This window comes from Cellulomonas hominis (assembly GCF_901521055.1).
GTDB classification, from domain to species: domain Bacteria; phylum Actinomycetota; class Actinomycetes; order Actinomycetales; family Cellulomonadaceae; genus Cellulomonas; species Cellulomonas endometrii.
In genome coordinates this window covers 1-55891 of the sequence record NZ_CABEGA010000027.1, presented here as the reverse complement: position 1 = coordinate 55891, position 55891 = coordinate 1, and the positions used below count along the sequence as shown (strand labels likewise).

Annotated in this window: 55 protein-coding genes; 15 read left to right on the top strand and 40 right to left on the bottom strand. The window is 75.3% G+C overall.

Annotation, left to right across the window (positions count from 1 at the left end):
- Nucleotides 1-92 precede the first annotated feature (92 nt).
- From KJP73_RS07805 to KJP73_RS07790, 4 genes are all read right to left on the bottom strand, one after another.
- A complete protein-coding gene (locus KJP73_RS07805) occupies nt 93-509 on the bottom strand; it encodes a chemotaxis protein CheW (RefSeq protein ID WP_213282229.1) in 417 nt (138 codons plus the stop codon).
- Nucleotides 506-2896, bottom strand: coding sequence for a chemotaxis protein CheA (locus tag KJP73_RS07800; RefSeq protein ID WP_249669204.1), 2391 nt, complete (start codon nt 2894-2896; stop codon nt 506-508). The genes KJP73_RS07805 and KJP73_RS07800 overlap by 4 nt, the downstream gene beginning before the upstream one ends.
- 191 nt (nt 2897-3087) lie before the next feature.
- Complete coding sequence (gene csrA, locus KJP73_RS07795) at nt 3088-3384, bottom strand: carbon storage regulator CsrA (RefSeq protein WP_213282227.1); 297 nt, start codon at nt 3382-3384, stop codon at nt 3088-3090.
- Nucleotides 3385-3490: 106 nt separating this feature from the next.
- Nucleotides 3491-4135, bottom strand: coding sequence for a hypothetical protein (locus KJP73_RS07790; RefSeq protein WP_213282226.1), 645 nt, complete (start codon nt 4133-4135; stop codon nt 3491-3493).
- 81 nt (nt 4136-4216) lie between these two features.
- Between KJP73_RS07790 and KJP73_RS07785 the strand changes: the two genes are divergently transcribed.
- Nucleotides 4217-4591: a hypothetical protein gene (locus KJP73_RS07785; protein WP_213282225.1), complete on the top strand. Its 375-nt coding sequence runs from the start codon at nt 4217-4219 to the stop codon at nt 4589-4591.
- Between the two features lie 120 nt (nt 4592-4711).
- Here KJP73_RS07785 and KJP73_RS07780 read toward each other — a convergent pair whose 3' ends face one another.
- The 29 genes from KJP73_RS07780 to KJP73_RS07640 all read right to left on the bottom strand — a co-directional run bounded on the left by KJP73_RS07780 (nt 4712) and on the right by KJP73_RS07640 (nt 30237).
- On the bottom strand, nt 4712-6775 hold the full coding sequence (locus KJP73_RS07780; protein WP_213282224.1) for a flagellar biosynthesis protein FlhA: 2064 nt from the start codon (nt 6773-6775) through the stop codon (nt 4712-4714).
- Nucleotides 6776-6845: 70 nt separating this feature from the next.
- On the bottom strand, nt 6846-8003 hold the full coding sequence (locus tag KJP73_RS07775) for an EscU/YscU/HrcU family type III secretion system export apparatus switch protein (RefSeq protein WP_249669203.1): 1158 nt from the start codon (nt 8001-8003) through the stop codon (nt 6846-6848).
- Nucleotides 8000-8758, bottom strand: a complete 759-nt coding sequence (locus tag KJP73_RS07770; protein WP_213282223.1) for a flagellar biosynthetic protein FliR — start codon at nt 8756-8758, stop codon at nt 8000-8002. Before KJP73_RS07770 ends, KJP73_RS07775 begins: the two co-directional genes overlap by 4 nt.
- A 6-nt stretch (nt 8759-8764) precedes the next feature.
- Entirely contained in the window at nt 8765-9037 is a 273-nt protein-coding gene (fliQ, locus tag KJP73_RS07765) for a flagellar biosynthesis protein FliQ (protein ID WP_213282222.1), read from the bottom strand.
- Nucleotides 9037-9903 (bottom strand): flagellar type III secretion system pore protein FliP, encoded by an 867-nt coding sequence (fliP, locus tag KJP73_RS07760; RefSeq protein WP_433995156.1) that lies wholly within the window; start codon nt 9901-9903, stop codon nt 9037-9039. The genes fliQ and fliP overlap by 1 nt, the downstream gene beginning before the upstream one ends.
- Nucleotides 9900-10535, bottom strand: a complete 636-nt coding sequence (fliO, locus tag KJP73_RS07755; protein WP_213282221.1) for a flagellar biosynthetic protein FliO — start codon at nt 10533-10535, stop codon at nt 9900-9902. Before fliO ends, fliP begins: the two co-directional genes overlap by 4 nt.
- Nucleotides 10535-11068, bottom strand: coding sequence for a flagellar motor switch protein FliN (fliN, locus tag KJP73_RS07750; protein ID WP_249669202.1), 534 nt, complete (start codon nt 11066-11068; stop codon nt 10535-10537). Before fliN ends, fliO begins: the two co-directional genes overlap by 1 nt.
- Nucleotides 11069-11243: 175 nt before the next feature.
- Nucleotides 11244-12191, bottom strand: coding sequence for a FliM/FliN family flagellar motor switch protein (locus KJP73_RS07745; protein ID WP_213282220.1), 948 nt, complete (start codon nt 12189-12191; stop codon nt 11244-11246).
- A 198-nt stretch (nt 12192-12389) separates the two neighbouring features.
- On the bottom strand, nt 12390-12911 hold the full coding sequence (locus tag KJP73_RS19505; protein ID WP_213282219.1) for a flagellar basal body-associated FliL family protein: 522 nt from the start codon (nt 12909-12911) through the stop codon (nt 12390-12392).
- 20 nt (nt 12912-12931) lie between these two features.
- A complete protein-coding gene (locus KJP73_RS07735; protein ID WP_213282218.1) occupies nt 12932-13837 on the bottom strand; it encodes an OmpA/MotB family protein in 906 nt (301 codons plus the stop codon).
- The gene (locus tag KJP73_RS07730) at nt 13834-14604 is read right to left on the bottom strand and encodes a motility protein A (RefSeq protein ID WP_213282217.1); all 771 of its coding nucleotides are present in this window, start codon (nt 14602-14604) and stop codon (nt 13834-13836) included. Before KJP73_RS07730 ends, KJP73_RS07735 begins: the two co-directional genes overlap by 4 nt.
- Nucleotides 14604-14924, bottom strand: coding sequence for a flagellar FlbD family protein (locus tag KJP73_RS07725; RefSeq protein WP_213282216.1), 321 nt, complete (start codon nt 14922-14924; stop codon nt 14604-14606). Before KJP73_RS07725 ends, KJP73_RS07730 begins: the two co-directional genes overlap by 1 nt.
- Before the next feature lie 142 nt (nt 14925-15066).
- A complete protein-coding gene (locus tag KJP73_RS07720) occupies nt 15067-16263 on the bottom strand; it encodes a flagellar hook protein FlgE (protein ID WP_213282215.1) in 1197 nt (398 codons plus the stop codon).
- Between the two features lie 37 nt (nt 16264-16300).
- On the bottom strand, nt 16301-16759 hold the full coding sequence (locus KJP73_RS07715) for a flagellar hook assembly protein FlgD (RefSeq protein WP_249669200.1): 459 nt from the start codon (nt 16757-16759) through the stop codon (nt 16301-16303).
- Between the two features lie 16 nt (nt 16760-16775).
- A complete protein-coding gene (locus tag KJP73_RS07710) occupies nt 16776-18275 on the bottom strand; it encodes a flagellar hook-length control protein FliK (protein ID WP_213282214.1) in 1500 nt (499 codons plus the stop codon).
- Nucleotides 18272-19033 (bottom strand): C40 family peptidase, encoded by a 762-nt coding sequence (locus KJP73_RS07705; RefSeq protein WP_249669199.1) that lies wholly within the window; start codon nt 19031-19033, stop codon nt 18272-18274. The genes KJP73_RS07710 and KJP73_RS07705 overlap by 4 nt, the downstream gene beginning before the upstream one ends.
- Entirely contained in the window at nt 19030-19470 is a 441-nt protein-coding gene (locus KJP73_RS07700; RefSeq protein WP_213282213.1) for a flagellar export protein FliJ, read from the bottom strand. Before KJP73_RS07700 ends, KJP73_RS07705 begins: the two co-directional genes overlap by 4 nt.
- On the bottom strand, nt 19467-20753 hold the full coding sequence (locus tag KJP73_RS07695; protein ID WP_249669206.1) for a FliI/YscN family ATPase: 1287 nt from the start codon (nt 20751-20753) through the stop codon (nt 19467-19469). The genes KJP73_RS07700 and KJP73_RS07695 overlap by 4 nt, the downstream gene beginning before the upstream one ends.
- A 116-nt stretch (nt 20754-20869) precedes the next feature.
- Nucleotides 20870-21553: a FliH/SctL family protein gene (locus tag KJP73_RS07690; RefSeq protein WP_213282212.1), complete on the bottom strand. Its 684-nt coding sequence runs from the start codon at nt 21551-21553 to the stop codon at nt 20870-20872.
- Nucleotides 21543-22550 (bottom strand): flagellar motor switch protein FliG, encoded by a 1008-nt coding sequence (gene fliG / locus KJP73_RS07685; RefSeq protein WP_213282211.1) that lies wholly within the window; start codon nt 22548-22550, stop codon nt 21543-21545. Before fliG ends, KJP73_RS07690 begins: the two co-directional genes overlap by 11 nt.
- The gene (gene fliF, locus KJP73_RS07680; RefSeq protein WP_213282210.1) at nt 22550-24148 is read right to left on the bottom strand and encodes a flagellar basal-body MS-ring/collar protein FliF; all 1599 of its coding nucleotides are present in this window, start codon (nt 24146-24148) and stop codon (nt 22550-22552) included. The genes fliG and fliF overlap by 1 nt, the downstream gene beginning before the upstream one ends.
- On the bottom strand, nt 24148-24483 hold the full coding sequence (locus KJP73_RS07675; protein ID WP_213282209.1) for a flagellar hook-basal body complex protein FliE: 336 nt from the start codon (nt 24481-24483) through the stop codon (nt 24148-24150). Before KJP73_RS07675 ends, fliF begins: the two co-directional genes overlap by 1 nt.
- Nucleotides 24480-24884 (bottom strand): flagellar basal body rod protein FlgC, encoded by a 405-nt coding sequence (gene flgC, locus KJP73_RS07670; protein ID WP_213282208.1) that lies wholly within the window; start codon nt 24882-24884, stop codon nt 24480-24482. Before flgC ends, KJP73_RS07675 begins: the two co-directional genes overlap by 4 nt.
- Nucleotides 24884-25225, bottom strand: coding sequence for a flagellar basal body rod protein FlgB (locus tag KJP73_RS07665; RefSeq protein ID WP_213282232.1), 342 nt, complete (start codon nt 25223-25225; stop codon nt 24884-24886). The genes flgC and KJP73_RS07665 overlap by 1 nt, the downstream gene beginning before the upstream one ends.
- A 238-nt stretch (nt 25226-25463) precedes the next feature.
- Nucleotides 25464-25910, bottom strand: coding sequence for a hypothetical protein (locus KJP73_RS07660; protein WP_213282207.1), 447 nt, complete (start codon nt 25908-25910; stop codon nt 25464-25466).
- Nucleotides 25900-26343 (bottom strand): flagellar export chaperone FliS, encoded by a 444-nt coding sequence (gene fliS / locus KJP73_RS07655; RefSeq protein WP_213282206.1) that lies wholly within the window; start codon nt 26341-26343, stop codon nt 25900-25902. The genes KJP73_RS07660 and fliS overlap by 11 nt, the downstream gene beginning before the upstream one ends.
- Nucleotides 26344-26373: 30 nt before the next feature.
- Nucleotides 26374-27729 carry a flagellar filament capping protein FliD gene (gene fliD / locus KJP73_RS07650; RefSeq protein WP_213282205.1) on the bottom strand — a complete coding sequence of 452 codons (1356 nt, stop codon included), beginning with the start codon at nt 27727-27729 and terminating at the stop codon, nt 26374-26376.
- Between the two features lie 140 nt (nt 27730-27869).
- Nucleotides 27870-29060: a flagellin gene (locus KJP73_RS07645; protein WP_213282204.1), complete on the bottom strand. Its 1191-nt coding sequence runs from the start codon at nt 29058-29060 to the stop codon at nt 27870-27872.
- A gap of 298 nt (nt 29061-29358) precedes the next feature.
- Nucleotides 29359-30237, bottom strand: coding sequence for a sigma-70 family RNA polymerase sigma factor (locus KJP73_RS07640; RefSeq protein WP_249669198.1), 879 nt, complete (start codon nt 30235-30237; stop codon nt 29359-29361).
- 356 nt (nt 30238-30593) lie between these two features.
- Between KJP73_RS07640 and flgN the strand changes: the two genes are divergently transcribed.
- The 6 genes from flgN to KJP73_RS07610 are packed head-to-tail and all read left to right on the top strand — an operon-like array spanning nt 30594 to nt 35428.
- Nucleotides 30594-31079, top strand: a complete 486-nt coding sequence (gene flgN, locus KJP73_RS07635; RefSeq protein WP_213282203.1) for a flagellar export chaperone FlgN — start codon at nt 30594-30596, stop codon at nt 31077-31079.
- A gap of 28 nt (nt 31080-31107) precedes the next feature.
- Nucleotides 31108-32541, top strand: coding sequence for a flagellar hook-associated protein FlgK (flgK, locus tag KJP73_RS07630; RefSeq protein WP_213282202.1), 1434 nt, complete (start codon nt 31108-31110; stop codon nt 32539-32541).
- Nucleotides 32538-33431: a flagellar hook-associated protein FlgL gene (flgL, locus tag KJP73_RS07625; RefSeq protein WP_213282201.1), complete on the top strand. Its 894-nt coding sequence runs from the start codon at nt 32538-32540 to the stop codon at nt 33429-33431. Before flgK ends, flgL begins: the two co-directional genes overlap by 4 nt.
- Nucleotides 33428-33853 (top strand): flagellar assembly protein FliW, encoded by a 426-nt coding sequence (locus KJP73_RS07620; RefSeq protein ID WP_213282200.1) that lies wholly within the window; start codon nt 33428-33430, stop codon nt 33851-33853. The genes flgL and KJP73_RS07620 overlap by 4 nt, the downstream gene beginning before the upstream one ends.
- Nucleotides 33854-33873: 20 nt before the next feature.
- Nucleotides 33874-35136 (top strand): EAL and HDOD domain-containing protein, encoded by a 1263-nt coding sequence (locus tag KJP73_RS07615; protein WP_213282199.1) that lies wholly within the window; start codon nt 33874-33876, stop codon nt 35134-35136.
- Between the two features lie 49 nt (nt 35137-35185).
- Nucleotides 35186-35428: a DUF2530 domain-containing protein gene (locus tag KJP73_RS07610; protein ID WP_249669197.1), complete on the top strand. Its 243-nt coding sequence runs from the start codon at nt 35186-35188 to the stop codon at nt 35426-35428.
- A gap of 95 nt (nt 35429-35523) precedes the next feature.
- On the opposite strand, the gene KJP73_RS07605 is transcribed toward KJP73_RS07610, so the two are convergent.
- The 6 genes from KJP73_RS07605 to KJP73_RS07580 all read right to left on the bottom strand — a co-directional run bounded on the left by KJP73_RS07605 (nt 35524) and on the right by KJP73_RS07580 (nt 44262).
- Nucleotides 35524-36774, bottom strand: coding sequence for an MFS transporter (locus KJP73_RS07605; RefSeq protein WP_213282198.1), 1251 nt, complete (start codon nt 36772-36774; stop codon nt 35524-35526).
- The gene (locus tag KJP73_RS07600) at nt 36771-40142 is read right to left on the bottom strand and encodes a sacsin N-terminal ATP-binding-like domain-containing protein (protein ID WP_213282197.1); all 3372 of its coding nucleotides are present in this window, start codon (nt 40140-40142) and stop codon (nt 36771-36773) included. Before KJP73_RS07600 ends, KJP73_RS07605 begins: the two co-directional genes overlap by 4 nt.
- Nucleotides 40139-41152, bottom strand: a complete 1014-nt coding sequence (locus KJP73_RS07595; protein WP_213282196.1) for a DUF3027 domain-containing protein — start codon at nt 41150-41152, stop codon at nt 40139-40141. The genes KJP73_RS07600 and KJP73_RS07595 overlap by 4 nt, the downstream gene beginning before the upstream one ends.
- Nucleotide 41153: 1 nt before the next feature.
- Nucleotides 41154-41537 (bottom strand): cold-shock protein, encoded by a 384-nt coding sequence (locus KJP73_RS07590; RefSeq protein WP_213282195.1) that lies wholly within the window; start codon nt 41535-41537, stop codon nt 41154-41156.
- Between the two features lie 67 nt (nt 41538-41604).
- The gene (locus KJP73_RS07585; protein WP_213282194.1) at nt 41605-42897 is read right to left on the bottom strand and encodes an EAL and HDOD domain-containing protein; all 1293 of its coding nucleotides are present in this window, start codon (nt 42895-42897) and stop codon (nt 41605-41607) included.
- A 147-nt stretch (nt 42898-43044) separates the two neighbouring features.
- Nucleotides 43045-44262: a M20 metallopeptidase family protein gene (locus KJP73_RS07580; protein WP_213282193.1), complete on the bottom strand. Its 1218-nt coding sequence runs from the start codon at nt 44260-44262 to the stop codon at nt 43045-43047.
- 101 nt (nt 44263-44363) lie between these two features.
- On the opposite strand from KJP73_RS07580, the gene KJP73_RS19500 reads away from it, so the two are divergent.
- From KJP73_RS19500 to KJP73_RS07560, 4 genes are all read left to right on the top strand, one after another.
- Complete coding sequence (locus KJP73_RS19500; RefSeq protein ID WP_213282192.1) at nt 44364-46790, top strand: helicase-associated domain-containing protein; 2427 nt, start codon at nt 44364-44366, stop codon at nt 46788-46790.
- Nucleotides 46787-48481, top strand: a complete 1695-nt coding sequence (locus tag KJP73_RS07570; protein WP_213282191.1) for a DNA repair helicase XPB — start codon at nt 46787-46789, stop codon at nt 48479-48481. Before KJP73_RS19500 ends, KJP73_RS07570 begins: the two co-directional genes overlap by 4 nt.
- Before the next feature lie 82 nt (nt 48482-48563).
- Entirely contained in the window at nt 48564-50576 is a 2013-nt protein-coding gene (locus KJP73_RS07565) for a TPM domain-containing protein (protein ID WP_213282190.1), read from the top strand.
- A 41-nt stretch (nt 50577-50617) separates the two neighbouring features.
- Complete coding sequence (locus KJP73_RS07560; RefSeq protein WP_213282189.1) at nt 50618-51382, top strand: PspA/IM30 family protein; 765 nt, start codon at nt 50618-50620, stop codon at nt 51380-51382.
- Nucleotides 51383-51449: 67 nt separating this feature from the next.
- Here KJP73_RS07560 and KJP73_RS07555 read toward each other — a convergent pair whose 3' ends face one another.
- The gene (locus tag KJP73_RS07555) at nt 51450-52241 is read right to left on the bottom strand and encodes a type 1 glutamine amidotransferase (protein WP_249669195.1); all 792 of its coding nucleotides are present in this window, start codon (nt 52239-52241) and stop codon (nt 51450-51452) included.
- 79 nt (nt 52242-52320) lie between these two features.
- Between KJP73_RS07555 and KJP73_RS07550 the strand changes: the two genes are divergently transcribed.
- The 4 genes from KJP73_RS07550 to KJP73_RS07535 form a co-directional block, all read left to right on the top strand.
- Complete coding sequence (locus tag KJP73_RS07550) at nt 52321-53055, top strand: response regulator transcription factor (protein ID WP_213282187.1); 735 nt, start codon at nt 52321-52323, stop codon at nt 53053-53055.
- Nucleotides 53052-54611 carry a sensor histidine kinase gene (locus KJP73_RS07545; protein WP_213282186.1) on the top strand — a complete coding sequence of 520 codons (1560 nt, stop codon included), beginning with the start codon at nt 53052-53054 and terminating at the stop codon, nt 54609-54611. Before KJP73_RS07550 ends, KJP73_RS07545 begins: the two co-directional genes overlap by 4 nt.
- A gap of 110 nt (nt 54612-54721) precedes the next feature.
- Nucleotides 54722-55603: an HD domain-containing protein gene (locus KJP73_RS07540; protein ID WP_349628298.1), complete on the top strand. Its 882-nt coding sequence runs from the start codon at nt 54722-54724 to the stop codon at nt 55601-55603.
- Nucleotides 55600-55891 (top strand): DUF4031 domain-containing protein (locus KJP73_RS07535; RefSeq protein WP_213282185.1); only part of this gene is annotated, 292 nt, incomplete at its 3' end. The genes KJP73_RS07540 and KJP73_RS07535, both read left to right, overlap by 4 nt.

The following is a 55891-nucleotide window of genomic DNA, read 5'->3' as shown; positions in this document are numbered from 1 at the left end:
GGGCCGCGCCCCCCGGCGGGCGCGGCCCCGGGGGGGGCCCCCCGCGCCCCCGGGAGGCGCCCCCCGCCTGGAGCCCCCCGGGGCGGGGCGGGTCAGGCGGCGGTGGCCTGGTCCACGTCCAGGACCAGCAGCAGCCGGCCGTCGAGCTTGTGCGCCCCGAGGATCAGCGGGCGCAGCGCGGCGTCCAGCGTCTCCGGCGGCGCCTCGAACGTCTCCGGGCCGACCTCCATGACGTCGCCGATCTCGTCGACGAGCAGGCTGACGGGCTCGCCCGCCACCTGCACGACGACCATCATCGGCTCGGCGTCCTCGCCCAGCGGCGCGAGCCCCAGGCGCGGGCGCAGGTCGACCGTGAGGACGACCTGGCCGCGGAGGTTCACCAGGCCGGCGACCCCGGGCGGCGCGAGCGGCACGCGGGTGCGGACGTGCGAGCGCAGCGCCTCCTGCACCCGGGTGACGTCGACCCCGTACAGGCTGCCCGCGAGGTTGAACGTGACGTACTGGCTCATCGCGTGGCTCCCACCAGCTCGGACCCGCCGACCTGCGTCGGGAGGTCGTCGTACGTGGAGCGGTGCTCGGGCCGCTCGTCGTAGAACGCCGCGTCGGCGGCGAGGATCGCGCGGCGCACGTCCAGCAGCTCGGTGACCTTCTCCCCCAGCACCGTGGAGCCGACCAGGCCGGCGTCCTCGATGTCGGAGTGCCGGGCCGAGTCGTCGTCGACGATGTCGACGATCTCCCGGACCACCAGGCCGACGCTGCGGCCGGCGCGGCTGTAGACCACGAGCAGCAGCTCGGAGGCGTCCTCGGACCCGTAGGCGCCGAGGATCCGGTCGAGCCGGGCCAGCGGGAGGATCGTCCCGCGGTACTGGACGACCTCGCGGCCACCCACGTACTCGACCTGCTCGGCCTGCACGTGCTCCAGGCGGGCGACCGACGCGAGCGGCATGGCGACCTGACGGCCGCCGCCGATCCCGACGACCAGCACCTGCTGGACCTCGTGCGTCTCCCCCGACCCGGCGTTCGCGTGGGCGTTCCGGGCGGCGACGTCGAGCTCGCCGGCCAGGGCGCGGCGGGCGATCGCCTGCACGTCCAGGATCAGCGCGACGTGACCGTCGCCCAGCACCGTGGCACCGGCGTACGCGCCGATCGCCTTGAGGCGGGCGGACAGCGGCTTGACCACGATCTCCTCGGTGTTCAGGACGCGGTCCACCAGCAGGCCGAAGCGCTGCTGGTCGGACTGCACGACCGCGATCACCGCGTTGACCGGGCGCTCCGCCGGCACCTCGAGCACCGAGGACAGCGACACCAGCGGCAGCAGCTCGCCGCGCAGGCGGTACACCGGGGCCTCGTGGATGTGCTCGATGCCGGACTCCGAGCGCTGCGAGTCGAGCGCGACCAGCTCCAGCAGGTTCACCTGCGGGATGGCGTACAGGTCGCCCGCGGACTCCACCGTGAGCGCGGGCATGATGGCCAGCGTCAGCGGGATCCGCAGGCGCCACGTGGTCCCGCGGCCGACGACCGAGTCGACCTCGACGGCGCCGCCGATCGACTCGATCTTGGTGCGCACGACGTCCATCCCGACGCCGCGGCCGGACACGTTCGTCACGGCCTCCGCGGTGGAGAACCCCGGCAGGAACAGCAGCTGCAGCAGGTCCGCCTGGCCCATCGACGCGACCTGGTCGACCGTGCGCAGGCCCTTCTGGACCGCCTTCGCGCCGATCTTCTCCGGGTCGATGCCCCGGCCGTCGTCGGCGACCTCGACCACGACCTGGCCGCTGGCGTGGTACGCCCGCAGCGCCAGGACGCCCTTCGGGGACTTGCCCGTGGCGACGCGGTCCTCGGCCGACTCGATGCCGTGGTCGACCGCGTTGCGCACCAGGTGCGTCAGCGGGTCCTTCACGGCCTCGAGCAGGCTGCGGTCGAGCTCGGTGTCACCACCGGAGAGCTCCAGCGTCACCTCGCGGTGGCACGCGGCCGCGACGTCGCGCACCATGCGCGGCATCTTGGACCACAGGTGCTCGATGGGCTGCATGCGGGTCTTCATGACCCCCTCCTGCAGCTCACCGGCGATGAGGTTCAGGCGCTGCGCGGAGCGGGCGAGGTCGACGTCCTCGGTGCCGCCGGCGAGCCGGCTGATCTGGTTGCGGGCCAGCACGAGCTCGCCGACCTGGCGCATGAGCGCGTCGAGCAGCTCCACGTCCACGCGGATCGACGCGTCGGCGGCGGTCCGCAGGGAGCCGATCTCGTCGGGCGACGGGGCGGCGGCGGGCGCGGCGGCGGGCGCGGCCGCGGGTGCCGGCGTGGCGGCGGCTGCGGCGGGTGCGGCGGGTGCCGGCTCGCCGATGGCACGCACGGGCGCGGCCGGCTCCGGGGCGCGGGGCGTCGGGACGTCCGCCACGGGGGCGGCCTCCGCGACCGGTGCGACGGCCTCGGCCGGCGCGGGCACCTCGGCGGGCGCGGGGGCCTCGGCGGGTGCGGGGGCCTGGGCCGCCGGCTCCTGCGCCGGGGTCGCCGAGGGGTCGACCGCCTGGATCGCCTCGATCGCGGCGATCACCGCGTCGATCTCCACACCGCCCTCGCTGCCGTCGGCCTCGATGGCCCGCAGGATGTCGCGCACCGTGTCGACCAGCCGGAGCAGCACGTCGGTGGTCGCGTGGTCCATGGACCTGCGCCCGTCCCGCAGCTCGACCAGCAGGTTCTCACCCGCGTGCGCGACCCGCTCCAGGCGGCCGAACGCGAGGAACCCGCTGGTCCCCTTGATCGTGTGGATCGTCCGGAACACGCTCGCGATCAGCGAGCGCGATCCTGGTTCGCTCTCCAGGGCCACCAGGTCCTGGTCGAGCTGGTCGAGGTTCTCATGGCTCTCGACCAGGAACTCGCGGACGATCTCGTCCATGTCCTCCACTGCTGCCTCCTACGTAGGCCCCGTCTGAGGTGAGGATCGGCGGGATCCGCCCCTGCGTGAGGACTTTCGCCCGGCCCCGCGGCGGCGGAGCGGGTGAACGACGCACGCCCCACCCGGCCGGGTGGGGCGTGGAGGACGAGCGGGCGTCGAGCGGAGGACGTGCGGGGCGGCCGGCGGGCGCCTCAGCCGCGCGTCGGGGGTGCCGGCGGTCCGGGCTCGCCGGGGGTCGCGGGCGGCGCGTCGTCGTCGGCCGCGGGAGCCAGCAGCCCGCGCAGGGACTCGACCGCGTCGTCGCCCGCGTCGGTGGCGGCGACGTTGGCCGCGGTCACGGCCTCCAGGACCTCCGCGCGGTGCACGGAGACGGACCGCGGGGCGTCGATGCCGAGGCGGACGCCGTCGCTGCGCACCTCGATCACGGTCACGACGATGTCGTCCCCGATCACGAGGCGCTCCCCGACCCGCCTGCTCAGCACCAGCATGGCGCCGACCCTACCTTCCGCGGCCGGGAGGACGGGATCCGACACCTCCGCGCGCCGCGCCCGCACTCCCCCGGTGACGCGCCGGAACCCCGCCGCGGGACCGGGGTCAGCCCCAGACGGTGCCCTCGGGGAGGTGCTCGCCCAGGGCCGCGGCCCAGGCCACGCGGGACGCGGGCACGCCGTCGATCCACGCGACCGGGACCCCGAGGCCGAGGACCGTGCCGGGCTCGCTGGTCTCGAACAGGCCGCCGACCGCCAGGGCGTCCAGCGGGCGGCGCGCGCCGACGGTGGCGATCCACCGGGTGCAGTCGCGGGACTTGCTGCGCGCGTCGACGACGCCCCACGCCTGGTCGGGGGTCAGCGCGGCCAGCAGCTCCGCGGCGGCCTCCTCGCGGGCCCGCCCCGGCCGGACGCCGAGCGCGACGACGGTCACGCCGTCCCCGCCGGCCAGGTTCGCCCGCCACCGCTCCGCGGCCACGGGGCTGGTCAGCCGGTGACCGGGGGCCGCGCCCGCCTCCGCGTCGCCGGCGTGCACGAGCGCGCCGGTGCCGGCACGCAGCGCCAGCAGGTCCGCGACCCGGGCAGCGTCCTCCGGCGGGCCGGCGACGACGAGCACGGTCCCGGGGTCGCGCGGCAGCGGCGGGGCGGCCGGCACGGCGGCCAGCAGCCGGGACAGCTCCACCGGGCCGTCGCCGCACGCGGCGAGCAGCGCGTCCGGGACGCCCAGGTCCGCGAGCGCCGCACGGGGCACGCCGGCGCGAACCGCTCGGCGGCGGGGGCCGGCGCGGGCGCCGGGACGACGGGAGGCACGATCGGCTCGAACGTCCGCTCCGTGGTGACGACGGGGCGGGTCGCCGCCGGTGCGGGCGGCGGGACCTCGATCTGGTGGTCCGGCGCGACGGTGCCCGTCATCGCGCGCATCTGCTCGAGCACGGACGCGAAGGACTCCTCCCCCGTCGACACGCGCGGCGGCGCGTCCGGGAGCCCCGCGGCGGAACCCGACGGCGCGAGCACGTCGAACCCGGGCAGCGACCCGTCGGGCGCGGCGTCCTGGGCGTCGGCGGCGGCGAGCAGCGCGTCGATCCCCCCGGCGACCCCGGCACCCCCGGCGCCCCCGCCGACCGGCACGACGCCGATCCCGCGGCGGCGCAGCAGCGACTGGGCGGGGGCGGCGGGCGTGTCGGGCACGTCGATGGTCAGCTCGTAGCGCTCGCGGGCGAAGAACCCGGCGAGCCCGCCGGTGCGGACCCGCTCGGCGCGCACGATCCGCGCGGTGGGCCCGAACTCGGCGCGGACGTGCACCATGAGCTCGGCGAGGTCCGCGCCCTCAAGCAGCAATCGCGTGGGCACCGCTCACCACCCCGACGGTCTCGATGCGGACGCCGCCGCCGGTGACCTCGGCGTAGGACAGGACGGGCAGGCGCTCGAGCGCCAGGATGACGACCTTGCGCAGCGCGGGACGCAGCGCCGGGGCGCAGACCAGCACGACGGACCGGCCGGTCGCCTCGGCGTCGGCCACCGCGACGCGCAGCCGCTCCAGCATGGCCTCGAGCCGGGTGGGGTCGGTGACGATCTGCGTGCCGGAGTCCGACGGGCGCAGGGCCTCGACCAGCTGCTGCTCGAACACCGGGTCCAGCGTGAGCACCCGGAGCACGCCGTCCTGCACGTACTGGGCGGACAGCGCCGGCCCGAGCGCGCCACGGGCGGCCTCGACCAGGCCCTCGGGGTCCGTGGCGACCTTCGCCCGCAGGGTGAGCGCCTCGTAGATGCGGCCGAGGTCGCGGATCGGGACCTCCTCCGCGAGCAGGCCCTGCAGGACGCGCTGCACCTCGCCGAGCGACAGCAGCCCGGGCACGAGCTCCTCGACCACGGACGGGTTGACCTGCTTGACGCCCTCGGTGAGCACCCGGACGTCCTCGCGGCCGAGCAGGCGCGGCGCGTTCCTGGTGATGATCGAGCCGAGGTGCGTGATGAGCACCGACACCCGGTCGACGACGGTCGCGCCGGCCATCTCCGCGGCGTGCCGGAGCTCGGCGGCGACCCACTTGCCCGGCAGGCCGAACACCGGCTCCACCACGGACTGCCCGGGCAGCGCGCCCAGGTCCTCGCCCAGCGCGAGCACGCGCCCGGACGGCACCTCGCCGCGGCCGACCTCGACGCCCGCGATCCGCACCACGTAGGTGGACCGGGGCAGGTCGACGGAGTCGCGGGTGCGCACGGGCGGCACGACGATGCCGAGCTCCATGGCGATCTTGCGGCGCAGGCCGCGGACGCGGTGCAGCAGGTCCTGCTCGGGGCCGTTGCCGACCATGTCGACCAGGTCGGGGGCGAGCAGGATCTCCAGGGTGTGCACCCGCATCTGCTCGATGAGGGCCTCGGGGGTGTCGTTGGAGGTGGGCGCGGTCGTGGCGGTCGACGCGGCGGAGGCCTGCGCGTCGGCGGCGGCCTTGGCCTCCGTGGCCTTGATGCGCTGGGCGGCGATGATCAGGGCCGCGCCGACGAGCACGAACGGCAGCTTCGGCATCCCGGGCAGCAGCGCGAGCGCGAGGGCGCCGCAGCCGGCGATCAGCAGCGCGGTGCGGGACTGCATGAGCTGCTTGGACGCGACCGAGCCCATGTCGCCCGAGGCGCTGGCGCGGGTCACGACGATGCCGGTGGACACCGAGAGCAGCAGGGCCGGGATCTGCGTGACGAGGCCGTCGCCGATGGTCAGGAGGCTGAACCGCTCGAGCGACTCGCCGACCGACAGCCCCATCTGCATCATGCCGATGACGAAGCCACCGATCAGGTTGATCAGCGTGATGATGATGCCCGCGATGGCGTCGCCCTTGACGAACTTCGAGCCACCGTCCATCGCACCGTAGAAGTCGGCCTCCGCGGCGACGTCCGCGCGGCGCTGCCGGGCGGTGTCCTCGTCGATGAGCCCCGAGTTCAGGTCGGCGTCGATCGCCATCTGCTTGCCGGGCATCGCGTCGAGGGTGAACCGGGCGCCGACCTCGGCCACGCGCCCCGCACCGTTGGTGATGACCACGAACTGGATGACGACCAGGATCAGGAAGATCACCAGGCCGATGACCAGCGAGCCGCCGACCACGAAGTGCCCGAACGCGTCGATGACCGCACCGGCGTAGCCGTCCCGCAGCACCAGGCGGGTCGAGGCCACGTTCAGGCCGAGCCGGAACAGCGTGAACACCAGGATCAGCGACGGGAAGACGCTGAAGTCCAGCGGCCGCTTCACGTACATGCTGGTGAGCAGGATGACCAGGGACGCCGTGATGTTGACGGCGATCAGGATGTCCAGGAGCGCCGCGGGCAGCGGCACGACCAGCAGGAGCACGATGCCCACGACGCCGACCGGGACGGCGAACTGGGAGATGTTCCGGTTCTTCATCGGAGGTCCTCTCGGGTGGTGCAGGTCGGGGGGGCGTGGTGCGCGCGGGCGGGCGCTGCGGGGGCGGGCCTCATGCGGCCCTGTCCTCGCGCGCCCGGCGCCTGGCGGCGGCCACGGTGGTCGGGACGTCGTCGGGGGCGACGGAGCCGCCCGGCATGGAGTGCTTGCCCAGGGCCGCACCGCGGCGCTTGAGCTGCATGACGAAGGCCAGCACCCGGGCGACGGCGGTGAACAGGTAGGCGGGGATCTCCTGGTCGATCGCGCAGGCGGCGTGCAGGGCGCGGGCCAGCGGGATGTCCTCGACCATCGGGACCCGCTTCGCCACCGCCTGCTCGCGGATCTTCGCGGCGACCGCGCCGGCGCCCTTGGCGACCAGGCGGGGTGCGCCGGTGCCGGGCACGTAGCGGATGGCGACGGCGACGTGGGTCGGGTTGACGACCACCACGTCGGCGTCGGCGACCGCGGCCATCATCCGGTTCCGGCTCATCGCCATCTGGCGGGAGCGGATCTGGCCCTTGACCTGCGGGTCGCCCTCGGAGCGCTTGTGCTCCTCCTTGATCTCCTGGCGCGACATGCGGGTCTGCTTGCGGTTCCGCTTCATCACGACCATGACGTCGATCGCCGCGAGCAGGATGCCCGCCGCGATGCCCCAGACCAGCAGCTGCTGCACGCCGGAGCCCGCGACGCCGAGCATGTGCGCGAGCGGCACCCGCCCCGTGCCCATGAGCTGCGGGACGAGGGCCTGGACGGCGACGTAGAGCACGGCGCCGACCACGGCGGTCTTGAGCAGCGTCTTGGCGGCCTCCCACCAGGCGTGCGCGCCGAACATCCGCTTCAGCCCGGAGACCGGGTTGAACTGCTGCGTCTGCGGCTTGAGCTTCTTCACGTGCACGCCGCCCTGGGCCACGGCCACCGCGATGATCACGAACGCGACGACGGCCATCATCGGGCCGAGCGTGCCGACCACGGACCAGAGCCCGTCGCCGAGCAGCTCGGTCACGGTGCCGGCGTCCGGCGCGGCGATCGCCTGCCGCACGGCGGCGATCTGCTGGTGCGCGGCGTCCGAGCCGCGGCTCAGGGTGCCCGGCACCATCACGGCCGCGGCGGCCAGGCCGACCCACGCGGACAGGTCCTGGGAGCGGGAGAGCTTCCCGTCCCGGTGGACCTCCTTCATCCGCTGGGATGTGGCCTTCTCGGACTTCTCGCCGCCGTCCCCGCCGCCGCTCACGACGCGACCCCGAGGACGGCGTCGACCGCGCGCTCGGCGAGGTCGTCCACGACGCCGGGCAGGGCGAGGAACGCGAAGCCGGCGAACGTCAGGGTCATCAAGATCTTCAGCGGGAAGCCCATCGCGAACGCGTTCAGCGCGGGCGACACCCGGGTCAGCAGGCCGAGGCCCACGTCGGTGAGGAACAGCACGACCAGCAGCGGGCCGCCGATCTGCAGCGCGGCGACGAACATGTCCGTGAGGCCGGTCGTCGCCGCGGAGGCCATCTTCGCCAGGTCGAGCCCCGCGCCCACGGGCACGGCGTCGAAGGACCGCGCGAGGCCGCCGATCAGCACCTGGTAGGCGCCGGAGACGAACAGCAGCACCAGGCAGGTCATGTTGTAGAGCTTCGAGAACTGCGCGCCCGCGGTCATGTTCTGCGGGTCGAACGCCTGCGCCAGCTGGAAGCCGCCGAACAGGTCGATGAGGTTGCCTGCCGCCTGGACCGCCGAGAACACCAGCGACACCAGGAACCCGAGCGCCGCGCCCACGACCGCCTCGAGCACCAGGGCGCCGACGAACGCGCCGGTGGACTCCGTGACCGCGGCGTCGAGCCGCGGCAGGACGGCCAGGGCCAGCCCGACGGAGAGCATCGCCTTGACGGCGCCGGGGATGCCGCGGTGCGCGAACGGCGGGGCGATCATGAAGAACGCCGCGAACCGCACGCCCGCGAGCATCGCGGTCTGCACGTCGGCCAGGGGCAGGGTCACGTCCATCGCGCGTCAGCCCCCCAGGAGGGCGGGGATGCGGTCGAACAGGGCCTGCGTGAAGGACACGAGCTCGGCGATCATCCAGTGCCCGCAGACCAGCAGGGCCACGGCGGTGGCGATGGCCTTCGGCACGAAGGACAGCGTCACCTCCTGGATCTGCGTGACCGACTGCACCAGGGAGACGGCGAACCCGACGACCAGCGCGGTGATGAGCACCGGGGCGGAGAGCTTCGCGGCGACGATCATGGCGTCGAGCCCGATGTCGAGGACGGCAGCGGTGTCCATCAGCCACCCCCCGCCGACGCGGCGCCGATGAGGGCGGTGACGATGAGGCCCCACCCGTCGACCAGCACGAACAGCAGCAGCTTGAACGGCAGCGACACCATGACGGGCGGCAGCATCATCATGCCCATGCTCATCAGGACCGAGGACACGACCAGGTCGATGACGAGGAACGGGATGAAGATGACGAACCCGATGATGAACGCCGACCGCAGCTCGGAGAGCATGAACGCGGGGATCAGCGTGAGCATCGGGACGGACGCGGCGTCCTGCGGGTTCGGCTGGTCGGCCGCCCGGGTCACGAGAGCGAGGTCCTGCTCGCGGGTGTGGCCGAGCATGTACTCGCGCATCGGGGCGGAGCCGGCGTCGAGGGCCGTCTGGAAGTCCATCGAGCCGTCGAGGTAGGGCTGCACGGCCTGGGTGTTGACGTCGGACAGCACCGGCGCCATGACGAACAGGCTGAGGAACAGCGCGAGGCCGGCGATCACCTGGTTGGGCGGCACGGTCGTGAGGCCGAGCGCGTTCCGGGTGAGGGACAGCACCACGAAGATCTTGGTGAAGCCGGTCATCATCAGCAGCAGCGACGGGGCGACCGACAGCAGCGTGATGCCGATCAGCACGACGATCGAGCTGCTGGGCGTGCCGTTCACGCCGTTGATCGAGACCGAGACCTCGCCGGTGCCGGGCTCCACGGGGGCGACGGGCGCGACGGGGTCGGTCGGCGGGACCGGCGCGGCGTGCGCGGCGCCCGACCCGAGCACCACGAGGGCGACGGCGAGGGCCAGCACGGCGAGCAGGACGAGCGGCCACGTGCGGCGCGGCGCGGCGGCGGCCGAGGGGCGCGCGGCGGCGCGGGCGTCGGCGGTCACCGGCGCACCGTCCGCTCGCGCAGCGCCGCGACGGCCTGCTTCCAGGTGGACGGCGCGAGCACGGAGCCGTGCAGGGCGCCGCGGGCGTCGGCCGCGGCCGGCTCGGCGGCGGTGCGCTCGAGGGTCTCGATGCGGGCGTCGTCGACCTCGGCGACCGCCAGGCCCGCGAGGCCCGCGTCGTCCACGTCGTCCTGGGCCGACGCGAGCACGGCCTCGAACGACGGGGTCGCGGCGGCGGCCGGGGTCGCCTCGGCGCGGACGGTCTTCGGGGTCCGCGGCCCGCGCGGGGTCGGCAGGACGGCCGCCGCGAGCGCGCCGAGGGTCGTCGGCGTGCCGGCGGTCCCCGCGTCGTGGGCGGTGAGGGGTGCGACCTCGGCCGGCGCGGGCGCCAGCTCGGTCAGCATGGTGACGTTCTGCTCGCCGTAGCCGAGCAGCAGGCGGCGGTTGCCGACCGCGACCACGGCGACACCGGCGTGGCGGCCGAGCGCCTGGCGCCCGACGACCTCGACGGCCGGGCCGGCGGGACGACGGCGCCCCTTGCCCCACCCGGCGCGGCGTGCGAGGACCCAGATCAGGCCGATCACGCACGCCAGCGCCAGGAGGACGCGCAGGCCCAGGACGAGGGAGTCCATCAGAGGGCGCCGTCCTCGCCGCGCGCGATCTCCGTGATGCGGATGCCGAACTCCTCGTCGATGACGACGACCTCGCCGCGGGCGATGAGGCGGCCGTTGACCATGACGTCGGCGGGGCTGCCCGCGGCGCGGTCGAGCTCCAGCACGGCGCCCGGGGTCAGCTCGAGGACCTGGCGGACCGGCAGCTTGGTGCGGCCGAGCTCGGCGGTCAGCGTCATCTCCACGTCGTAGAGCACGTTCAGGCTGGCGCGCTGCGTCGGGACGCCCGCGGCCTTCGGGGTCGGCTCGCTGCGCAGGCGCAGGCCGAACCAGGCCTGGACGCCCTCGTCGGTGGCCAGCGCGACCAGCTGGGCGTCGTCCGGCAGCGCGGTGGCGACCGGCTCGGTGCGGGCGGCCTCGAGGACGCCCGCGCCGAGCTCGGCGACCGCGGCCTCCAGCGCGGGGCGCAGCGCCGCGGCCAGGTCCAGCGGGATGCCGTCGGGCGCGCCGGCGGCGAGGGCCTCGCGCACGGCGACGTCGGCGACCAGGACCACGTCGGCGCTGTTCGGGCCGACGAACGAGGCGACGACGGCGAGCGCGTCGGCGTCCGGGCGCTGGCCGGCCGGGGCCGGGCGGGGACCAGGGGGGCGACGGCCGGCAGCAGGCGGGCGGCGGCGGTGGCCGCGGCCAGGGCGACGGCGGCGTCCGTGGTGGCGGTGGTGGCGTTCATCAGTGCTTCTCCTCGACGGTGACGACCATGCAGGCGAGGCGGGAACCGTTGTTCCCCGCAGCGGCTCGCGCGAGCACGACGCCGTCCACCACCACGTCGAGCGGCTGGGACGACGGGTGGGACAGGGGGACGACGTCGCCGACGGCGAGGCCGACGACGTCACGGGGGCGGACGACCACCGGCGCGAACCGGACGGCGACCTCGACGGGGACCTCCTCGACGGCGGCCTCCAGGTCGAGGACGGCGAGCTCGTGGGCCCGCTGGTCCTCGCCGGACCGGCCGCTCGCGCCGTCGGCCTGGCGGACGGCGGACAGCAGGAGCTCCGCGGGGAACATGACGGTCGCGAGGTCCTCGCGCTCGCCGACCCGCATCACGAAGGTCGCGACCAGCACCGAGTCGGAGGCAGGGACCGCCTGCACGAACTGCGGGTTGTACTGGACGGCGCGCAGCGTCACGTCGAGCGGGGTCAGCGCGGAGAACGCGTAGCCCAGGTCGCCGAGCGCGGCCTGCATCACGCCTCGCAGCAGGGTGATCTCGATCTCGGTGAGCTCACGGTCCTCGCGGGCGTCGCCGGTGCCGGGGCCGCCGAGCAGGTAGTCGATCCACACCATGGTGGTGCTGACCGGGACCTGCACCACGGCGGTCTGCCGGGTCTGCTCGATCGTGCAGAGCATCATCGCGGTGGTGCCCGGCAGGCTGCGCACGTACTCGTCGTACGACGTCAGCGTCAGCCCGTCGAGGGTGACCTGCGCCATCGCACGGAGCCGCGCGGTGAGCTGGTTGCCCCACTGGCGCGAGAAGGTCTCGAACGCCATCTCGAGGACGCGGGCGTGCTCACGCGCCATCGTCATGGGGCGTCGGAAGTCGTAGGGCTCCGGCACGTGCGTGCGCCGGCGGGAGCGCGCAGGGGCCTGACCCGTGGTGTGGACCGTCACGCCCACCCACATCGGCGCGCGAACGGGTGATGTGAGGGGTCTGCGCCGTCACTCTGCCGGCGACTTCTCCGCCCTCGGCCCGTCGTGGGCCGGCGTGCTGCGGAGCGATGTGGCGCCCTCCGTGGCGCCCTGGTTCACCTGCCCCCGACCCGCACGGTGACGTGCCTGGTCAGGGGCGGTGGGAGGGGTCGCGCGTCGCCGCGCGAGCCCTCACTGGGTGACGTAGTTCGTGAAGTAGACGTCCATCACCGCCCCGTGGTACAGCTCCTCGAGCGTGTGCAGGAACTCCGCCTTGAGCGTCTCCCGCGTCGCGGGGTCGCTCACCTCGGCCATCGTCCGGCCGGAGAACAGCGTGATCGCGGCGTCGACGGCCTTGCCCGGCTCGGGGGCGTGCTCGCCGACGTCGGTGGTCAGCTGCAGCTCGAAGCCCAGGCGCAGGTAGTGGCCCTGCGCCAGGTTCATGCTGATGGGCTCGACCGCCAGGACCTCGCCGGGCACCGGCTCGGGCTCGACCGCCTCGGCCTCGCCCCCGGACTTCCCCAGGAGGAAGTACGCCGCCGCTCCGCCCAGCACCAGCACCACGGCGCCGATGACGAGGAACAGCTTCTTCTTCTTGCCCTTGGTCGGGGCCGGCTCCGGCTCGGGCGCCGGGGCCTCCTTGGCGCCGCCGATCTTGGCTCCGCCGCCGATCTTCTGGCTCTGGCCGCCGATCACCCGCTGCTCGATGGGCATGTCCCCTACCTCCCGTCCTCTCAGCTCCCGCCCGCGACCGCGGGCAGCAGGGCGCGCACCGCTTCGGGTGCCGCGCTCAGAATCACCATGTCGACCCGCCGGTTGGCGGTCATCGCGTCCTCGCCCGTCCCCTGCACGAGGGGGCGGGTGTCGCCGTAGCCCACCGCCTGGATGCGGGTGCCCGGCATGCCGTCGAACTCCACCATGTGCCGCAGCACCTGGGTGGCCCGGTCGGACGACAGCTCCCAGTTGGTCGCGTACCGCCCGGAGATCGGGATCGTGTTCGCGTGCCCCTCGACGGAGATCTGCTCCTGGAGGCCCACGAGCGTGGGCGCCGCCAGGTCCAGGACCTGCATCGCGGTCGGGGTCAGCTGCGCCGACCCCTGCGAGAAGAACACGTCGTCGGCGACCAGCCCCAGCACGAGGCCGCGCTCGTCGATGCGGAACCGCACCTGGTCCTGCAGCCCCTGGCTGGTCAGCGCGGACAGCACCGCCTGCTTCACCTGCTCCAGGTGCGCGGCCTCCGCCTGCGCGGCCGCCAGCGTCGCCGCGTCGACCGCCGAGGGGTTCTCCTCCACGGTCGGCGACGGGTTCGACGCCTGCAGCCCGAGGCCCTGGTCGGCGTCCACCATGCCGGCGGTGCCGGTGTCGGGGGCGTCCGCGGCGGCGCTCGTGCCGTCCAGCGTGCCGTCCGTCCCGTCCAGCACCGAGCTGTTGATCGCCCCGTCGCCGAACCCCGCGGCCAGGGAGGCCCGCAGCGCGACGTACTTCTCCTGGTCCACCTGGCTGATCGCGAAGAGCACGATGAACAGCGCCATGAGGACCGTGATCATGTCGGAGTAGGACACCAGCCACCGCTCGTGGTTGACGTGCTCCTCCTCGTGCGCCCCGCCCCGGCGGCCGCGCCCGTGGCCGCCGGTGCTCACGCGGCCGCTTCCTTGTCGGCGGGGGTCTCCGGCAGCAGGCTGCGCAGGCGCTCGCCGACCAGGCGCGGGTTGGCGCCGGCCTGCACGGCCAGGAGGCCCTCGAGGGTGACCTCCATCTGCGCGCACTCCAGGTCGGAGAACCGCTTGATGCGGGCGCCCAGCGGCAGCCACACCACGTTCGCGGACAGGATGCCCCACAGCGTCGCGACGAACGCGGCGGCGATGGAGTGGCCCAGCGACGCCGGGTCGGACAGGTTCTCGAGCACGTGCACCAGCGAGATGACCGTGCCGATGATGCCGATGGTCGGCGCGTAGCCGCCCATGTCGGCGAAGTACTTGGACCAGACCTTCTCGCGGCTGCGCTTGGTCGCGATCTTGTCCTCCAGGATCATCCGGAGGTCGTCGGGGTCCGTGCCGTCGATCGCGGCCTGCAGACCCCCGCGCAGGAACGGGTCGTCGATGTCGCGGGCGGCGTCCTCGAGGGCCAGCAGGCCCTCGCGGCGGGCGCGGTCGGCCAGGTCGACCAGGGTGTCCACCGTGGTGGTGGGGTCCGGGACCTTGCTCATCAGCGCGCGCGGCACGGCCTTGAAGGACTGCATCACGTCCTTGACCGTGTGGCCGGCGATGCCGACGCCGATCGTGCCGACCCACACCAGCAGCAGCGGTGCGGGCAGGAAGATGGACATCGGGTCGGCGCCCTCCATGAGGAGGGCCCCGAAGATCGCGCCGAAGGCGACGACCAGCCCGATGAAGCCGGCGGGATCCATCAGCGGCTCCTCGGTCGCAGGGGAACAGGGTCGGCGAGCGGCTCGTCGCGGTCGTCCTCGCCGGAGCCGTCGGACGCCGGTGCGGCGTCACGGACGAGCTCGACGGTGGGGACCGGCGTGGCCTGGATCTCCTGGGCTCGGGCCAGGAGGTGGGCGCGGTGCTCGTTCACCCGCGCGATGACCTCGGCCATCGACTCGCGGACGATGTACTTCGTCCCGTCGATGAGGGTCAGGATGGTGTCGGGCGCGCTGTCGACGCGCTGGAGCAGGTCGGGGTTCACCCCGAACTGGGCCCCGTTGAGGCGCGTCACGATGATCACGAGCGTTGTCCCGTCCCTGGTCGTACATGTGCGGCGGTGTCCGCCGCGGCGGCCCTTCCGTGGGCCGCTCACCCTTTCCCATCGGCCGCCGGGACCCTCGGCTGAGGGTTCCCGGCGGCTCTCGGGGCTGCGGCGCGGGTGATCAGCGCTTCAGGTTCACGAGCTCCTGCAGCACCTCGTCGGAGGTGGTGATGACGCGGGAGTTCGCCTGGAAACCGCGCTGGGCGATGATCAGCTGCGTGAACTCCGTGGACAGGTCCACGTTGCTCATCTCCAGGGAACCGGCGGACAGCGTGCCGCGGCCGCCGGTGCCGGCGGCGCCGACCTGCGGGTCGCCGGAGTTCACCGAGGTGGTGAACAGCGAGCCGCCGGCCTTGGCCAGGCCCGACGGGTTGGTGAAGGACGCCATGGCGATGCGGCCGAGCGTCTGCTTCAGGCCGTTGCTGAACGAGCCGGTGATCGTGCCGTCGGAGCCGAGCGCGAAGGACTCGAGGATGCCGGAGGCGTAGCCGTCCTGCTTGCCCGCCGCGACCGTGTCGACGCCCGCCATGCCGGTGACGCCGGACAGGTCGACCGAGACGCCGCCGAGCATGAACGACGCGTCGCCGGTGGTCCCGTCGGTCCAGGTGAGCGCGCCCGTGGCGTCGAACGTCAGCGGGGTGGCCGCGTACGTCGAGGTGCCGTCCGTGGCGGACATCGTCCAGCCCGTGGCGCCCTTGGTCAGGGTCAGCGCGATCTCCCGCGCCGTGCCGATCGCGTCGAACGCCTTGACCGTCACGGTCTTGACCGTGCCGTCCTTCGCGTCCGCCTGCAGGTTGCCGGCGAACGGCGCGTTCACGGTGGCCTTGGCCGGCATGACCGTGCCGACGCCCACGCGGATGTCGCCGACGGGACGGCTCGTGTCGATGGCGCCGTTCTCCGCCGCCCAGCCCTGCACGATCGCGCCGTCGCCCGGCAGGACCATCTGGCCGGTCGAGTCGAAGTCGAACGAGCCGGCGCGCGTGTAGAACTGCTGCGTGCCCTGGCGGACGACGAAGAAGCCGTCGCCCGAGATCATCATGTCGGTGCTGCGGCCCGTGAGCTGCGCGGCGCCCTGTGTGAAGTTCGTCGTGATGCCGGCGACCTGCACACCGAGGCCGACCTGCGCCGGGTTCTGACCGCCGACGCCGTCCTGGGCGCCCGACGCCGCGTTCAGCATCTGGCTCAGGGTGTCCTGGAACTGGATCTGGGACGCCTTGAAGCCCGTGGTGTTCACGTTGGCGATGTTGTTGCCGGTCACGTCGAGCATCGTCTGGTGGCTGCGCAGACCGCTGATGCCGGAGAAGAGAGAGCGGAGCATGGTGGATCCCTTCGGGGGTTCTGGTGCAGGACCGCGGTCAGGCGGTGGTGGTGGGGGCGCCGGCGGCCGGCGCGTCGGGGGTGACGGGGCTGACGCCGGAGACGGAGTCGAGCGGGAGGTCGGTGGTCCCGACCTTCAGGATCGGCACGGAGCCGGAGTAGTCGACGGATCCGACGACACCGGTCTGGGCCTTGCCGTCGGCGTCGGTCCAGGTGACCTGCTTGCCGACGAGGTCCGCGGACGCCATGCGCATCTGCAGCGCGAACTGCTCGCGGGAGGACGTCTGGATCTCCGAGAGGGACTCCATCATCGACAGCTGCGTGGTCTGCGCCATCATCTGGCTGGTGTCCATCGGGCTGCTGGGGTCCTGGTTGGACAGCTGCGCGACGAGGAGCTGCAGGAACGTGTCCTTGTCGAGCTCCTTGCTGGGGGTGTTCGTGGGGGCGGCCGCACCGGTCTGCGAACCGATGTAGGACACGGGGACTTCCAGGGACACGGGGTCTCTCCTCCGGTCAGACGAGCAGGTCGAGGCCGCCGGCGGTGGCCGGCGAGCGGGTGGCGTGGGAGTCGTGGGGGCCGGCGGTGCCGGCGAGGCCGGTGCCGCCCGGTTGCGGGGCCGCGGGGCGTGCGGCCCCGGCGAGGCCGCGGCGGTCGGCGCTGCCGCCGGGGGTGCCGGAGCCGTCCGCGCCGTCCGCACCGAGGCTGACGTCGGACGACAGGCCGGTCGCGGCGAGGTCCCGGCGCAGGTCGGGCAGCGACTGCCGCAGCGCGTCGCGGGCCGCGTCGGTGGCACCGACCAGCTCGACCCGCACGGCGTCCGCCGAGATGTGCGCGACGACGCGGACCGGGCCGAAGTGCTCCGGGTCCACGTGCAGCGTCAGCACGTGCTGGCCGTTGCCCGCGGCGCGCAGGGCCGGCAGCTGCTCCCCCAGCTTGGTCGCGAGCTGGTCCGACAGCGCCGGCGTGCCCGCCTGCGCGGCCGCGGCCACGCGGTGCTGGACCGTGCCGACCTGCAGCGCGCCGGCCGGGGCCGTCGGCGTGGGAGCCGGCGCGGGGGCGGCGTCCGTGGTCGCCGCCGGGGCGGCGGCGTCGGGGGACGCCGTGCCCTGCTCGGCCGAGGACGCGGCGGACGGCACGGCGGGCGTCGCCGCGACCGGAGCGGTCGCGGCGGCCGGGGCGGTGGGCCCGGTGGCGGCTGCCGGCGTGGCCGCGCCGTCGGCCGCGGCGGGCTGCGCCGGGGCAACGGGAGCCGCCGGCGTCGTCGTCGCGAGGCCCGGGGAGGTGGCGGTCGAGGCGGCCGTGGCCGGCGTCCCGGTCGCGGCACCGGCCGGGGCGACACCCCCGGTCGCCACCTGGGACGAGGCGTCCGTGGCGGTCGGGGCGGCCGTGGCGGCCTGTGCGGTCTGGGCGGCGAGCGCGGCGGCGGCCAGCGTCGCGGCGGCCGTGGCCGAGGCCGCCTGGGTCGCCGCGACCTGGGCCGAGGCGTCGGCTGCCGGGGCGACGTCGGTCGCGGGGGCTGCGTCGGCCGCCGGGGCGGGGACCGGCACCGCGACCGGAGCGGTCGGGGCGACGACCGGAGCCGCGGCACCGGCGGCCGGGTCGGTCGCGGCGGCGTCGGCCTGCGCGGCCGTCGCGTCCGCGGCGCCCTCGGGGGTGCCCGTGGCGTCGGCGGGGCGGTCGGCGGCGTGGTCGGCGCGGTCGGTGCCGTGGGCCCGGTCGGTGCCGTGCGCCCGGTCCGTGCCGTGCGTCCGGTCGGAGCCGTGGGTGCGGTCCGTGCCCGGTCGGTCGGCGCGGTCGGCCCGGTCCGTCCGGTGGCGCTCGACGGCGCCCCGGTCGGCGACGGGCCGGTCGGCGGGGCGCTGCGGCGCCCGCTCGGGCTGCTGCGGGGCAGCGGCCAGCGCGCCCTGCAGGACGGCGTCGAAGCCGCTCGCGCCGGAGCGGGCGGGGCCGCCGGTGCCGGACGCGCTCGTGCTCGGGCGGGCCGGCACGGCGGACAGCGTGGTGGTGGTCACGAGGCGGCTCCCCAGAGGGACGAGGTGGACAGCGAGGACAGGGCGGACCCGCCGGAGGCGGACCCGGTGAGCAGCGCGAGGGCGTTCTGCCCGGCGGCCGTGGAGGCGAGCGCACCGGACAGCCCGGTGGTCGCGGAGACGGTGGTGGCCGCGGCGGTGGCGCCGGCCTGCGGGAGGATCCGCCGGATGGTCGTGGGCTCCGCGTACACGTCGCGGATCGTCACGGCCTTGCCGGGCTTCGGGGCGTCGATCATCTGGCCGCCACCGACGTAGATGCCGATGTGCTTGCCGCCGCCGAGGACCACGAGGTCGCCCGGGAGGGCCTGGTCGAGCGACGGCACCTCGGTGCCGATCGTCGCCTGGTCGCGGGCCACGCGCGGCACGCCGGTGACGCCCAGGTCGGCGAGCGCGCGCTGCACGAGGCCGGAGCAGTCGAGGCCGCCCTCGGCGAGCGACTCGCCGCCCCACACGTACGGGGTGCCCAGGTACTTCTTCGCGGACGCGACCAGGTCCTGGCCGGTGACGCCCGAGCCGGGGGCGATGGAGCACGACTCGTCGAGGGCGGTGCCCGCGCCGGAGGCCTGGGCGAGCGCGGCGGCGAAGGTGGCGTCCGTGGCGGGCGTGGTGGGCGTGGCGGGCACTGCCGAGGCCGGCCTGCCCGACGCGGCGGTCGCGGTCGACGCGGTGACGGTCACCGGGGTGACGATCTGCCGGATCTCGGAGATGCGCGCCTGCACGGCGGTGATCGGGTTGCTCACCGGTCCCCCTCCCCCGGCGTGCGGACGGCGGCGCGGCGGCCGGCGACCTCGTCGAGCACGATCTGCTCGGCGCGCTGCTCCTCCACGCGGACGACGGCCTCGTGCTTCTCCTCGAGCGTCTCGAGGGTCCGGGTCCTGGTGCGGGCGGCCGACCACTCGGCGTTCGCGGCGTCGACGGCGTCCTGGGTGACGCTGACGCGGGCGCGCTGGTCGACCAGCAGCGCGGACAGCGCCATGCGGCTGGCGACGACGGCGCGCATGCCGAGCACGTCCATGTCGACGGGGAACTCGGCGTCCCCGAGCATCGACTCGGTGGCGCGGCGGCGGGCGACGGCGGCGTCCCGGACGCTGCTGGCACCGGCGAGGCGGGCGGCGGCCTGCTCCTCGGCGAGCGAGCGCAGGCGGAGCAGCCCCGCGAGGCGGAAGGCGCGGCTCACGGCAGGTCTCCCATCGCGGCGACGAGGGCGGCGAGCCGCCCCCAGGACTCGTTCGAGGGCGCGCGCTCGTCCATGCCCTGGCGCAGGAACGCGTCGATCGCCGCGCCGTGCGTGACGGCGGCGTCGACCAGCGGGTTCGAGCCGGCGACGTACGCGCCGACGTCGAGCAGGTCCTGCGCCTGCCGGCGGGCCGCCATGACGCGGCGCAGCCGGGTGGCGAGCTGCTTCTGCTCGGGGCCGATGACCCGCGACGCGACGCGGGAGATGGACGCGAGGGCGTCGACGGACGGGAAGTGCCCGGCGACCGCGAGGGACCGCTCCAGCACGACGTGGCCGTCGAGGATGGACCGGGCGGCGTCGGCGATCGGCTCGTTGTGGTCGTCGCCGTCCACCAGCACCGTGTACAGGCCGGTGACGGACCCGGTGGCCGCGGTGCCGGCGCGCTCCAGGAGCTGCGCGAGCAGGGCGAAGGTGCTCGGCGGGTACCCGCGGGTGGCGGGCGGTTCGCCGACGGACAGGCCGATCTCGCGCTGCGCCATGGCGACGCGGGTCAGGGAGTCCATCATCAGCACGACGTCGTCGCCCTGGTCGCGGAACGACTCGGCGATCCGGGTGGCGACGAACGCGGAGCGCAGCCGGACCAGCGGGGGCTCGTCGGACGTGGCCACGACGACCACGCTGCGGGCCAGGCCCTCGGGGCCCAGGTCGTCCTCCAGGAACTCCCGGACCTCGCGGCCGCGCTCGCCGACCAGGGCGATGACGGACACCTGGGCGTCCGTGCCACGGGCGATCATCGACAGCAGGCTGGACTTGCCGACGCCGGAGCCGGCGAACAGGCCGAGGCGCTGGCCGCGGCCGGCGGTGACGAGGGTGTCGAGCACGCGCACGCCGAGGTCGAGGGGCTGGGCGACGCGGGCGCGGGCCAGCGGGTGCGGCGCGTGGCCGGTGACCTCCGCGCTGCGGACCCCGACCAGGGGGCCGCGGCCGTCGATGGGCCGGCCGAGGCCGTCGAGCACCCGGCCGAGCAGGCCCGGTCCGACGGGGGCGGTGAGCGCGGTGCCGCGCGGGCGGACCCGCATGCCGGCGCGCAGGCCGTGGGTGGGGCCGAGCGGCATGGCCTGGGCGGTGCCGCGGCCGGTCGCCACGACCTCCGCGGGGACCTCGTCGGCGTCGGTCTCGATGGTCACGAGCTCGCCGACGGCCGCGCCGGTGCCGGCGACCTCGACCGTCAGGCCGACCACGCCGCGCACGGTGCCGACGCGCTCGGGGCGCGCGGCGGTCAGGGCGGCGCCCCAGGCCGGGGTGCCGAGCGCGGGCGCGGGCGCCGTCGTCGCGGTGCGACCGGAGGGCTCGACGGCCCCGCCGCGCGGGGTGGGCAGCACGGTGCCCGTGGTGGCGGTCACGCGATCACGTCCGCCGATGCGGGCACAGCCGGCACAGCCGGCACGGCGAGCGCGGCGCGGGCGCGGTCGAGCGCCCCGCCGATCCGCGCGTCCAGGTAGCCCTCGGGGAACTCGCCCACGGCGTCGCCGGGGGTCAGGGCCGGGTCGGCCACCAGGTCGACGCCGGTGAGGTCGGGCAGCCCGCCGAGCGGGTCGCCCGCGCCGGCCCCGGGCGCGGCCAGTGCCGTCCGGACGGCCGCGAGGTCGCGGGGGTGCAGGCGCACGGTGTGCACCTCGCGGGCCGGGTCCTGCTCGCGCAGGCGGCGCAGGGCGGCCCGGGCGGCGGTCGGCGCGTCGGACAGCTCGGTGCCGAGCACGGCCGCGGCCAGCTCGAGCGCCGCGGCGTGCAGGGTCGCCTCCGCCGCCGCGAGCACCGGGGCGCTGCGGTCGGCGGCGGCGCGGGCGGCGGCCGCCAGCACCGCGAGGGCGTCGGCGTGCTCGGCGGCGCGGCGGGCGTCCGCCTCGGCGCGCTCGCGCTGGACGCGGACGGCCTCGGCCTCGGCGGCGCGGGCCGCCTCGCGGGCACCCGCGGCGTAGCCGGCCGCGTACCCGGCGGCGTAGCCCTCCGCGCGGACCGACGTCTCGGCGGTCCCGCGGGTGCTCGCGTACGCCTGGGTGAAGGAGCGGGTGTCAGGAGACATACTCGTCCTCGCCCTCGCGCCGGATCACGATCTGACCGGACTCCTCCAGGCGGCGGATCGCCTGGACGATGCCGGCGCGCGACTCCTCCACCTGCGAGAGGCGGACCGGGCCGAGCAGCTCGATCTCCTCCTCCAGGTTCTCGCGGGCACGCTCGGAGAGGTTGCGCAGGATCTTGTCCCGCACCTCCGGCGCGACGCCCTTGAGCGCGACCGACAGCTCGTTGGTCTCCACGGCCCGCAGCACCAGCTGCATCGCGCGGTCCTCGAGCAGGACGATGTCGCCGAACACGAACATGCGGCTGCGGACCTCGTCGGCCAGCGCCTCGTCCCGGGCCTGCAGGCCCTCGAGGATGAGCTTCTCGGTGGTCGGGTCGGCGCGGTTGATGATCTCGACCAGGGGGTCGACGCCACCGACGGCGGACAGCTCGTTCGGGGTCAGCACCGTGGAGGCCTTGCGCTGCATCGACTCGGCGATGACCGCGACGACGTCCGGCGAGGCGCGCTCCATGAGCGCGATCCGGTGCGCGACCTCCGACTGCTGGTCCGGCGGCAGGCCCGCCAGGATCGCGGAGGCGTGCTCGGGCCGCAGGTGCGCGAGCACCAGGGCCACGGCCTGCGGGTGCTCGCCGTTCAGCAGCGACAGCACCTGGCGGGCGTCGGCGTGCTGCAGGAACTCGAACGGCTGGCCGGCCATCGAGGTCTGCAGGCGCTCGATCATGCCCGCGGCCTCGTCGCGGCCCAGCGCGCCCTCGAGCAGCTGGGTGGCGTAGCCGAGCCCGCCGCCCACGCCCGGGCCGATCGCCGACGCGGCGTAGAACTCCTCGACGACCTCGTCCGCGACCGTCTGGTCGACGCGCTCGAGGCGCATGATCTCGGCGGTCAGCTCCTCGATCTCGGCGACCTCGAGCTGGGACATGACCTTCGCGGCCCGCTCCCGGCCGAGCTGCAGCAGCAGCATGGCGGCCTTCTGGGTCCCGGTCAGCATCGCGGTGGCCATCAGCGCCGTCCGGCGGGGGTCAGCCAGCCGCGCAGGAGGTCCGCGACCTCTTCGGGCTGCTCGTCGGCCAGCGCGGCGATCTCGGCGCGCTTGACGGCGAGCGACTCCTGCACGGGGTCGATCTCGGCCGGGCCGGGCAGCGCCGGCGGGATCTCCGGCAGGTCCTCGAGCTCGGGGGCCTCGTCGGGGCCGTCCATGAGCGGCAGCTCGCCGATGTCGAGCGCCTCGCGCTTGCTGCGTCGCGAGCGGCGGGCCAGCACGATGCCGACGACGATCGCGATCAGGAGCAGCGCCCCGGCGATCACGGCCTGCCGGAGCAGGGACGCGCGCTCGGCGGCGGCAGCCTGGGCGTCGGCGGCGGCGAGCGCCTCCGCGGCGGCGTCCGCACCGGTGGTGTCGAACGGCATGGCCTGCACCGCGATGGTGTCGCCGCGGGCCGCGTCGATGCCCGCGGCGGCGGTCAGGGTCGCGCTGAGCTGGGTCAGGTCGACGCCGGCGGCCGCGGTGGTGTCCACCAGGACGGCCAGCGACTGCTTCTGCACCGTGCCCGGGGCGACCGTGGTGACCTCGGTGACCTTGTTGACCGCGTTGTTCACGTCCTCCGTGGCCTTCGAGTACGTCCCGGTGCCGTCGCCCTCCCCGGTGGGGACCGCGATGTTGTCCGGGCCGAGCACGCCGGTGGCGGTGCCGGAGCCCGCGCCGGTGTAGTCCTCCGTGGTGGTGGACGAGGCGAGCGGCGGCACGCCCTCCGCGGCGGTGAACTCCTCGGAGGTGCGCTGCGTCTGGTCCTGGTTGAGGGCCGCGGTCACGGTGACGGCGGAGTTGCCCGGGCCGACGACCTGGTCCAGCAGGGCCTGCACCGCGCCGGTGACGCGCTGCTCGTAGGCGGACGTCGCCTCGTCGCCGGTGCCGCCGGTGAGGCCGGTCCCGACCTCGGACAGCACCTTGCCGGTGGAGTCGACGACCGCGACGTCGGTGGCCTTCATGCCCTCGATGCCCGCGGACACGAGGTGCACGACCGCCTCGACCTGGTCGGTCGTGAGCTCCGTGCCGGTGCGGGTGCGGATGAACACCGACGCGGTCGGGTCCTGCTGCTCCGAGACGAACACCGTCTCCTCCGGCAGGGCGAGCTTGACCGTCGCGGCCTCCACACCCTCCATCGCGCCGATGGTCTTGGCGAGCTCGCCCTCCAGCGCACGCTGGTAGGTCGTCTGCTGCTGGAACTCGCTGGACGTCATCGACATGCCGTCGAGCAGCGAGTAGCCGTCGCCCTCGGCGTTGGCCGGCAGGCCCGCCGCGGCGAGCTTGAGGCGCATCGCGTAGAGCTGGTCCTGCGGGACGAGGACCGTGCTGCCGCCGTCGGCGATCTCGTAGGCGACGCCCTCCGCGGAGAGCTGGTCGACCACGGCGGACGCGTCGGTCGCGGACAGGCCGGAGAACAGCGGGCTGAGCGTGGGCTTGCTGGCCCACGAGTACACGGCGAACGCACCGAGGGCGATCGCGGCGACGGCGATGAGCGCGAAGGTCTTCTGCGGCAGCGAGAACTGCTTGACCGCGCCGCTCATGCGGCCGAACAGGGACTTCACCTGGGCGGGCATCAGGCCTGCATCCTCATGATCTCGGTGAACGCGTCGACGGCCTTGTTGCGCACGGCGGCGGTGAGCTCGAGGGCGAGCTTCGCCTCGGACGACGCGACCGTGTAGTCGTGCACGTCGTCGAGGTCGCCGGTGACGGCCTGGACCGCGAGCGCGTTGCTCGTGGACTGGAGCTGCTGCACGTGGTCGACCGCGCCGAGGGCCGCGGCGAAGCCGCCGTCGCCGGCGCCGGTCGTCGCGGAGGCACCGGCGCCGGAGACGCCCTGCAGCTCCGCGAGCTCGGACAGGTAGGAGGTGGGGCTGACGCCGGAGACGCCGCCGACGGGCTGGATGCTCATGAGCTGCGTCCGATCTGCAGGGCCGCCTCGTAGGACGACTTCGCCCGGTCGACCACCGCGGCGTTCGCCTGGTAGCCGCGCTGGGCCATGATCAGCTGGGTCATCTGGCTGGCCATGTCGACGTCGGGGTACCGGACGTACCCGTCCTCGTCGGCCAGCGGGTTGGTGGGCTCGTACACCAGGCGGCCCTCGGCGGAGCCCAGCGCGATGCCGGACACCTGGGCGCCGCCGCCGCTCTCGGAGGGGATCTCGCTCGCGATGACCGACTTCGCCTGGTAGGCGTCCTCGGCGGTCGAGCGGACGGTGTTGAGGTTGGCGAGGTTGTCCGAGACCGCGTCGATCCACTTGCGGTACACGGTCATGCCGGTGCTGGCGATGCCGATCGCCCCGAACGTCGTCATCAGTTGGTCCTCATCGCGGAACGGACGCTGGAGAAGGTGCCGTCGACCGCCTGGGTCGCGAGCTGGTAGCGCAGGTTGGTGTCGACGTTGAGCAGCGTCTCCTCGTCGAGGTTGACGTTGTTGCCGTCGAGGCGGGTGGGTTCGAGGGACCGCGCGACGGTGGCGGAGGTGGCGCCGGTGCCACCGTCGACCGCACGCGCGAGCGCGTCCTCGAAGGCCACCTTCTTGGCGTGGTAGCCGGGAGTCTGGATGTTCGCCACGTTCTCGGCGATCGCGCGCTGGCGCAGGGCCAGGCCGTCGAGCGCGCTGTTCAGCGCGACATAGCTCACGGAGTCGAACATGCCCATGGCAGGGTCACCCTCACCGAGGTTGGTCCTGAGTCGGCCCGTCCATGGCCTGCTGCTCGAGCGATCCGTGCTCAGACCTCCCATCGGCGCCGAGCCCCGCTCGATGAGGCGCCGGGAGGGGTTTCTTTTCCCGTCACCCGCGTGGCGGACGCGTTTCGATGAGGAATGTCCGAGTTTGCCGAGGAATGTCTCGGCGCCCGTCGGGTGCTAGCACCCAGCGCGGGCGGGTGGGTCAGCCCTCGACGTCGAGGTAGACCGGGGCGGCGGCGGCGCGGGTGCGCAGGCCGTCGGAGGTGCGCAGGCGGCGGCGGTGCTCGCCCAGCTGCTCGGCGGTGCGGCGGACCAGGTCGCGCTGGCGCTCGACCAGCGCGGCGGCGCGCGGCGCGAGGGTCACGGGCAGGGGGCCGAGCCCGCGCGGGGTGGTCCACGGCTCGGTGAGGGCGACGGCGACCTCGGGCTCGGCGGAGCGCGCGACGCGCAGCAGGTCCTCGGCGTGGTCCGCGACGCGCTCCATCTCGGCGAGCGCGTGCACCCACGCGGCCTCGCGCGCGGTGCGGGCGTCCCGCTCGCGAGGGCCGTCGTGCTCGGGGTGGGCGGCGGCCTCCGGGTGGGCGTCGGCGTCGAGGGCGGCGCGCTCGGTCGTCGCGACGGCGGCGACCGCGGGCGCGCTAGCCGACACCGAGCACCCCGGCTCCCGCACCCAGCTCCTCGGAGGCGGGGGCGGCCCGCGGCGTCGGGACGTCCTGGGCGACGACCGTCGCGGCCTCCCGCCACGTCGCGGCGAGCGGCGTGACGACCGCGCGGCAGGCGGCGGCGCGGTCGGCGTCCCCGGCCAGGCCGGCGCCGATCATCTCCGACAGCAGGTAGGTGTAGATCGACAGCAGCCGGTCGCCGCCGTCCCACTCGTCGACGTCGAGGTTGACGATGAGCTCCGCCACGATCTCCTGCGCGTGCGCGAGCTGCTGGGTGCCCTCGGCTCGCGAGCCCGCCCGCAGCGCGACCTCGGCCCGCTCCAGGTCGAGCAGCAGCCGGTCGTACAGCATGGTGAGGAGCTTCGCGGGGCCGGCGGTGGCGACCGCGTCGGCGAGGTACCGGGTACGGACGTCGTACACGACGGTCCTCCCTTCCGTTCGGGCGGTGGGTCAGCTCGACGCGTTGGCGTTGAGCTGGGCGAGCTGCTGGGACAGGAAGTTGGAGGTCGACTGCATCTGCGACATCGAGACCTCCATCGCCGTGTAGGTGCGCACCAGCGACGCGCGCCGGGTGGCGAGGCGGTCGTCCCAGTCGGCGATCCGGTCGGCGAGGTCGCTGACCTCGCCCTCGTAGGACTTGATCTGAGTCGACAGCGTGCCCTTGGTGGGCTCCGACGCCGACGTGGCCGCGGTCTCGAGCGCGCCCGCGACCGCCTGCACGATCTTCTGGGTGCGGACCGGGTCCTCGTTGTAGGAGGTGGTGAAGGCGGCCTCGTCGAACGTGAAGGTGCCGTCCTTGCCCAGGACGATGCCGACCGAGGCGGGCGACCGGCCGTCGACCTCCAGCGAGCCGGCGGCCAGGACGTTCTGCTGGAGCACGCGGATCGCCGTGTTGCCCGACAGCAGGCCGGCCTTGAGGATCGAGCCGCCGTCCGCCGCGGTCCCGGTGGTGGACTTCGTGCGGTCGGCGATGTCGCCGAGCACCGCGGTCAGGTTGGACACCAGGTTCGACGCGAGCTTGCTCATCGAGCCGGCGCTGCGGGCCACCGTCACGGTGACCTCCTCGGTGCCCTCCTTGCTGACCGTCAGGTCGACGCCCGTGAGCAGGCCCTTGAAGGAGTTGCTCGACGAGGTGACCTCGGTCTTGCCCGGCGTGCCCGGCCACAGCGTGACCTTCGCGTCCGCGGCGGCGCGCAGCTGCTGCCCCGTCAGCGTGGTGCCGTCGTTCGGGTTGGTCGCCGTCAGGGTGAAGCCGTTGTCGACGCCCGTGGCGGAGCCGGTGAGCTGGAGCCGGTAGACCGGCTCGGCGGCGGTGCCGACGTTGACGGCCGAGGCGGAGACGCCGGTGCCCTCGGCGTTGAAGGCGGCGACGACGTCGCCGATGTGCGTGCTGGTGGCGACGATCGTCTTCGTCTCGCCGCCGACGGTCAGGGAGAACGAGGGCTTCTCCGACGTGTACGACGTCGGGAGCGTGTAGAGCGTCGACTGGGACGCGGCCAGCTTGTCGACGGTCAGCGTGAGGGAGGACGGCGTCGCGTCCTTCGACGTCACGGCGGTGACGGCGGTCGAGGACGCCGTCGCGGTGGTGGTCTGCCAGGACTCGGCCTTGAGGGCCGCGGTCGAGGCGGTGCCGAGGGAGGCGACCTTGGTGTTCAGCGACTGCAGCGCGGTGACGATCGACTGCAGGCCGGTGCGCTTGGACGCCAGCAGCTTCTGCTGGTTGCCCTCGACGGCCAGGAGCTGGTCGATGATCTCCGAGGTCTTCATGCCGCTGATCAGGCCGTCGATCCCGATGCTGCTCGCCATGCTGGTGCGGTCCTCCCCGGTGGAACGGTGCTCGTGCGCGGCGGTGCCGGCACGCGACAGGCGGTGGGTGGACGGTCGTCCACCCACCGCCTGTCAGGGTCGTGCGGTGCCCCTCGCCGTCACCGGAGAGGGGCGTCAGCTCACTGGAGGAGCTGGAGAACGCTCTGCGGCAGGTTCTTGGCCTGGGCGAGCATCGCCGTACCGGCCTGCGACAGGATCGAGGCGCGGGTGTAGCTGACCATCTCGGACGCCATGTCGGTGTCGCGGATGCGGCTCTCGGACGCGGTCAGGTTCTCCACCGCGACGTTGAGGTTGTTGATGGTGTGGTCGAAGCGGTTCTGGACCGCACCGAGGCCGGAACGGACCGACGACACCGAGGTGATGGCGGCGTCGATCAGGTCGATGGCCTCGTCCGCACCGGAGGCCTGCTTGAAGCCGATCTCCGTGGCGGCGACCTCGGCGGCCGTGCCCGTGGTGGCGGCACCGGTCAGGGTGATGCCGGTCGCCGTGGCGGCGGCCGTGGCGGCACCCGCACCGAACTGGGCGGTCAGCGCGTTGTTCAGCGCGGTGACGGCACCGGCCGTGGTGGTGATGCCGGTGTAGTCGACCGACTTCAGGTCGAGGGACTTGGAGCCGATGGTGACGGTGCCGTTGAGGTCCTTGAACCCGTCGACGTTGTCACCGGTGAAGTCCACGGCCGCACCGAGGGTCTTGACGCCGGCGGTGCCGGACGCCGCGGCCGTGGTGTTGGCGACGGTCGTGGCGTTGGTCGCGATGGTCGTGACGTCGACGTTCGCGACGCCCAGGCCCACCGAGCCGAGGCCCTGGCCGTTGGCGGTGCTGATCTTGACCGCGATCTTGTCCTGCGCCGAGGTGTTGGCGCCGACCTGGAACGAGCCGTTGTACTGGCCGTCCAGCAGCTTCTTGCCGTTGAACTGCGTGGTGTCCGCGATGCGGGTGAGCTCGGTCTTGAGCTCGCCCAGCTCGTCCTGGATGTTGGACTTCGCGGTGTCGGACAGACCACCCTCGTTGGACGCCTGGACCGACAGCGTACGCATGCGCTGCAGGATCGAGTGCGTCTCGGTCAGGGCGCCTTCAGCGGTCTGCACGACCGAGATGCCGTCCTGGGCGTTGCGGACGGCCTGGGTGGTGCCGCCGATCTGGGCGCGCAGGCCCTCGGAGATCGCCAGGCCGGCAGCGTCGTCCGCCGCACGGTTGATGCGCAGACCGCTCGACAGCTTCTCGAGCGACTTGCCCAGGTCGTTCTGCGTGGCGGACAGGTTGCGGTACGCGTTGAGTGCCGCGATGTTCGTGTTGACGGAGAGCGCCATGGTTCTCTTCTTCCTTGAGTGGGGTACTCGTGGCCCATCCGTGGGCTCACCCTTGAGATTCGACCGGCAGCCGGCGCCTCTGAGGATTTCGCGCCGGTTCACCCGATAGGGGCAACCCGGGCGACTGGCAGGCCCGTGACCTGCACGGACGCGGTGCCTAGGCGGTGCCGGGGTGGTGCTGCGCGGGGCAGGAACGCCGCAGGCGCCGGCCGCGGTGTCGCGGTCCGGCGCCTGAGGCGGTGTGAACAGCCCTGGGTCGTACGGGTGGTGCGGGTCGTGCAGGCGGTCGGGCCGCGGCTCAGCCGGCCAGGGCGCGGGCGCCCGTGGTGCCGCCCTCGAACGGGGTCGGGACGACGCCCGCGGCCTCGACCTGGTGGCCGGCGGCCGACATCGCGGCGCGCGAGGCGACCGCGGCGAAGTACGTGCGGCGGCGGCGCTCGGCCACGCCGTCGGGGCGCTCCGCGACCGGCACCATCTGCGGGTCGAGGCTCGCGTTCAGGCCGTCGCGCATGAGGGCCAGGCCCTCGGTGCGCAGCTGGCTGATGCGGGACTGGGTGACGCCCAGCTCGTCGGCGAGCTCGGCGACGGTCCGGTCCTGGAGGAACAGGCCCTCGATGACGGAGCGCAGGCGGTCGGGCAGGGTCTCGACGGCCGCGCGCAGGTAGCGCAGGCGCTCGCCGATGAGGACGTTCTCCTCCGGGCCGGGGGCCTCGTCGCGGACCAGGTCGGCGACGGGGTGCACCGTGGCGTCCATCGAGAGCACGCGGCGCTCGGCGTCCTGGCGGGCCTGGTCGACGGCGGCGACGTCCGTGCCGAGCTCCTTGGCGAGCTCCTCGCGCGAGGGGGTGCGGCCGAGCGCGGCGGTGAGGCGGTCGCTCGCGGCCGACATCTCGCGGGCGCGGTGGCGGGCGCCGCGGGAGGCCCAGTCCATCGAGCGGAGCTCGTCGATCAGGGCGCCGCGGATGCGCAGCGCGGCGTAGCGGGCGAAGGGGACGCCGGTCTCGGGGTCGTACGAGCGGGAGGCGAGGACGAGGGCGAGGTGGCCGGCGGACACGAGGTCCTCCCGGACGACCGTGGCGGGGACCCGGGACAGGACCTCGCTGACGTGGTAGCCCACGAGGGGCATGTGCGCGACGACGAGCTCGTCGGTGACGGGGGTGGCGGCTGAGCTGTTCACGATCCGGTTTTCGGTCCGGTCTCAAAGGGCCTTGAGCCCGCAGTTCGATCTTTTCTGAGAAGCGATCTATGCGACTTCCTCGGCCATTTCGGACGTTACGGACCGGCAAATCGGACATGCGACCCCATAGCTCCGGACCGCCACGGACGGGTGTGACGCACGTCACACGAAGATCGCCCGATGTGTGTATCAGTCAGCCTCCTGCGCGGCCGCCGCGGCGCTCGGACGGGCGACCTGTCCGATTCGCCTCAGCATCGAGGCGGCGTGCCCGATAGGGAGGTCGAACCCGCCCGGCGACCTGCCGGAGCCGGTCCGGGTGACTGCATCGCGCCAGCGACGACAAAGGGGGCTTCCCGATGGCCTTGAGCCAGCTGTCCGACGTCCTGTGGACCGAGCGACGCCTGCTCGAGCTGCTGCTGTTCAAGCTGGAGGAGGAGCAGCTCGTGCTCACCAGCGGGCGCACCCGCTGGCTCGCCCACGCCACGCGGGAGGTCGAGACCGTGCTGGACCAGATCCGGGACGCCGAGCTCGGCCGGTCCGTCGAGGCCGACGCCCTGGCGATCGAGCTGGACCTGGAGCCGGGCGCGAGCCTGCGGACCCTCGCCGAGCACGCGCCGGCCCCCTGGGACGACCTGCTGCACGCGCACCGCGACGCCTTCGTGCAGCTCACCACCGAGATCGCGCAGCTCGCCGACGGCAACCGCGAGCTGCTCGCCATGTCGCACCGGGCCACGCAGGAGACCCTCATGTCCCTGCAGCAGTCCGTGCAGACCTACGACCCGCAGGGTCACACCGCCACCGAGGCCGACCGCAGCGCACAGCTGCTCGACCGGTCGTTCTGACGGCCGACCACCGCGAGGAAGAGAACCTGTGAGCACCTTCTCCGGACTGGGCACCGCCCTCAGCTCCCTGATCGCCCAGCGCCAGGCGCTCGAGGTGTCGGGCCAGAACGTGTCCAACGCCAACACCGTGGGCTACACCCGCCAGCGCGCCGCCATGTCGTCCCTGCCCGCCGCCACCGTCCCGTCGATGTTCTCCAGCACCGACGGTGTCGGCCAGGGCGTCGCCGTGACCGGCTTCGAGCGGCTCGGCGACGTGTTCCTGGACGCCCGGCTCCGCAACGAGACCTCGGGCGCCTCGCGCCTCGCCGCGATCGCCGGCGAGTACAAGACGCTCGAGGCCACCATCGGCGAGCCCTCCAAGACCGGGTTCTCCAAGGACCTGACGGCGTTCTGGACCGCGTGGTCCGACGTCGCGAAGAAGCCGGAGTCCGAGGCGAGCCGCTCCGTCCTGCTCGAGAACGCCAAGGCCGTCGGCAACCGCATCGCGACGATGTACGAGGACACCGGCACCCAGTGGGCGCAGGCGCTCACCACCACGACGTCGCTCGTGACGCAGGTCAACACGACCGCCGCGAACGTCGCCGACCTGAACAACCGGATCCTGTCGATCACCAACGCGGGCGGGTCCGCCAACGAGCTGATGGACCAGCGGGACCTCCTCGTCACGCAGCTGTCCAGCCTGGTCGGGGCGTCCACCCGCACCAACGAGGACGGCACGCTCGACGTCATGGTCGCCGGCAACGCGCTGGTGTCCGGGTCGCAGGCCAACGAGCTCGCCGTCTCCCCCGGCAGCCCCGCGTCGTTCCAGGGCGCGGTCGACGGCGGCACCGTCTCGATCGTGTGGGCCCGCAGCGGCCACCCGGCCGGGCTCGAGGGCGGCCGCGTCGCCGGGCTGCTGACCACGCTCGCCCCGCCGGCGAGCGGCGGCATCCTGGCCGGCACGGGCGTCGCGCTCAACACGCTGGCGACGAGCATCGCGACGCAGGTCAACGCGATCCACACCAGCGCGTACACCATCGACGGCTACGGCACCGGCACCACCGGCGGCGCCTTCTTCTCCCTCACCGCCGGCCAGCCCGCGGCGCTCGGCCTGGAGGTCGCGATCACCGACCCCGCCGACGTCGCGGTCGCCGCCGCGGGCAAGGGCGCGTACGACGGCAGCGTCGGCACGACCATGGCGAACCTCGCGAACGCGGTCGGCAGCCCGGACTCCCAGTGGTCCGCCTTCGTGGTCGACCTCGGCGTCAAGTCCGCCAGCGCCTCCTCGCGCGCCACGGTCGCCGAGGCCGCGCGGTCCACCGCCGCGGCCGCGCAGCTCTCGCAGACCAGCGTCGACACCGACGAGGAGACCGTGAACATGCTCGCCTACCAGCGCGCGTACGAGGGCGCAGCCCGCGTCCTGACCGCCATCGACGAGATGCTGGACACGCTGATCAACCGGACGGGGGTGGTGGGCCGATGAGCACGATCGGACGCGTCACGCACTTCACGGTGCGCAGCTCGACGCTCGAGAACCTGCAGAACAACCTCGGCAGGATGTCGAACCTGCAGGCGCAGATGTCGTCGGGCCAGAAGATCAACCTGGCGTCGGACGACCCGGCGGCCACCGCCGACGTCCTGCGGCTGCAGGGCGAGCAGCGCGTGCTCGACCAGTACTCCCGCAACGCCGACGACGGCGAGGCCTGGCTCACCACGGTCGACAGCGCCCTGCAGTCCTCGCTGGCCTCGGTCCGCAAGGCCCGCCAGCTCACGATCAACGGCGGCGACGGGGCGCTCGGGGACACCTCGCGCCTCGCGCTCGCCCAGGAGATCGAGGGCATCCGTGACGCCCTCCTCTCCCAGGCCAACACCACGTACCTCGGCCGTCCGGTGTTCGCCGGCACGTCCGCCGGCCCGGCGTTCTCGGACGCCGCCGGCGGCTACGCCTTCAACGGCGTCGCCGCGGGGTCCGTGGACCGCACGGTCGCCAGCGGCACCACCATCCGCGTCGACTCCACCGGTTCCGCCGTCTACGGCGCCGGTGACGACTCGATCTTCGCCGTGCTCGACGGCATCGCCACGACGCTGCGCGCCGGCGGGGACCCGACGGACCAGCTCGACGCCATCGACGGGCACGTGGACGCGATGCTCGCCGAGGTCTCGTCCATCGGTGCCCGGCAGAACCAGGTCGACGCGGCCCAGGGCCTCATCACCGAGAACCAGCTGACGTCCAAGACCCGCCTCTCGGCGATCCAGGACGTCGACCTCGCGCAGATCATCCTCGACCTCGGGTCGCAGGAGGTCGCGTACAAGGGCGCCCTGAGCGCCGCCGCCAAGGTGCTGCAGCCGACCCTCCTGGACTTCCTCTCATGACGATTCAGCTCGACGCTCCCCGCGAGCGCACCCACCTGCCCGAGCACCTGCACCTCGCCTCGCCCATGCCGGGCCTGGCCGGGTACGAGGACTTCACGCTCACCCCCCTGGACGACGCCGGCGTGCTGTACGCGCTGCGCTCCGAGCCCGACGGCGCCCGCCCCGTGCGGCTGTTCGTCATCGACCCGGAGGCGTTCTTCCCCGACTACGACCCGTCGATCGACTCCGGCGTGCTGGACGCGATCGGCACCGACCCGGCGCACGCCGTGCGCCTGGTCGTCGTGCGCCCCGCGGACGGCGGCGACCCGCCGACCGCGAACCTGCTGGCCCCCCTGGTCCTCGACCCGGCGAGCGGCGCGGCCGTCCAGACCGTCCTGACGGAGGACTGGCCGCTGCGCGCCCCGCTCGGCCGGGCCGCCTGACCGACGAGGAGACCCCCGCCATGACCTCCACCCTGGGTGCCGACGCCGAGCCGGCCCGCCCGGCCGCACCGGCCGCACCGCGCGCCGCCCTGCCCATCGGCGGCGGCGAGACGACCGTGCTGCGCCAGCCGGTCGTGCACCCGGACCGCTCCGTGTACGGGTACGCCGTGCGGGTGCAGGTCAGCGGACCCACGGGGGCACCCCTGCCGGACGAGGCGGCGGAGCCCGCCGTCGAGACCGCCTACCGGCGCCTCGACCTCACCGGGCTGGCCGGGGACAAGCCGGTGCTGCTGCGCGCCACGGCCGGGCTGCTCGCGGGCACCACGGCGGTCTGGTACGACGCCGAGCGGCTCATGCTGGAGATCACGCCGGCGCTCGCCCGGCGGTCCGACATCGACACGCTCGTCGAGGCAGCGGCCGGCCGCGGCCTGCGCCTGGCCCTCGCGGACTACGACGGCTCCCTGCCGCAGGAGCGGCTGCTCGGACGGGTCTCCGTCGTCAAGATCGACCTGCGCCGGGCGCCCGACCACTGCGCCGAGCTCGTCGCCCGCGCGCACGCCGGCGGGGCCACCGTGGTCGCGGAGCACGCCGACACCGCCGCGTACGTCGAGCTCGGGCAGCAGCTCGACGCCGACCTGCTCCAGGGCCCGATGTTCCACCGGGACCCCACCCCCGTCCGCCGCACGTTCTCCGCCGGCGAGGTGCAGTGCCTCGAGCTGCTGCGCGTCCTGTCCGAGGAGCCCGTCAGCCAGCAGGACGTCGTGCGCACCGTCGCCTCCGACCCCGAGCTGTCCATGCGCGTGCTGCACCTGGTCAACTCCTCGGCGTTCGGCCTGCGGCGGGAGATCGACTCCGTGCTCCAGGCCGTCGTGCTCGTCGGGCCGCGCCAGCTGCACGCCCTCGCGATCGCGTCCCTGATCGACGCCCGGCCCACCTCGGTGGCCTCGCTCTGGTCGATCCTGACGCGCGCCCAGACCTGCCACACCCTCGCGGGCAACGACGCCGGGTACACGGTCGGGCTGCTGTCCGCCGTCGCCGCGCAGCAGGGCATCGACCTCACCGAGCTCGTGTCCCGCACCGGCGTCTCCGAGCAGCTCTCCGGGGCCCTCCTGCGCCACGAGGGACCGCTCGGGCACGTGCTCGCCGCGGTGCTCGCGCACGAGGAGAACGACACCGACGCCGTGCAGGCCACCGGCCTGGAGCCGTGGGACGTCGCGCACGCGTACCTCGCCGCCGTGCCGTCGGCGCTGGGGACCGCGACCGCGCTCGCGTTCGGGGACTGACCCGCTCTCCCGGGGCCGGGGCCCCTCGGCCGGGGCCTAGGCTGGGCGGGTGCCGTCGTTCATCCAGCTCGCCCTGCGCCCGGAGCGCCGCAAGCCCGCACCCGACCCCGTGCCGGTGAGCATGCGGCCGGTGTTCCTGGTCGGGATCGCGGCCTGGCTGGTGGCGCTCGTGGTCGCGGTCGTGCTCTGGCTCACCGGCGCCGTCGGCCCGAGCGGCGTCCTGACGTGCACGGTGGGTGCCGCGCTCGGCGCGGTGGGGCTCGCGTGGACGGCCCGCCGCCCCGGCCGCTGACGCGCTGAGTCCGCTGAGCCCGCTGGGTCCGCTGAGCCCGCTGGGTCCGCTGAGCCGCTGGGTCCGCTGACCCGCTGCGCCCGCTGACTGACCCGCTAGGGCGCGGTCGTCCGCTCGGCCCGCGCCTCCTCCGCCCGCGCCGCCTCCGCCCGCGCAGCGGCCGCCCGGGCGCGCGTGCCCTGCGTCGCGTGCTCGGACCACCGCGGCACCCAGACGGCCAGGGCCCCCGCGGCGAGCAGCCCGGCGGCGCCCATCGTCACGATCCCGGCCGCGAGGCTCCCGGCCGCCGCCACCGCGGACACGACCAGCGGCCCCGCCGCGGCGCCGGAGTCCTGGAAGACCCGCCACACGCCGAGGAACCGCGCCCGCCCCTGCGCGGGCGCGACGTCGGCGCCGAGGGTCATGAGGATCCCCGACCCGATGCCGTTGCCGAACCCCATGAGCATCGCGACGACAGCGAGGCCGCCGAGCGTCGACGCCAGCGGCAGGACGGCGATGGCCGTGCCGAGCACCAGCATCGACGGGACCGCGACCCACAGCCGCCCGCGCCGGTCCATCAGCCGGCCCGCCGGGTAGAACAGCAGCATGTCGACGGCGCCCGAGATGCCGAAGACGACGCTCGTCGTCGCGGGTGCGAAGCCCAGGTGCTCGGACCAGAGCGGCAGCACCACCTGGCGGGTCGCCCGGACGGCCCCGACGAGCACGACGGCCACCCCGAGGGTCGCGAGCAGCCGGCGGTACCGGCGGACCAGGTCGGTGGTCGACACGGGCGCCGGGTCCCGGGGCGCGGCCCGCGGGTCGTCCACGTCCTGGGCGATCCCGACGACCGCACCCGCGGCGACGGTGGTCCCCACGGCCAACCAGAAGACCGACCGCAGGTCCCCGACGTGCAGCACGGCGGCGCCGAGGAACGGGCCGAGGAACACGCCGATCCGTGACACCCCGCCGAGCGTCGACAGCGCCCGCGCGCGGTTCACGACCGGCACGACCTCCGTGAGGTACGCCTGCCGCGCCAGGTGGAACACCGCGGACGCGGCGCCCATGACGAGCACGCCCACCGACAGGACCGGCAGCGTCGGCGCGAGCGCGCAGGCAGTCAGCGCGACGCACGCGACGGCGGCCGCGACGAGCATCGCCCGGCGGTCCCCGACGCGGGCGGCGAGGGCTCCCGCGGGGACGTCGCCGAGGATCTGCCCGACGCCCACGAGGGCGACCACCAGGGCGGCCTGGTCCAGCCCCGCACCCAGGCCCGCGGCCACCAGCGCCACCACCGGGGTGACGGCCCCGAGGCCCGTCTCGTACAGGAGCGCGGGCAGGTAGGCGGAGGTGAGCAGGGACCGGGTCATCGCCCGTCCATGATGCCCCCGGCGTCGGCGACCTGCTCCACGACCAGCTCCGCTGCCCGCGACGGCTCCACGAGCGCCAGCTCCACCGCGTGCCGCAGCCGCCACGCGCCCGCCGCCTGCGCGAGCCCGCGCGCCAGACCCGCGAGGTGGGTGGCGTGCACGGTGGCGCCGGGGCCGCTGCCCTCCACCCACCAGTCGACCGGCACGCCGTCGACCCGCAGCTGCTCGTGCTCGACCCACGTGCCGGGGGCGTCCGGCACCAGGGCGCGCGCGGCGGGCGGCGTCTCGGCGAGGCTCCCGGCGTCGTCGCCCTCGTCCTCGTCGACGCGCCCCGCGGCGAGCTCCCCGGCCAGCGGCAGCCCCAGCGCCTCCGCGAGGTCCTCGGCGTCGACCGGCCCGGAGACGGGGACCATCGCGGCGACGTCGGTGCGCTGCCACCACATCGGGCCGGGCGCGACCGCGGCGTCCTCGGCGTGCACGAGCGCGACCCGGTCGGGGGCGACCAGCGCGGGCAGCACGTCGAGGTCGGCCGGGCCGTCCGCGTCCGGCCCGGCGAGCGCGGCCCACGCCGACCACACGGCCGCGGCGAGGGGGACGTCCACGGGCGCGCCGACCGGGGCGGCGGCACGGAGCAGCCGGTTCCAGCCGTCCGCGGGCACGTCGGCGAGCCGGCGCACCCCGCCGAGCGCCGCCTGGACGACGGGGTCGGTCCCGGCGACCTCGGGCGGCGCGGCGGGCAGCAGCCGGCGCACGGCGGGCTCCGCGTCCGCGGCGGCGAAGGGCGCCCCGAGGCCGATCCCGGCGCGGTGCCGGATCCACCACGCGGTGTACCCGGGCGCCGTCCCGCCGGCGCCCGTGCCGCCCGCGAACGTCCCGCCCGCACCCGTCCCGGCGGCGCCGCCGGCCCCCGCGGCGCGCACCGGTTCCAGCAGCGCCCGCCGCAGGGCCCCCGGGCTCGCGAGCCGGGCCAGGACGTCGGGCCACGCGCCGGGCTCGACCGCGTCCAGGTCGGCGACGGCGAGCACCTCCGCGAGCGTCTCCCCCTGCCCGAGGGCCCCCGCGACCTCGGCGAGGTAGTCGTCCCAGCCGTCCAGGGACTCCGTGACGAGGTCCGCGTCGTCGTCCGCCCCGGCGAACCGGAGGTCGTCGGTGCCGGCGACGACGTCGGTCAGCACGAGGGGGACGAGGTCCGCCCGCACGCCGACGGCGACGAGCACGTCGGTGCCCCACCGCTCGACGGCCGCGGCCTCGACCGGGGCCAGCACCCGCGGGTCCAGCAGCCGCTCGGCGGGCGAGCCCGGCAGGACCAGGCCGTGGGCGGGCGTCGGCTCGCCGTCGGCGGCCCGGAGCGTGAGCAGCCCCAGCAGCGCGCGCCCCGGCGGCACGGGTGCGTCGGGGTCCCGCGGCGCCGCGGTCCCGTCGGCGACGGCCGCGCGCACGAGGGTCAGCACCGCGTCGCTGACCTGCTCGGCGAGGTCGACGTCGTCCTCGTCCGCCTGGTCGAGCACGGCCTGCCGGACCCCGGGGTGCGCGAGCAGGGCGGCGGGGTCGGCCGGTGCCGCGCCGAGGCGCTCGAGCACCTCGTGCGCCGCCGCCGGGTGCACCAGGCGGACGCCCCACCGGCCCAGGGTCGCGAGCGCCGCGGCGACCGGCCCCTCCGCGTCGAGGGCGCCGGCGACGGGGAGCAGCAGCCCCCGGGCGCCGCGGACCACCCGGCCGTCCGCCAGGGGCACCGGCAGCGCGGCGAGCGACTCGCGGACCAGCGGGTCGGCCACGGCGGGCGCGAGCGCCGCGTACAGCGCGCGCCAGCGCCCGGGCGGCAGACCGGACGCGGCCGGCAGCTCGTCGACCACGTCGGCGACCTCGCGCAGCTCCACGCCGAGCGCGCGGGCCGCCGGCAGGCCGCCCTCGGGCAGGACGACCAGTCCCGCGAACCACGGGGCGAGCGCGCGCGTGAGGTCGGCCGCCGCCGGCCCCTCGAGCGCGACGGCCCGCTGCGGCTCGACGAGCCCGCCCGCCGGGCCGACCTCCGGTCCCGCACCGCCCTCCAGGCCCGCTTCGCTCTCCGGCCCCGCGCCGCCCTCCGGCCCCGGCCCGCCCGCCGCGCCCGGGTCGGCCGGCACGAGCAGCGGGGTGCGGGACAGGTGCTCCACGAGCCGGCCGCGCAGCGCGGCGTCCACGTCGCTCGCCGGGAGGCCGCGCGGCACGAGCCGGAGCGCGTCCTCGCCGTCGGCCGCGCAGGAGGCGGCGAGCCGGCCGTAGAGGTCGCCCGCGATGTCGAGCAGGGCGTCCGTGGCACGGCCGCGCGCGACGTGGCGCCGGGTCGGGTCGAGCGGCAGGGTCGCGATCAGGAGCGCCGGGAGGTCCAGCGCGTCGTCGGTCGGGGTCGGCGCGTGCACGACCCGCTCCCAGCGGGGTCCCGCGGGCTCCGCGTCCCACGCGCCCCGCTCCGCCTCCGCCCGTGGCACCGCCCAGGTCACGCGCCAGCCGCGGCGGGACCGCTCCTCGACCGGCCGGTCGGCGAGCAGCGCGGGGTCGAGCTCTCCCGCGGCCGTCAGGCGACGCCACCGCCGGTCGACGTCGGCGACCCGGCGGCGGACGCCCGCGAGCTCGTCCTCGACGACCACCTCGGTGAGGCCGGGCAGGGCGAGCAGCAGCGCGTCACCGACCTCGGCCAGCATGCCGCGCACGGCGTCGACCGCGACGTCGTCCCGGAGCGTCAGCAGCACCGCGGTGTCGTAGCCCTCCGGCGGGCGGCCGGTGTGCTCGCGCGGCAGCCGCAGCGCAGGGAGCGACCCCTCCCGCCGGGCGACCTCGTCCGCGAGCCGGTCGGCGCCGGCCGACGCGAGCGCGAGGTCCCGGCGGGTCTCCGCGACGGAGAACCGCACGGCACCGCTCGTGGACAGGACCGCGACCTCGTCGGCGACGGCCCGCACGGCCGCGAACCCGACCCCGAACCGGCCGACGAGCCCCGGCCCGGGTCCCCCGACCCAGTCCCGGGACGACGACGCGCGCATCGCCGCGAGGGACGCGACCCCGGCCGCGTCGAGGGGCGCGCCGGTGTTCGCGGCCAGCAGGACGGCGGCACCGTCCGTCCCGTCGGTCCCGTCCGTCCCGTCGGTCCCGTCCGTCCCGTCGGTCCCGTCCGTCCCCGCGGTCAGCCGCAGCAGGAGGCGCCCCGGCACGCCGCCACGGACGGCGGCGTCCGCGGCGTTCTGGGCGAGCTCGACCACCACGCGGTCGCGGTAGTACCCGCGGGCGTGGTCCTCCTCGGTGTTGGCGTCCTCGCGGAGCCGCGCCGGGTCCGTGCGCCACGTCCCCAGCACCCGGTCGCGCAGCGCGCGGGTACCGAAGACGTCGGCGGTCACGGCTCCGGGTGCGACGCCGGCGGCTCGTCCCCGGCGGTGTCCCCGGGCGCGGAGCCGTCGGACGCGGTGTCATCGGACGCGGTGTCCTCGGCCGCGGTGTCCACCGCCGCGGCGTCGGTACCCGCGACGCTGACCTCCAGCTCGACGTCCACCGTCTCCACCGTCACGGTCTCGACGGTGGTCACGGCGTCGTCCGCGACCTCGGCCGGCTCCGGCTGCGCCGCGGCGACCGGCTCGACGGCGACCGCACCCCCGCCACGGACCAGCTCGGCCGTCGGCTCGACGACCAGCTCGGGCGCCACGGGCACCTCGGGCCAGTCGGTCGGCCGGGGCTCGACGTCGGTCTCGGAGTGCGCGCCGCAGCCGTGCTCCAGCGCGACGACCTTGCCGTCGTCGGGCGACCACTCGTTGGCGCACACGCCGAACACGGTGCCGAGCGGGCCCTGCAGCGGGATGAGGAACCCGCACGTGAGGCACGGCTCGGCGGAGGCGACGGCACCGGCGGTCGCGGGGCCCTGGCGGCCGCGGTACCACCGCTCGGCGGCCTCGCTGATCCCGACGGGCGACAGCACCCGGTTGCGGGCGAGCGCGAGCTCGTCGATGGCGACCTCGTCGAGCTCCGGGTCGCCGGTGGGCGTCCAGCCGGGCTCGAGGCGCGGGTCGTCGGGGCGGAACGGCAGCACGTCGCCGGGGCCGATGTCGCCGGGGCGCAGGCGCTCGTCCCACGGCACCCACGGCGGCGCGAGCACGGCGTCGTCGCCGGGCAGCAGCACGGCCTCGCACACGGTGGCCTTGCGGGCGCGCGGGGCGCGGGCCAGCGTGACGGTCCACACCCAGCCGCGGTAGCCCTTGGCGGTGCAGGCGAACCGGTGGGAGACGAGCCGGTCGGCGTCGACGGTGAAGCCGAGGTGCTCGCCGACGTCGGCGGGGTGCTCGGCGAGCTCGAGGGCGGCCTCGCGGGCGAGGTCGACGGCGCCGCCGAGCACGGCGTCCTGGATTGCGGCGGCCATCTCAGGCCTCGAGGTCGTCGGCGACGGCGCGCAGCAGGGTGGCGACCTGCTCGGCGCGGGACTTCTCGGGGTGACGACCGCGACGCAGGTCGTTGCCGACCCGGTCGAGCACCTTGATGAGGTCCTCGACGATGACGGCCATGTCGTCGGCCGGCTTCCGGACGGTCTTCGCGACCGACGGCACGGGGTCGAGCAGCTTCACGGACAGCGCCTGGGGCCCGCGGCGGCCGTCGGCCACGCCGAAGTCCACCCGGGTGCCCGGCTTGGGGGAGCCGATGCCCGCGGGCAGGGCGGAGGCGTGGAGGAACACCTCGGTGCCGTCGTCGGCGGCGATGAAGCCGAACCCGCGATCGGTGTCGAACCACTTGACCTTGCCGGTGGGCACTGCGATCCCCTGGTGTGTCGTCGGAAAGTGCGGACCGGCGTCGGCCCGCACGTCACCAGGCTACCGGTCAGCCGAGCGCCACGTCCGCGTCGCCCGCGTCCGCACCACCCGGTAGCGCCTGCAGGTGCGGCACCGGCTGGTACACGGTCGCGAGCAGGGCGCGGGCCTCCCGCAGGGCGGTCAGGTACACGAGCGAGACGTGCAGCGCGGAGTACGGCGAGCGGATGCTCGGCACCTGCTCCTCGGCGATCGCGTCGAGGTAGGCGTCGAGCACGTCGCAGGCCGCGACGACCCGGGCGCTCGGCTGGGACCGGTGCAGCTCGGGGTCGAGGTCGGCCACGGGGACGTCGAGCAGCTCGGACACGATGCGCACCAGGGCCTCGGTCGACGCCTCCAGCGGGTCCTGCGGCGCGAGGATCTCGGCGGCGCGCGTCCGGGCGAGGGCCATGAGCGGGATCTCGTCGTCGTGGTGCCCGGCCGTGGCCAGCACCTCGAGGATCAGCATCGCGCGGAACCGCTCCCGGCCGAGCAGCACGAGGGCCTGGTGCAGGTTGCGCACCGTGCGGCCGGCGCCGGACACGGAGTTGACGACGCGGAACACCTTGAGCGCGATGGCGGGGTCGGCGGCGGTCAGCCGGGCGAGCCGGCGGTAGGACACCTGCGGGTCGCCGAGCTGGACGAGCAGCCGGCCGGCCACCATCGCGTGGTGCGCGAGCGCCGGCCGGGTCAGCACCGTCGGGCGGCGGAAGTGGTAGCCCTGGAACAGGTCGAAGCCGGCGTCCTGGGCGGCGAGGAAGTCGGTCTCGTCCTCGACGTGCTCGGCGACCAGGGCGGCGTGCGGCGCCTCCTGGCGGAGCTGCGCGGCGAATTCCGCGAGCCGGTCGCCGACGTCGGACATGTCGACCTTGACGTAGTCGCACAGCGGGAGCAGCCGCCAGCGGGCGTCGCCGGGGACGAAGTCGTCCAGCGCGATGCCGAAGCCCAGCCGGCGCAGGCGCTCGACGCCCGCGACCACCTCGTCGTCGCCGGGGACCTGCTCGAGGACCTCCAGCACCACGCGGTGCGGGTCGAGGGCGACGGGGAGCTCGTCGACGATGAACGACCGGGGCACGTTCACGAACAGGTCGCCGTTGCCCGCGAGGTCCTCGACGCCGAACTCCGTGAGCGTCGCGACGATGACGGTCGCGGTCGCCCGGTTGTCGTCGATGCCGGGGCGCACGCCCGAGTCGACCGCCTGCGCGCTGGCACGGAAGAGCAGCTCGTGCCCGATGGGGCGCGAGAGCACGTCGTAGATGCCCTGGCGGGCGACGCACACCTCACGTGTGGCGCCGGGCATCTGCCCGGCGGTGATCCCGGCCATGCGTGTCCCTCCGGTCGGCGCGCACGGGTCGCCCCGCGACGGGGGCATGACACCTGGTTCATCGGCACGAGCGAGGCTGACCTGAGCCGTCGACCGGGTGGAGCCGCTGATCAGCCCGCGCCCGGCCCCCTCGGCCCCTCGGCCCCCTCAGCCGTCCGAGAGCCGGTCCAGGGCGAGCGCCGCGAGCACCGCCGGCCCGACCGCGAGCGCCCCGTCCTCGAACCGCGCCTGCGCGGAGTGGTTGTACGGGGCGGTGCGCGGGTCGTTGTCGGCGAGGGTCGCGCCGACGGCGACGTAGGTGCCGGGCACCTCCTGCAGGACGTAGGAGAAGTCCTCGGCACCGGCGAGCGGCTGGGGCGCGTCGCGGAACGCCCGCTCGCCGAACAGCCCCCGGGCCAGGCGGGCGGCGCGGGCGGCCTCCCCGGGCGGGCTCGACGTGACCGGGTAGCCGCGCTGGTAGTCGACCGTGACGGTGAGCCCGTGCGCCGCGGCGACGCCCTCGCACACCCGGGTCAGGCGCTCGGGGACGACGCGGTGCACGTCCTCGGAGAACGACCGCACGGTCGCCTCGATGCGCGCTGTCGACGGGATGACGTTGTCGGTGGTGCCGGCCTCGATCTTGCCGACGGTGACGACGACGGGGTCGAACACGTCGAACTGCCGCGTGACCACGGCCTGCAGGGCGAGGACGATCTCGGCGGCGACGGGCACGGGGTCCAGAGCGAGGTGCGGCATGGAGCCGTGACCGCCGCGCCCGTGCACCGTGACGTGCACCGTGTCGGCCGCGGCGAGCATGGTCCCGGGCCGGCCGGTGACCATCCCGGTCGGCAGCAGCGCCGACAGCACGTGCAGCCCGTACGCGGCGACGACCCGCTGGCCCGCGGCGTCCAGGACGCCCTCCTCGATCATCAGCCGCGCGCCGTGGTCGCCCTCCTCCCCCGGCTGGAACATGAGGACGACCGAGCCGGCGATCTCCTCCCGCCGGGCGGCCAGCAGCCGCGCGGCGCCGACGAGGCCCGCGACGTGCAGGTCGTGCCCGCACGCGTGCATGACGCCCGGGTTCTCCGACGTGAACGGCTCGCCCGTGTCCTCCGTGACCGGCAGCGCGTCCATGTCGCCGCGGAGCAGCACCGCGGGACCGGGCCGCCCGCCGCGCAGCACCGCGACGACGGACGACAGGGCGGTGCCGGTGGTGACCTCCAGCCCGAGCGGCTCCAGGGCCTCGAGCACCAGCGCCTGGGTCCGCGGCAGGTGCAGGCCCACCTCGGGGGTGCGGTGCAGCGCGTGCCGCAGGGCGGCGATGTCCGGGAGCTGGGCCTGGGCGGCGGCGCGCAGGTCGGCCAGGACGGCGGGTTCGAGCGGCATGTCGCGCCTCCGGTCGGACGTCGGTCGGCTGACTGCGAACGTACCCCCGAACCCGGTCCCCGGCGCGTCCCTGCGGCGGGCCGGAACGTATCGTGGTGCGGATGGCCACGTTCAGCGAGCACCTGCGCAGCAGGTCGGACGACGAGCTGGTCCGCCTGCTCCTGCGGCGGCCGGACCTGGCGCACCCCTCACCCGCCACCCTGACGTCCCTCGCCGCGCGTGCGACCAGCCGGCCCAGCCTCGAACGGGCGCTCGCGGGGATCGACGCCGCCGTCCTGCAGGCGGTCGAGGCCGTGGTGGCGCTGGTCGAGGGCGCCGGCCCCGACGCCGGTGCGCGGGCCCGCGACGTGGTGGCGGCGGTCGGGGCGTCCCGCGCGGAGGCGCCCGCGGTGCGCGCGGCGGTCGCCGCGGCGACGGAGCTGGCGCTGCTGCACCCGGTCGGCGGCCGGGCGAACGACCCGCTGCTGCGCCCGGCCCCCGGCGTCGCCGAGCTGCTCGGGCCGTCCGTCGCGGGGCTCGCGGCCGCCGGACCCCGCGACCCCGCGCCCGAGGCGGTGGCGGGGCTCCTCGCCCAGGCGCCCGCCGCGGGCCGTGCCGTCCTGGACGCGCTCACGTGGGGACCGCCCGTCGGGGTGCGGCCCACCGCGGGCCCCGCGGCCGACGCGGTGACCGAGCTGCTGCGCCTCGGGCTGCTCGCCCGCGCCGACGACCGGCACGTCGTGCTGCCCCGCGCCGTGGCGCTCGCGCTCCGCGACGGCCGCACCCACCGCGGCCCCGCGACCGCGCCGGCCCCCGAGGACCTGCCGCGCCGGGACCCCGCCCTCGTCGAGGCGGAGCACGCCACCGCGGCCGAGCGCGCCGCACGGCTGGTCGCCGGGCTCGTCCGGCTCTGGGAGGCCGCCCCGCCGCCGGTGCTGCGGGCCGGCGGCGTCGGCGTCCGGGACCTGCGGCGCGCCGCGCAGGCCCTGGAGGTCACGGAGGCGGAGGCGGCGTTCGTGATCGAGCTCGCCGGCATCGGCGGGCTGGTCCGGGACGACGGCGAGGAGTCCCCGCACCACGTGCCCACCACCGCCGCGGACGAGTGGCTGTCCCAGGACCTCGCGACCCGGTGGGCACGTCTGGCCGCCGGGTGGTCGACGACCACGCGGACGCCCTCGCTGGTCGGCACCCGGGACGACCGGGGCGGGGTCCGGGCGGCGCTCGGCCCGGAGCTCGGCCGCCCGTGGGCCCCGCGGCTCCGCCAGGCGGTGCTCGGGCTGCTGGCGGACGCGCCGCCCGGCACGGCGTTCGACCCCGGGCAGGTCCGCGCGGCGCTGTCATGGCGCACGCCGCGGGCGGTGCCGCCGCTGGACGCCGTCGAGGCCGTGCTGCGCGAGGCCGGGTGGGTCGGCGTGCTCGGCGCGGGGGCCCTGTCGGCCGCCGGGCGCGCGCTGCTCGACGACGGCGACCGGGTGCCGGCGCTCGCGGCGGCCCTGGAGGCGGCCCTGCCCCCGGCGGTCGACGACCTGCTGCTCCAGGCTGACCTCACGGGCATCGTCCCGGGCCGCCCGGGCCAGGAGCTCGAGGCGCTGCTGGAGACGTGCGCGCGGGTCGAGTCCCGCGGCGGCGCGGTGACCGTCCGGTTCACGCCGGAGTCCGTGCGGTCGGCGCTGGACGCCGGGGCGACCGCCGACGACCTGCTGGACGACCTCGCCCGGCACGCCCGCGGCGGCGTCCCGCAGCCGCTGGAGTACCTGGTGCGGGACGCCGCGCGCCGGCACGGTCGGCTCCGCACCGGCGCGGCCTCCTCCTACGTCCGCACCGAGGACCCGGCCCTCCTCGCCGGCCTGGCCGAGGACCCGCGGCACGCGTCGCTCGGGCTGGTGCGGCTCGCGCCGACCGTGCTCGCCGCCCAGGCGCCGCTGCACGAGCTGCTCGCGGCCCTGCGCGCGCACGGCCTGGCACCGGTCGCCGAGACCCCCGACGGGCAGGTCCTGCACGCCGCGCCCACCGTCCGGCGGGTCGCCGCGAGCCGGCACCGCGGCGGGGACGAGCCGGCGCGCGGGGCGGTGCCCCCGGCCGAGCGGGCGACCGCGCTCGTCGGGCTGCTGCGGCGGGCCGAGGCGGCACGGACCGCCTCCGCGTCCTCGCCCGCCTCCGCGTCCTCGCCCGCCTCCGTGTCCTCCGCCGCCTCCGTGCCCTCCCCCTCGACCGCCCCCACGCTGCGGGAGCGCGCCGCCGGGGTCACGGCCGGGACGGCGGCCGCGCGCGGGGCGGCCGGCCGGGGAACAGCCGACCCCGCCGAGGCGTTGGGCCTGCTGCGCGAGGCGGCGGCCGGGCACACCGAGGTGTGGCTCGACCTGGTCGGCTCGCGCGGCGACCTGGAGCGGCGGCGCGTGCGGCCGGTGCGGGTCGACGGCGGACGGGTGCGCGTGGTCGACACCGCCCGGGACGCCGAGATCGTGGTCGCGGCCCACCGCGTCGCCGCGGTCACCCCTGTCGACGACCACGACACCCCCGACGACGTCCGGAGGACGAGCCCCGTATGACCGACGGACCCCTGATCGTCCAGAGCGACAAGACGCTCCTGCTCGAGGTCGACCACGACCGGGCGGAGGCCTGCCGCCGCGCGATCGCCCCGTTCGCCGAGCTCGAGCGCGCGCCCGAGCACGTGCACACGTACCGCCTGACCCCCCTCGGCCTGTGGAACGCCCGCGCGGCGGGCCACGACGCCGAGCAGGTGGTGGACGTGCTGCTCGAGTACTCCCGCTACCCGGTGCCGCACGCCCTGCTGGTCGACGTCGCGGAGACGATGTCCCGGTACGGGCGCCTGCAGCTCGTCGCGGACCCGGTCCACGGGCTGGTCCTGCACGCGCTCGACGCGGCGGTGCTGGCGGAGGTCCTGCGGTCCAAGCGGACCCAGGGCCTGGTCGGCGAGCGGCTGGACAGCACCGACGTGGTGGTGCACCCCTCGGAGCGCGGCACGCTCAAGCAGGCGCTGCTCAAGCTCGGCTGGCCCGCGGAGGACCTCGCGGGCTACGTCGACGGCGAGGCCCACGCGATCGACCTCGACACCTCCGGGGAGTCGAACCCAGGCGCCGACGGCGCACCCCGCCCGTGGCAGCTGCGCCCGTACCAGGCCGAGGCCGCCGACGGGTTCTGGCACGGCGGCTCGGGCGTCGTCGTGCTGCCCTGCGGGGCCGGCAAGACGCTGGTCGGCGCCGCGGCGATGGCCCGGTCGAAGACCACGACGCTCATCCTCGTCACCAACACGGTGTCCGCCCGGCAGTGGCGCGACGAGCTGATCCGCCGGACCACGCTGACCCCGGAGGAGATCGGCGAGTACTCCGGTGCCCGCAAGGAGATCCGGCCGGTCACGATCGCGACCTACCAGGTGCTGACGATGCGCCGCAAGGGCGTCTACCCGCACCTGGAGCTGCTGGACGCCCGCGACTGGGGCCTCGTGGTCTACGACGAGGTGCACCTGCTGCCCGCGCCGATCTTCCGGATGACCGCCGACCTGCAGGCGCGCCGCCGCCTCGGCCTCACCGCCACGCTGGTGCGCGAGGACGGCCGCGAGGACGAGGTGTTCAGCCTCATCGGGCCGAAGCGGTACGACGCCCCGTGGAAGGACATCGAGGCGCAGGGCTACATCGCCCCCGCGGACTGCGTCGAGGTCCGCCTCACGCTGCCCGAGCGCGACCGGATGCTGTACGCGACCGCCGAGCCGGAGGACAAGTACCGCCTCGCGGCGAGCGCCCCCGGCAAGTCGGACGTCGTGCGCCGGCTGGTGGCGAAGCACACCGGGGAGCCGACGCTGGTCATCGGCCAGTACATCGACCAGCTCGAGGAGCTCGCGGACGACATCGGCGCCCCGGTGATCACGGGCTCGACCAGCGTGAACGAGCGGCAGCGGCTGTTCGACGCGTTCCGCGCCGGCGAGATCACCACGCTCGTGGTGTCGAAGGTCGCGAACTTCTCGATCGACCTGCCCGAGGCGTCCGTGGCGATCCAGGTGTCGGGGTCGTTCGGCTCCCGGCAGGAGGAGGCGCAGCGCCTGGGCCGGCTGCTGCGGCCGAAGGGCGACGGGCGCACCGCGCACTTCTACGCCGTGGTGGCGCGGGACACCGTCGACCAGGACTTCGCGGCGCACCGGCAGCGGTTCCTCGCGGAGCAGGGCTACGCGTACCGGATCGTCGACGCCGAGGACCTGGAGCAGGCGACGGAGGAGCAGGCCTGACGTGCGCAGGGGCCCGCCGGGTGGGAACCCGGCGGGCCCCTTACTCGTTGCGGCGGACGTACGCCTGAGAAAGGATCACCAGGTGCCGTCGCTCCGCCGCCTGTCCGTGCTCGTCCCGCTCGTCGGTCTCCCGCTGCTGGTGGCCGGCCCGGCGTCCGCCGCCGTGCCCGCGGTCGAGCCCGTGCCGCTCACCAGCGAGGTCACGGACGACGTCGACGTGCTGAGCAGCGGCGACGAGCAGCAGGTGCAGGCCGCGCTGGACGAGCTGGCCCAGGAGACGCCGTACCAGCTGTACGTGGTCTACGTGGACGACTTCGAGGAGCAGTCCGGCTCGGAGTGGGCGCAGGCGACCGCCGCGGAGTCCGGGCTCGGCGCGGACGACCTCGTGCTCGCCGTGGCCACGGAGTCCCGGCGGTTCGCGCTGGCACCGGAGTCGACGGGTGAGCTGTCCAGCGACGAGATCCAGCAGGTCAAGAACCAGGTCGAGGACCAGCTGCGGGACGACGACTGGACCGGTGCCGCGGTGACCGCCGCGGAGGGCCTGCAGTCCGCGGCCACCGGCGGCGGCGCGGGCGGTGCGATCGGCGGGATCTTCGTGGTCGGCCTGGTCGTCATCGCGGGCGTCACCGGCCTGGCGTGGCTCGCGTCCCGCCGCCGGCGTCGCGCCGCCGAGGCCACGCAGGGCGCTCCCGGCACCGGACCCGCACAGCCGGCCGGCCCGGTCGACGAGCTCGCCGCGCTCCCGACGCCCGAGCTCGACCGCCGGTCCTCCTCCGCGCTGGTCCGCATCGACGACGCGATCCGCTCGTCCGAGCAGGAGCTCGGCTTCGCCCAGGCCGAGTTCGGTCCGGACGCCACGCGCGAGTTCGAGCAGGTGCTCGCCCAGGCGAAGCAGCAGGTCACGGAGGCGTTCCGGCTCCGGCAGACGCTCGACGACGACCTCCCGGACACCGAGCCGCAGATCCGCGACACCGCGATCCGCATCCTGCGCACCGTCGGAGCGGTGTCCACGGCGCTCGACGGGCAGCAGGAGTCGTTCGACCGCCTGCGCCACGTGCGGTCCCGTGCCGGCGAGGCCCTGGACGCGCACGAGCGGTCCGCCGCCACGCAGCGGGCCCGCGTCGAGGCCTCCCGCACCGCCGTCGCGTCGCTCGCCGCGACGTACCCCGCGAGCGCGCTCACGTCCGTCGCCCCGAACCCCGACCAGGCCGACCGGCTGCTCGACGAGGTCGCGAACGCCGTGCGGCTCGGCCGGGAGGCCGTCGAGTCCGGGGACCGCGACACCGCCGTCCGGTACGCGCAGGCCGCCGAGGAGGCCCTCGGCCAGGTGAACACGCTGATCGGTGCCGTCGAGCGCGCGGGCGCCGACCTCGCGACCATCGGCGCCCGGCTGGACGCCGCGATCGCCTCCATCGGCTCCGACGTCGCCGACGCCGACCGCCTCGCGCCGCGGGACCCCGAGGTCGTCGCGCGGGCGGACGACGCGCGGGCCGCGATCGCCGACGCCCGCGCGGCGCGCTCCGGCACGGGCGACCCGCTCGCGGCGCTGCGCCGCATCACCGACGCCGAGGCCGCGATCGACTCCGCGCTCGCGCCGATGCGCGAGGCGCAGGACCGCTCGCGCCGCGCCGCCGTCCACCTCGAGGAGGCGCTGGGCCGGCTGGACTCCGCGCTGCGCGGCACCACGGACTTCGTCGACACCCGCCGCGGCGCGGTCGGCCCCGAGGCCCGCACCCGGCTGGCCGAGGCCGGCCGGCTGTTCAACGCGGCGCTCGACCACCGCACCACCGACCCGGAGCGGGCCCTCGACAGCGCCCGCCGTGGCGAGCAGCTCGTGGTCGAGGCGCAGCGCCTGGCCCAGCGGGACGTCGAGTACGCCGAGCAGCAGCAGCTGCAGGGCTCGTACGGGCGCGGTCGCGGCGGCATGGGCGACACCGTCAACGGCATCGGCGGCATGGTGCTGGGCGGCATCCTCATCGACTCGATCCTGCGCGGCGGTGGCGGCGGCTTCGGCGGCGGCTGGGGCGGCGGCGGCGACGGCGGGGGCTTCGACGGCGGAGGCTTCGGCGACGGCGGGTTCGACGGCGGGTTCTGATCGTGTTCGGCAGACGGAAGAGACGAGAGAGGCACGAGGCGATGACCGAGAAGCAGAGCATCTTCGGACGGATCACCCAGCTGGCGCGGGCGAACATCAACGCGCTGATCGACCAGGCCGAGGACCCGCAGAAGATGCTGGACCAGCTGGTGCGCGACTACACCAACTCCATCGCCGAGGCCGAGAAGGCCATCGCGCAGACCATCGGCAACCTGCGCCTCGCCGAGCAGGACTACAACGAGGACGTCGCGGCGGCCCGCGAGTGGGGCGCCAAGGCGCTCGCCGCGTCGTCCCGCGCGGACCAGTACCGCCAGGTCGGCGACGCCGCGAACGCGGACAAGTTCGACAACCTCGCCAAGATCGCGCTCGGCAAGCAGATCACCGCCGAGGGCGAGGCCCGGGACGCCGAGCCGATCATCTCCTCGCAGCGCGAGACGGTCGAGAAGCTCAAGTCCGGGCTCGCGCAGATGAAGGACAAGCTCGGCCAGCTCAAGCAGCGCCGCGACACCCTCGTCGCCCGGCAGAAGTCCGCCCAGGCGCAGCAGACGGTGCAGACCGCGATCTCCTCGATCAACGTGCTGGACCCGACGAGCGAGCTCGCCCGCTTCGAGGAGAAGGTGCGCCGCGAGGAGGCCATGGCGATGGGCCAGGCCGAGATCGCCGCGTCGTCGCTGGACTCGCAGTTCGCGGAGCTCGAGGCCTCCGGCGAGCAGCTGGAGATCGAGGCGCGGCTCGCCTCGCTGAAGTCCGGCGGCCAGCCGCAGCAGATCGGCGCCACCCCCGTCACGCCGCAGATCGAGGCCTGACAACGCGCACGCGAACGGCCCGGCTCCCCTCGGGGGGCCGGGCCGTTCGTCGTGGAGGCGGACCGGGTCAGACGGCGGCGCGGTCCCCCGCCCGGGCGGCGACCAGACCGGCGAAGGTCGCCGCGACCCGCGCGCCGTCCGCCCGCATCCGGTCGTCGGCCGCCGCGACCGCCGCGTCGACGGCGGCGACCTCGGGCTCGGGGTCGCCCGCGTCCACCGCCCAGCGGTGCATCGTCTCCGGCGAGGCCTCGGGGTGGAACTGCACGCCCCAGGCCCGCTCGCCGACGCGGAACGCCTGGTACGGGTACATCCGGGACGCCGCGAGCCAGGCGGCGCCCCGCGGGAGGTCCACCACCGCGTCGGCGTGCATGGTCGGCATCGGGGTGCTGCGGGTGCCCGCGGCCTCCGCGTCGGCGGCCAGCCCGCCCAGCAGCGGGTCGGCGGCCGCCTCGGGGCGCCACCGCACGTCGACGACGCCGGCCTCGGGCCCGGGAGGGGCGGCGACGTGGACCTGGCCGCCGGTCGCGACGGCCAGCAGCTGCGCGCCCAGGCAGATCCCGAGCGTCGGGACGCCCGCGGTGACGGCGTCGGCCAGCAGGGCGCGGGTCGCGGTGATGCCGGGCTCCTGCTCGTCGTGGGCGGACATCCGGCCGCCGAGGACCAGCAGCCCGTCGAGGTCGCGGGCGGGCCCGGCGTCCTCGCCCGCGTGCGCGCGGACCAGGCGGACCCGCACACCGTCGAGGTGGTCGGCGAACCGGTCGAGGGGGACGGTGTCGTCGAGCTGCACGACGGTCAGCACGGGCTGCTCGTGCTGCTCGACGGGCTCGACGGGCGGGGTGGTGGCAGAGGCGGCGCTCACGAGGCAGCACCGTACCGCCTGCGCGCCGCGACCAGGTCGCTCCCAGGAACTGTTCAGCATCCGGGCGCACACTGGGTGCGTGACCGCAGCGACCCGCACCCCCGAGGCCCGGCTGCTCGTCGTGGACGACGAGCCGAACATCCGCGAGCTCCTCGCGACGTCGCTGCGCTTCGCGGGCTTCGAGGTGCACGCGGCCGCCGACGGTGCCGCGGCCCTGCGCCTCGCCCGCCAGGTCCAGCCGGACCTCCTGGTGCTCGACGTCATGCTCCCCGACATGGACGGCTTCACCGTCACGCGGCGCCTGCGGGAGAAGGGCCAGCACGTGCCGGTCCTGTTCCTCACCGCGCGCGACGACACCGCCGACAAGATCACCGGCCTGACCGTGGGCGGGGACGACTACGTGACCAAGCCGTTCAGCCTGGAGGAGGTCGTCGCGCGCATCCGCGCGGTGCTCCGCCGCACCCAGGTCGGCGAGGTCGCCTCCGCGAGCGTGCTCGGCTACGAGGACCTCGAGCTCGACGAGGACAGCCACGAGGTCCGCCGCGCCGGCCAGGTGGTCGACCTGTCCCCCACCGAGTTCAAGCTGCTCCGCTACCTGCTGCTCAACCCCGGCCGGGTGCTGTCCAAGTCGCAGATCCTCGACCACGTCTGGCAGTACGACTGGGGCGGCGACGCCAACATCGTCGAGTCCTACATCTCCTACCTGCGCCGCAAGGTCGACCAGGTCACCGGGCCGGACGGCACCAAGGTCGTGCCGCTGATCCAGACCAAGCGCGGCGTCGGGTACATGCTGCGCAAGCCGAGCGGGACGTGACCGGGCCGACCCAGCAGCACGCCCCGGACCGCGACCGGCTCGGCGGCGTGCTGCGCCCCGTCCGCGAGCTGTGGGCGCGGACGCCGCTGCTCGCACGGCTCGTGGGCATCAGCACCGTGCTGCTCGCCGCGGGCCTCGCGATCGCCGGCGCCACCACGACGACGATGCTCTCGAACTACCTGGTCGACCAGGTGGACGCCCGGCTGCGGGCGCAGACGGCCTCGTACAGCAAGTCCATCCTGGTGTACTACCGGACGCACGAGAGCCTCGACGCCGTCGGTCAGCCGGAGTGGGGTGCCTACTCCGACTACGCCATGCGCGTGGAGATCCTCGACGACGTCGCCACCGTCCCGCCGTCCGTGACGACGTCGGACGAGTACGGCAGCCCGCACCTGCCGGAGGTCGACCTCGCCACGCTGGACGAGCCGGTCGTCTCGACGACCAGCGGCACGATGCGGGGGTCCGCGTGGCGCGTGATCACGACCCCGGTGCTCGCGTCCGCCGACGACGACACGACCGTCGGCTACGTCATGCTCGCCCAGCCGCTCGGCCTGGTGCAGGACACCGTCCGCCGCGCCGCGCTGCTGCTGTGGTCGAGCGCCGTCGCGATCCTCGTCATCGGCGTGGTGGTCGGCACCTGGGCGGTCAAGCGGTCCCTGCGCGGGCTGCGGGAGATCGAGGGCACGGCCGCGCAGATCGCCGCCGGCGACCTGTCCCAGCGCGTCCCGCCCGCCCCCGAGACCACCGAGGTCGGCCGCCTGGGCGCGGCGCTCAACGGGATGCTCACGCAGATCGAGGCGGCGTTCGACGCGCGCACGGCCTCCGAGGAGCGGATGCGCCGGTTCGTCGCGGACGCCTCGCACGAGCTGCGGACGCCCATCGCGGCGATCCGCGGCTACGGCGAGCTCTACCGGATGGGCGCGCTGACCGAGAAGGACCAGGTCGACGACACCATGCGGCGCATCGAGCAGTCCGCCACCCGCATGGGCGGCCTGGTCGAGGACCTGCTGGCCCTGGCCCGGCTCGACGCCGACCGCCCCGGGCGCTCCGAGCCCGTCGACCTCGCGGTGCTCGCCACCGACGCGGCGCACGACCTGCGGGCCATCGACCCGACGCGGGAGGTCCGCGTCGGCGCGCTCGACGGTGCGGCCGCCCGCGACGACGACGACCTGCCGGCCACGGTCGTGCTCGGCGACGAGCCGCGGCTCCGGCAGGTCCTCGCCAACCTGGTCGGCAACGTCGCCCGGCACACCCCCGCCGGCACCCCGGCCGAGCTCGCCGTCGGGCGGGTCGGCGACCGGGTCGTCGTCGAGGTCCGCGACCACGGGCCCGGGATCGCGCCCGAGCACGCCCGCCGCGTGTTCGAGCGCTTCTACCGGGTCGACGCCAGCCGCACCCGCGAGGGCAACGGCTCCGGCGGCGGCGCCGGGCTCGGCATGGCCATCGTCGCGGCGATCGTCGAGGCGCACCACGGCGAGGTCGCGATCACCGAGACCCCGGGCGGCGGGACCACGGTCCGGGTGGCGCTCCCGGCGGGCGACGAGCCGGCCCGCTGAACCGGGACGAATCACCCCGTTTCGTGACCCCGCGACGCTGCGCCGGTCTCCTGGCATGGGGCTACGATGGCGCGTCCGAGCAGGGTCGTCTGTCGCAGTGAGGCTGTTCCATGGGCGTCTACGACGCGCCACAGTGGTTGTTGTCCGCGTTCATCCGCAGCGCGAAGGGGGCCGGCGCCACCGCCGACACCGAGCGCATCCGTGACGTCGGTGCCGACCTCATCGAGCGGTGGACCGACCCGGGCCGGAGCTACCACAACCTCCGGCACCTGACCGACGTGCTGGCCCGCGTCGACGAGCTCGCCGAGGAGACCCACGAGCCCGACCTCGTCCGGCTCGCTGCCTGGTACCACGGCGCGGTGTTCGACGCCGCGCAGGTCGCCGCCTACGCCAACCGGGGCGGCGAGGACGAGGTCGCGTCCGCCCGGCTCGCGCGCGAGCAGCTGACCGACCTGGGCGTCCCGGCCGGGAGCGTCGACCGCGTGCACCAGCTGGTCATCGCCCTGGTGCGGCACGCCGCCGACCCGACGGACTTCGACTGCGCTGTGCTGTGCGACGCCGACCTCGCGATGCTGGCCGCCGAGCCGCAGCGCTACAAGTCCTACCTGCACGACATCCGCGAGGAGTACGCCGACATCCCGATGCAGGACTACCTGCGGGCGCGGGAGCGGATCGTGCGGAAGCTGCTCAAGCGGTCGAGCCTGTTCGTCAGCCCGCTCGGTGCCGCCTGGGAGGAGCCCGCCCGGCAGAACCTCGCCGCGGAGCTGCACAAGCTGGAGAAGGTGCTCGCGCAGATCGAGGCGGACGAGCCGGCGGCACACCCCGGCGACGCCGCGGCCCCGGGTGGCGCTGGTGGCTCGGGCGGTGCTGGTGGCCCGGGCGGTGCGGCTGGCCCGGGCGGTGCGGGTGGTCCCGTGCCCACGCCGCAGCCCGTGCGGCGCGGCGCTGGTGCGGGTGCCGGCGCGGGTGCCGGCGCCGGCGCCGGCGCGTGACGATCCTCCTCGACCCACCGCTCTGGCCCCGGCACGGCCGCTTCTGGTCGCACCTGGTCAGCGACACCTCGATCGCGGAGCTGCACGCGTTCGCCGAGCGCGCCGGGCTCCCCCGCCGCGCGTTCGACCTCGACCACTACGACGTGCCCGACGAGCGGCACGCCGAGCTCGTGGCGCTCGGCGCGGAGCCGGTGTCCGCGGGCGAGCTCATCCGGCGCCTGCGCGCCTCGGGCCTGCGCGTCCCGGCCCGCGACTCCCCCTGCCACTGCCCCGCCCCGGCCCTCCTCA

What these genes read in the sequence shown, in the direction of transcription:
- KJP73_RS07805 (WP_213282229.1), bottom strand. Translation starts at nt 509, where the DNA reads ATGAGCCAGTACGTCACGTTCAACCTCGCGGGCAGCCTGTACGGGGTC.
- KJP73_RS07800 (WP_249669204.1), bottom strand. Translation starts at nt 2,896, where the DNA reads ATGGACGAGATCGTCCGCGAGTTCCTGGTCGAGAGCCATGAGAACCTC.
- csrA (WP_213282227.1), bottom strand. Translation starts at nt 3,384, where the DNA reads ATGCTGGTGCTGAGCAGGCGGGTCGGGGAGCGCCTCGTGATCGGGGAC.
- KJP73_RS07780 (WP_213282224.1), bottom strand. Translation starts at nt 6,775, where the DNA reads ATGAAGAACCGGAACATCTCCCAGTTCGCCGTCCCGGTCGGCGTCGTG.
- KJP73_RS07770 (WP_213282223.1), bottom strand. Translation starts at nt 8,758, where the DNA reads ATGGACGTGACCCTGCCCCTGGCCGACGTGCAGACCGCGATGCTCGCG.
- fliQ (WP_213282222.1), bottom strand. Translation starts at nt 9,037, where the DNA reads ATGGACACCGCTGCCGTCCTCGACATCGGGCTCGACGCCATGATCGTC.
- fliO (WP_213282221.1), bottom strand. Translation starts at nt 10,535, where the DNA reads ATGGACTCCCTCGTCCTGGGCCTGCGCGTCCTCCTGGCGCTGGCGTGC.
- KJP73_RS07745 (WP_213282220.1), bottom strand. Translation starts at nt 12,191, where the DNA reads ATGTGGGTGGGCGTGACGGTCCACACCACGGGTCAGGCCCCTGCGCGC.
- KJP73_RS19505 (WP_213282219.1), bottom strand. Translation starts at nt 12,911, where the DNA reads ATGCCCATCGAGCAGCGGGTGATCGGCGGCCAGAGCCAGAAGATCGGC.
- KJP73_RS07730 (WP_213282217.1), bottom strand. Translation starts at nt 14,604, where the DNA reads ATGGATCCCGCCGGCTTCATCGGGCTGGTCGTCGCCTTCGGCGCGATC.
- KJP73_RS07720 (WP_213282215.1), bottom strand. Translation starts at nt 16,263, where the DNA reads ATGCTCCGCTCTCTCTTCTCCGGCATCAGCGGTCTGCGCAGCCACCAG.
- KJP73_RS07690 (WP_213282212.1), bottom strand. Translation starts at nt 21,553, where the DNA reads ATGTCTCCTGACACCCGCTCCTTCACCCAGGCGTACGCGAGCACCCGC.
- fliG (WP_213282211.1), bottom strand. Translation starts at nt 22,550, where the DNA reads ATGGCCACCGCGATGCTGACCGGGACCCAGAAGGCCGCCATGCTGCTG.
- fliF (WP_213282210.1), bottom strand. Translation starts at nt 24,148, where the DNA reads ATGCCCGCCCAGGTGAAGTCCCTGTTCGGCCGCATGAGCGGCGCGGTC.
- KJP73_RS07675 (WP_213282209.1), bottom strand. Translation starts at nt 24,483, where the DNA reads ATGAGCATCCAGCCCGTCGGCGGCGTCTCCGGCGTCAGCCCCACCTCC.
- flgC (WP_213282208.1), bottom strand. Translation starts at nt 24,884, where the DNA reads ATGACGACGTTCGGGGCGATCGGCATCGCCAGCACCGGCATGACCGTG.
- KJP73_RS07665 (WP_213282232.1), bottom strand. Translation starts at nt 25,225, where the DNA reads ATGTTCGACTCCGTGAGCTATGTCGCGCTGAACAGCGCGCTCGACGGC.
- fliD (WP_213282205.1), bottom strand. Translation starts at nt 27,729, where the DNA reads ATGGCGAGCAGCATCGGGATCGACGGCCTGATCAGCGGCATGAAGACC.
- KJP73_RS07645 (WP_213282204.1), bottom strand. Translation starts at nt 29,060, where the DNA reads ATGGCGCTCTCCGTCAACACGAACATCGCGGCACTCAACGCGTACCGC.
- flgN (WP_213282203.1), top strand. Translation starts at nt 30,594, where the DNA reads ATGGCCTTGAGCCAGCTGTCCGACGTCCTGTGGACCGAGCGACGCCTG.
- flgL (WP_213282201.1), top strand. Translation starts at nt 32,538, where the DNA reads ATGAGCACGATCGGACGCGTCACGCACTTCACGGTGCGCAGCTCGACG.
- KJP73_RS07620 (WP_213282200.1), top strand. Translation starts at nt 33,428, where the DNA reads ATGACGATTCAGCTCGACGCTCCCCGCGAGCGCACCCACCTGCCCGAG.
- KJP73_RS07615 (WP_213282199.1), top strand. Translation starts at nt 33,874, where the DNA reads ATGACCTCCACCCTGGGTGCCGACGCCGAGCCGGCCCGCCCGGCCGCA.
- KJP73_RS07605 (WP_213282198.1), bottom strand. Translation starts at nt 36,774, where the DNA reads ATGACCCGGTCCCTGCTCACCTCCGCCTACCTGCCCGCGCTCCTGTAC.
- KJP73_RS07595 (WP_213282196.1), bottom strand. Translation starts at nt 41,152, where the DNA reads ATGGCCGCCGCAATCCAGGACGCCGTGCTCGGCGGCGCCGTCGACCTC.
- KJP73_RS07585 (WP_213282194.1), bottom strand. Translation starts at nt 42,897, where the DNA reads ATGGCCGGGATCACCGCCGGGCAGATGCCCGGCGCCACACGTGAGGTG.
- KJP73_RS07580 (WP_213282193.1), bottom strand. Translation starts at nt 44,262, where the DNA reads ATGCCGCTCGAACCCGCCGTCCTGGCCGACCTGCGCGCCGCCGCCCAG.
- KJP73_RS19500 (WP_213282192.1), top strand. Translation starts at nt 44,364, where the DNA reads ATGGCCACGTTCAGCGAGCACCTGCGCAGCAGGTCGGACGACGAGCTG.
- KJP73_RS07570 (WP_213282191.1), top strand. Translation starts at nt 46,787, where the DNA reads ATGACCGACGGACCCCTGATCGTCCAGAGCGACAAGACGCTCCTGCTC.
- KJP73_RS07560 (WP_213282189.1), top strand. Translation starts at nt 50,618, where the DNA reads ATGACCGAGAAGCAGAGCATCTTCGGACGGATCACCCAGCTGGCGCGG.
- KJP73_RS07540 (WP_349628298.1), top strand. Translation starts at nt 54,722, where the DNA reads ATGGGCGTCTACGACGCGCCACAGTGGTTGTTGTCCGCGTTCATCCGC.